The 56,409-nt window shown below is 72.9% G+C and carries 51 protein-coding genes, 1 tRNA gene, 3 pseudogenes and 1 riboswitch (1 of these 56 only partly in view); of the genes and pseudogenes, 35 read left to right on the plus strand and 20 right to left on the minus strand.

The genetic code is table 11. The features are described from left to right. The 5 genes and pseudogenes from VE614_RS29655 to VE614_RS29675 all read left to right on the plus strand — a co-directional run. The coding region (locus VE614_RS29655; RefSeq protein ID WP_324943998.1) for a flavodoxin-dependent (E)-4-hydroxy-3-methylbut-2-enyl-diphosphate synthase at positions 1–607 on the plus strand (607 nt) is incomplete at its 5' end. Between the two features lie 27 nt (positions 608–634). Continuing rightward, positions 635–2,506, plus strand: a pseudogene (gene dxs / locus VE614_RS29660) (1-deoxy-D-xylulose-5-phosphate synthase); the annotation flags it as partial. A 299-nt stretch (positions 2,507–2,805) separates the two neighbouring features. Continuing rightward, positions 2,806–4,233 carry an aspartate aminotransferase family protein gene (locus VE614_RS29665; RefSeq protein ID WP_324944001.1) on the plus strand — a complete coding sequence of 476 codons (1,428 nt, stop codon included), beginning with the start codon at positions 2,806–2,808 and terminating at the stop codon, positions 4,231–4,233. Positions 4,234–4,354: 121 nt separating this feature from the next. Continuing rightward, positions 4,355–4,987 (plus strand): XRE family transcriptional regulator, encoded by a 633-nt coding sequence (locus VE614_RS29670; protein WP_324944004.1) that lies wholly within the window; start codon positions 4,355–4,357, stop codon positions 4,985–4,987. After that, on the plus strand, positions 4,984–5,103 hold the full coding sequence (locus VE614_RS29675; protein WP_324944007.1) for a DUF6126 family protein: 120 nt from the start codon (positions 4,984–4,986) through the stop codon (positions 5,101–5,103). The genes VE614_RS29670 and VE614_RS29675 overlap by 4 nt, the downstream gene beginning before the upstream one ends. Positions 5,104–5,133: 30 nt before the next feature. Here VE614_RS29675 and VE614_RS29680 read toward each other — a convergent pair whose 3' ends face one another. Continuing rightward, the gene (locus VE614_RS29680) at positions 5,134–5,931 is read right to left on the minus strand and encodes a tyrosine-protein phosphatase (protein ID WP_324944010.1); all 798 of its coding nucleotides are present in this window, start codon (positions 5,929–5,931) and stop codon (positions 5,134–5,136) included. Between the two features lie 206 nt (positions 5,932–6,137). On the opposite strand from VE614_RS29680, the gene VE614_RS29685 reads away from it, so the two are divergent. From VE614_RS29685 to VE614_RS29700, 4 genes are all read left to right on the plus strand, one after another. Next, entirely contained in the window at positions 6,138–8,219 is a 2,082-nt protein-coding gene (locus tag VE614_RS29685) for an alpha-galactosidase (protein ID WP_324944012.1), read from the plus strand. 306 nt (positions 8,220–8,525) lie between these two features. Continuing rightward, positions 8,526–8,685, plus strand: a riboswitch (cyclic di-AMP (ydaO/yuaA leader). Positions 8,686–8,687: 2 nt separating this feature from the next. Continuing rightward, entirely contained in the window at positions 8,688–9,665 is a 978-nt protein-coding gene (locus VE614_RS29690) for a M23 family metallopeptidase (RefSeq protein ID WP_324944015.1), read from the plus strand. A gap of 264 nt (positions 9,666–9,929) precedes the next feature. Further along, entirely contained in the window at positions 9,930–10,637 is a 708-nt protein-coding gene (locus VE614_RS29695; protein WP_324944018.1) for a DUF6250 domain-containing protein, read from the plus strand. Positions 10,638–10,763: 126 nt separating this feature from the next. After that, positions 10,764–11,549 carry an SGNH/GDSL hydrolase family protein gene (locus VE614_RS29700; protein ID WP_324944021.1) on the plus strand — a complete coding sequence of 262 codons (786 nt, stop codon included), beginning with the start codon at positions 10,764–10,766 and terminating at the stop codon, positions 11,547–11,549. A 110-nt stretch (positions 11,550–11,659) separates the two neighbouring features. Here VE614_RS29700 and VE614_RS29705 read toward each other — a convergent pair whose 3' ends face one another. After that, positions 11,660–12,259, minus strand: coding sequence for a TetR/AcrR family transcriptional regulator (locus VE614_RS29705; protein ID WP_324944026.1), 600 nt, complete (start codon positions 12,257–12,259; stop codon positions 11,660–11,662). 20 nt (positions 12,260–12,279) lie between these two features. Continuing rightward, positions 12,280–13,054 (minus strand): annotated as a pseudogene (locus VE614_RS29710) (glutamate dehydrogenase); the annotation flags it as partial. 69 nt (positions 13,055–13,123) lie between these two features. Here VE614_RS29710 and VE614_RS29715 point away from each other — a divergent pair. Next, positions 13,124–14,317, plus strand: a complete 1,194-nt coding sequence (locus VE614_RS29715) for an MBL fold metallo-hydrolase (protein WP_324944029.1) — start codon at positions 13,124–13,126, stop codon at positions 14,315–14,317. 450 nt (positions 14,318–14,767) lie between these two features. Continuing rightward, entirely contained in the window at positions 14,768–15,982 is a 1,215-nt protein-coding gene (locus tag VE614_RS29720) for an MFS transporter (protein ID WP_324944031.1), read from the plus strand. 13 nt (positions 15,983–15,995) lie between these two features. Here VE614_RS29720 and VE614_RS29725 read toward each other — a convergent pair whose 3' ends face one another. Continuing rightward, positions 15,996–16,682: a winged helix-turn-helix domain-containing protein gene (locus tag VE614_RS29725; protein ID WP_324944332.1), complete on the minus strand. Its 687-nt coding sequence runs from the start codon at positions 16,680–16,682 to the stop codon at positions 15,996–15,998. Between the two features lie 170 nt (positions 16,683–16,852). Between VE614_RS29725 and VE614_RS29730 the strand changes: the two genes are divergently transcribed. From VE614_RS29730 to VE614_RS29740, 3 genes are all read left to right on the plus strand, one after another. Next, positions 16,853–17,488, plus strand: a complete 636-nt coding sequence (locus tag VE614_RS29730) for a flavin reductase family protein (RefSeq protein ID WP_324944033.1) — start codon at positions 16,853–16,855, stop codon at positions 17,486–17,488. Positions 17,489–17,714: 226 nt separating this feature from the next. Then, positions 17,715–19,355, plus strand: a complete 1,641-nt coding sequence (locus tag VE614_RS29735) for an MFS transporter (RefSeq protein ID WP_324944036.1) — start codon at positions 17,715–17,717, stop codon at positions 19,353–19,355. 220 nt (positions 19,356–19,575) lie between these two features. After that, complete coding sequence (locus VE614_RS29740; protein WP_324944038.1) at positions 19,576–21,267, plus strand: adenosine deaminase; 1,692 nt, start codon at positions 19,576–19,578, stop codon at positions 21,265–21,267. Between the two features lie 59 nt (positions 21,268–21,326). Here VE614_RS29740 and VE614_RS29745 read toward each other — a convergent pair whose 3' ends face one another. The 3 genes from VE614_RS29745 to VE614_RS29755 all read right to left on the minus strand — a co-directional run bounded on the left by VE614_RS29745 (position 21,327) and on the right by VE614_RS29755 (position 24,568). Then, positions 21,327–22,187, minus strand: a complete 861-nt coding sequence (locus VE614_RS29745; RefSeq protein WP_324944041.1) for a carbohydrate ABC transporter permease — start codon at positions 22,185–22,187, stop codon at positions 21,327–21,329. Then, the gene (locus VE614_RS29750; RefSeq protein ID WP_324944044.1) at positions 22,184–23,161 is read right to left on the minus strand and encodes a sugar ABC transporter permease; all 978 of its coding nucleotides are present in this window, start codon (positions 23,159–23,161) and stop codon (positions 22,184–22,186) included. Before VE614_RS29750 ends, VE614_RS29745 begins: the two co-directional genes overlap by 4 nt. 84 nt (positions 23,162–23,245) lie before the next feature. Further along, the gene (locus VE614_RS29755) at positions 23,246–24,568 is read right to left on the minus strand and encodes an ABC transporter substrate-binding protein (RefSeq protein ID WP_324944047.1); all 1,323 of its coding nucleotides are present in this window, start codon (positions 24,566–24,568) and stop codon (positions 23,246–23,248) included. Between the two features lie 267 nt (positions 24,569–24,835). Here VE614_RS29755 and VE614_RS29760 point away from each other — a divergent pair, with 267 nt between their 5' ends. Next, positions 24,836–27,271, plus strand: a complete 2,436-nt coding sequence (locus VE614_RS29760) for a glycoside hydrolase family 2 protein (RefSeq protein WP_324944050.1) — start codon at positions 24,836–24,838, stop codon at positions 27,269–27,271. Beyond that, entirely contained in the window at positions 27,268–28,302 is a 1,035-nt protein-coding gene (locus VE614_RS29765) for a LacI family DNA-binding transcriptional regulator (RefSeq protein ID WP_324944053.1), read from the plus strand. The genes VE614_RS29760 and VE614_RS29765 overlap by 4 nt, the downstream gene beginning before the upstream one ends. Before the next feature lie 54 nt (positions 28,303–28,356). Here VE614_RS29765 and VE614_RS29770 read toward each other — a convergent pair whose 3' ends face one another. After that, entirely contained in the window at positions 28,357–29,982 is a 1,626-nt protein-coding gene (locus VE614_RS29770) for a cellulase family glycosylhydrolase (protein ID WP_324944056.1), read from the minus strand. Between the two features lie 1,018 nt (positions 29,983–31,000). Here VE614_RS29770 and VE614_RS29775 point away from each other — a divergent pair. The 13 genes from VE614_RS29775 (at position 31,001) to VE614_RS29835 (ending at position 41,899) form a co-directional block, all read left to right on the plus strand. Beyond that, positions 31,001–32,926 (plus strand): sensor histidine kinase, encoded by a 1,926-nt coding sequence (locus tag VE614_RS29775; RefSeq protein WP_324944059.1) that lies wholly within the window; start codon positions 31,001–31,003, stop codon positions 32,924–32,926. A gap of 50 nt (positions 32,927–32,976) precedes the next feature. Then, entirely contained in the window at positions 32,977–33,411 is a 435-nt protein-coding gene (locus VE614_RS29780) for a roadblock/LC7 domain-containing protein (RefSeq protein WP_324944062.1), read from the plus strand. A gap of 2 nt (positions 33,412–33,413) precedes the next feature. Then, positions 33,414–33,785 (plus strand): DUF742 domain-containing protein, encoded by a 372-nt coding sequence (locus tag VE614_RS29785; RefSeq protein ID WP_324944338.1) that lies wholly within the window; start codon positions 33,414–33,416, stop codon positions 33,783–33,785. Beyond that, positions 33,763–34,419: a GTP-binding protein gene (locus VE614_RS29790; protein ID WP_324944065.1), complete on the plus strand. Its 657-nt coding sequence runs from the start codon at positions 33,763–33,765 to the stop codon at positions 34,417–34,419. The genes VE614_RS29785 and VE614_RS29790 overlap by 23 nt, the downstream gene beginning before the upstream one ends. Before the next feature lie 69 nt (positions 34,420–34,488). Further along, entirely contained in the window at positions 34,489–35,052 is a 564-nt protein-coding gene (locus VE614_RS29795; protein WP_324944068.1) for a GAF domain-containing protein, read from the plus strand. 193 nt (positions 35,053–35,245) lie between these two features. Continuing rightward, positions 35,246–36,274 carry an L-threonine 3-dehydrogenase gene (gene tdh / locus VE614_RS29800; RefSeq protein WP_324944071.1) on the plus strand — a complete coding sequence of 343 codons (1,029 nt, stop codon included), beginning with the start codon at positions 35,246–35,248 and terminating at the stop codon, positions 36,272–36,274. 28 nt (positions 36,275–36,302) lie between these two features. Then, the gene (locus VE614_RS29805) at positions 36,303–37,496 is read left to right on the plus strand and encodes a glycine C-acetyltransferase (RefSeq protein WP_324944074.1); all 1,194 of its coding nucleotides are present in this window, start codon (positions 36,303–36,305) and stop codon (positions 37,494–37,496) included. A 17-nt stretch (positions 37,497–37,513) separates the two neighbouring features. Then, positions 37,514–38,464 (plus strand): LysR family transcriptional regulator, encoded by a 951-nt coding sequence (locus tag VE614_RS29810; RefSeq protein ID WP_324944077.1) that lies wholly within the window; start codon positions 37,514–37,516, stop codon positions 38,462–38,464. Positions 38,465–38,803: 339 nt separating this feature from the next. Next, complete coding sequence (locus VE614_RS29815) at positions 38,804–39,400, plus strand: helix-turn-helix domain-containing protein (protein WP_324944080.1); 597 nt, start codon at positions 38,804–38,806, stop codon at positions 39,398–39,400. Beyond that, positions 39,397–39,939 (plus strand): GNAT family N-acetyltransferase, encoded by a 543-nt coding sequence (locus tag VE614_RS29820; RefSeq protein ID WP_324944083.1) that lies wholly within the window; start codon positions 39,397–39,399, stop codon positions 39,937–39,939. Before VE614_RS29815 ends, VE614_RS29820 begins: the two co-directional genes overlap by 4 nt. A gap of 30 nt (positions 39,940–39,969) precedes the next feature. Then, positions 39,970–40,329, plus strand: coding sequence for an MmcQ/YjbR family DNA-binding protein (locus VE614_RS29825; protein ID WP_324944085.1), 360 nt, complete (start codon positions 39,970–39,972; stop codon positions 40,327–40,329). Positions 40,330–40,403: 74 nt separating this feature from the next. Further along, positions 40,404–41,720 carry an MFS transporter gene (locus VE614_RS29830; RefSeq protein WP_324944088.1) on the plus strand — a complete coding sequence of 439 codons (1,317 nt, stop codon included), beginning with the start codon at positions 40,404–40,406 and terminating at the stop codon, positions 41,718–41,720. 105 nt (positions 41,721–41,825) lie between these two features. Beyond that, positions 41,826–41,899: transfer RNA gene (locus VE614_RS29835), tRNA-Pro, on the plus strand. Here the strand turns inward: VE614_RS29835 and VE614_RS29840 are convergent. After that, a complete protein-coding gene (locus tag VE614_RS29840) occupies positions 41,865–42,206 on the minus strand; it encodes a hypothetical protein (RefSeq protein ID WP_324944090.1) in 342 nt (113 codons plus the stop codon). The two genes, VE614_RS29835 and VE614_RS29840, sit on opposite strands and share 35 nt — an antisense overlap. A 221-nt stretch (positions 42,207–42,427) precedes the next feature. Here VE614_RS29840 and VE614_RS29845 point away from each other — a divergent pair, with 221 nt between their 5' ends. Both VE614_RS29845 and VE614_RS29850 read left to right on the plus strand, forming a co-directional pair. After that, complete coding sequence (locus VE614_RS29845; protein WP_324944093.1) at positions 42,428–43,087, plus strand: hypothetical protein; 660 nt, start codon at positions 42,428–42,430, stop codon at positions 43,085–43,087. Between the two features lie 104 nt (positions 43,088–43,191). Continuing rightward, on the plus strand, positions 43,192–43,770 hold the full coding sequence (locus VE614_RS29850) for a sigma factor (RefSeq protein WP_324944096.1): 579 nt from the start codon (positions 43,192–43,194) through the stop codon (positions 43,768–43,770). A 57-nt stretch (positions 43,771–43,827) separates the two neighbouring features. On the opposite strand, the gene VE614_RS29855 is transcribed toward VE614_RS29850, so the two are convergent. From VE614_RS29855 to VE614_RS29875, 5 genes are all read right to left on the minus strand, one after another. Next, the gene (locus VE614_RS29855; protein ID WP_324944099.1) at positions 43,828–45,000 is read right to left on the minus strand and encodes a GTP-binding protein; all 1,173 of its coding nucleotides are present in this window, start codon (positions 44,998–45,000) and stop codon (positions 43,828–43,830) included. A gap of 6 nt (positions 45,001–45,006) precedes the next feature. Then, positions 45,007–45,177 carry a 50S ribosomal protein L32 gene (rpmF, locus tag VE614_RS29860; protein ID WP_324944102.1) on the minus strand — a complete coding sequence of 57 codons (171 nt, stop codon included), beginning with the start codon at positions 45,175–45,177 and terminating at the stop codon, positions 45,007–45,009. Between the two features lie 83 nt (positions 45,178–45,260). Further along, positions 45,261–45,677, minus strand: coding sequence for a (2Fe-2S) ferredoxin domain-containing protein (locus VE614_RS29865; RefSeq protein ID WP_324944105.1), 417 nt, complete (start codon positions 45,675–45,677; stop codon positions 45,261–45,263). After that, complete coding sequence (locus tag VE614_RS29870; protein ID WP_324944341.1) at positions 45,674–46,201, minus strand: NUDIX hydrolase family protein; 528 nt, start codon at positions 46,199–46,201, stop codon at positions 45,674–45,676. Before VE614_RS29870 ends, VE614_RS29865 begins: the two co-directional genes overlap by 4 nt. Before the next feature lie 93 nt (positions 46,202–46,294). Beyond that, positions 46,295–47,107, minus strand: a complete 813-nt coding sequence (locus VE614_RS29875; RefSeq protein ID WP_324944108.1) for an SAM-dependent methyltransferase — start codon at positions 47,105–47,107, stop codon at positions 46,295–46,297. 228 nt (positions 47,108–47,335) lie between these two features. On the opposite strand from VE614_RS29875, the gene VE614_RS29880 reads away from it, so the two are divergent. After that, the gene (locus tag VE614_RS29880) at positions 47,336–48,196 is read left to right on the plus strand and encodes a Cof-type HAD-IIB family hydrolase (protein WP_324944111.1); all 861 of its coding nucleotides are present in this window, start codon (positions 47,336–47,338) and stop codon (positions 48,194–48,196) included. A gap of 179 nt (positions 48,197–48,375) precedes the next feature. Then, entirely contained in the window at positions 48,376–49,335 is a 960-nt protein-coding gene (locus VE614_RS29885) for a Dyp-type peroxidase (RefSeq protein WP_324944114.1), read from the plus strand. A 1-nt stretch (position 49,336) separates the two neighbouring features. Here VE614_RS29885 and VE614_RS29890 read toward each other — a convergent pair whose 3' ends face one another. The 6 genes and pseudogenes from VE614_RS29890 to VE614_RS29915 all read right to left on the minus strand — a co-directional run bounded on the left by VE614_RS29890 (position 49,337) and on the right by VE614_RS29915 (position 54,419). After that, positions 49,337–50,917 (minus strand): serine/threonine-protein kinase, encoded by a 1,581-nt coding sequence (locus VE614_RS29890; RefSeq protein ID WP_324944117.1) that lies wholly within the window; start codon positions 50,915–50,917, stop codon positions 49,337–49,339. Positions 50,918–51,035: 118 nt separating this feature from the next. Then, a complete protein-coding gene (locus VE614_RS29895; RefSeq protein WP_324944120.1) occupies positions 51,036–51,848 on the minus strand; it encodes an SAM-dependent methyltransferase in 813 nt (270 codons plus the stop codon). A gap of 61 nt (positions 51,849–51,909) precedes the next feature. Then, positions 51,910–52,557: an endonuclease gene (locus tag VE614_RS29900; protein WP_324944123.1), complete on the minus strand. Its 648-nt coding sequence runs from the start codon at positions 52,555–52,557 to the stop codon at positions 51,910–51,912. Further along, a pseudogene (locus VE614_RS29905) lies at positions 52,554–52,885 on the minus strand (DUF3140 domain-containing protein). The gene VE614_RS29900 and the pseudogene VE614_RS29905 overlap by 4 nt, the downstream one beginning before the upstream one ends. Before the next feature lie 37 nt (positions 52,886–52,922). Further along, entirely contained in the window at positions 52,923–53,405 is a 483-nt protein-coding gene (locus VE614_RS29910; protein ID WP_324944127.1) for a DNA starvation/stationary phase protection protein, read from the minus strand. A 195-nt stretch (positions 53,406–53,600) separates the two neighbouring features. Then, positions 53,601–54,419 (minus strand): lysophospholipase, encoded by an 819-nt coding sequence (locus VE614_RS29915; protein ID WP_324944131.1) that lies wholly within the window; start codon positions 54,417–54,419, stop codon positions 53,601–53,603. A 193-nt stretch (positions 54,420–54,612) separates the two neighbouring features. On the opposite strand from VE614_RS29915, the gene VE614_RS29920 reads away from it, so the two are divergent. Both VE614_RS29920 and VE614_RS29925 read left to right on the plus strand, forming a co-directional pair. Continuing rightward, complete coding sequence (locus tag VE614_RS29920) at positions 54,613–55,800, plus strand: thiolase family protein (protein ID WP_324944134.1); 1,188 nt, start codon at positions 54,613–54,615, stop codon at positions 55,798–55,800. A 66-nt stretch (positions 55,801–55,866) separates the two neighbouring features. Continuing rightward, on the plus strand, positions 55,867–56,409 hold the 5' portion of the coding sequence (locus VE614_RS29925) for a long-chain fatty acid--CoA ligase (RefSeq protein WP_324944137.1). It continues 969 nt past the right edge of the window; only the first 543 of its 1,512 coding nucleotides appear in the window; its start codon is at positions 55,867–55,869; the stop codon falls past the right edge of the window.

Raw genomic sequence — 56,409 nt, forward strand, 5'->3', positions numbered from 1 at the left:
CCGGGACATCAAGATCTCGGTCAAGCACAACGACCCGGTCGTCATGATCGAGGCCTACCGGCAGCTCGCCGAGCAGTGCGACTACCCGCTCCACCTCGGCGTCACCGAGGCCGGCCCCGCCTTCCAGGGGACCGTCAAGTCCGCGGTCGCCTTCGGCGCCCTGCTCTCGCGGGGCATCGGCGACACCATCCGGGTGTCGCTGAGCGCCCCGCCCGCCGAGGAGGTCAAGGTCGGCATCCAGATCCTGGAGTCGCTCGGCCTGCGGCAGCGGCGGCTGGAGATCGTCTCCTGCCCGTCCTGCGGGCGCGCCCAGGTCGACGTCTACAAGCTCGCGGACGAGGTCACCGCCGGCCTCGAGGGCATGCGGGTGCCGCTGCGGGTCGCCGTCATGGGATGCGTGGTCAACGGGCCCGGCGAGGCCCGTGAGGCCGACCTCGGCGTCGCCTCCGGCAACGGCAAGGGGCAGATCTTCGTCAAGGGCGAGGTCATCAGGACCGTCCCCGAGTCCAAGATCGTGGAAACCCTCATCGAGGAAGCGATGAAGATCGCCGAGCAGATGGAACAGGACGGCGCCGCGTCGGGGGAGCCGGCCGTCACCGTGAGCTGACACAGCACCGACCGAAGGGGGCCGAGCGTGACGATTCTGGAGAGCATCCGGGGACCACGTGACCTGAAGGCGCTGTCCGAGGCGCACCTGCGCGAACTGTCCGGTGAGATCAGGGACTTCCTGGTGCACGCGGTGGCCAGGACCGGCGGCCATCTGGGGCCCAACCTGGGCGTGGTCGAGCTGACCATCGCCCTGCACCGGGTCTTCGAGTCCCCGGCCGACCGCATCCTGTGGGACACCGGCCACCAGAGCTATGTCCACAAGCTGCTGACCGGGCGCCAGGACTTCTCCAAGCTGCGCGGCAAGGGCGGCCTGTCCGGCTACCCCTCCCGCGTGGAGTCCGAGCACGACGTCATCGAGAACAGCCACGCCTCCACCGCCCTCGGCTGGGCCGACGGGCTCGCCAAGGCACGCGAGGTACAGGGCGGGACGGGCCATGTCGTCGCGGTCATCGGCGACGGGGCACTCACCGGCGGCATGGCATGGGAGGCGCTGAACAACATCGCCGCGGCCAAGGACCGGCCGCTGATCATCGTCGTCAACGACAACGAGCGCTCCTACGCCCCGACCATAGGCGGCCTCGCCAGCCACCTCGCCACCCTGCGCACCACCGACGGCTACGAGAAGGCGCTGGCCTGGGGCAAGGACGTCCTGCTGCGCACACCCGTCGTGGGGCATCCGCTCTTCGAGGCCCTGCACGGCGCCAAGAAGGGCTTCAAGGACGCCCTCGCGCCGCAGGGCATGTTCGAGGACCTGGGCCTGAAGTACGTCGGCCCGATCGACGGACACGACATCGAGGCCGTCGAGTCGGCGCTGCGGCGCGCGAGACGCTTCCACGGGCCGGTGCTGGTGCACTGCCTCACCGAGAAGGGCCGCGGCTACGAACCCGCCCTGGCCCACGAGGAGGACCACTTCCACACCGTCGGCGTCATGGACCCGCTCACCTGCGAGCCCCTGACACCGTCCCGCGGTCCCTCCTGGACCTCGGTGTTCGCCGACGAGCTGGTGCGGATCGGGGAGGAGCGCGAGGACGTCGTGGCGATCACGGCGGCCATGCTGCACCCCGTCGGCCTCGGCAGGTTCGCCGAACGCTTCCCGGACCGGGTGTGGGACGTCGGCATCGCCGAGCAGCACGCCGCGGTCTCCGCGGCCGGTCTGGCGACCGGCGGGCTGCACCCGGTCGTCGCCGTCTACGCCACCTTCCTCAACCGGGCCTTCGACCAGCTGCTGATGGATGTCGCGCTGCACCGCTGCGGGGTGACCTTCGTCCTGGACCGGGCCGGGGTGACCGGGGCCGACGGCGCGTCCCACAACGGCATGTGGGACCTGTCGATCCTCCAGGTCGTCCCGGGCCTCAGGATCGCCGCGCCGCGCGACGCCGACCAGTTGCGGGCCCAGCTGCGCGAGGCGGTCGCCGTCGACGACGCGCCGACGCTGGTGCGCTTCCCGAAGGAGTCGGTGGGGCCGGCCGTCCCCGCCGTGGACCGGGTGGGCGGCATCGACGTCCTGCACCGGGCCGAGGCGGCCGAGGTGCTGCTCGTCGCCGTCGGGGTGATGGCGCCGGTGTGCCTCCAGGCGGCGGAGCTGCTGGCGGCGCGCGGCATCGGCTGCACGGTCGTCGACCCGCGCTGGGTCAAACCCGTCGACCCGGAGCTGCCCGGTCTCGCCGCTCGGCACCGCCTGGTCGCCGTCGTCGAGGACAACAGCCGCGCGGCCGGGGTGGGCGCGGCCGTGGCGCTCGCGCTGGGCGACGCCGAGGTGGACGTACCGGTACGCCGCTTCGGCATCCCCGAACAGTTCCTCCCGCACGCCAAGCGGGGCGAGCTGCTGGCGGACATCGGACTGACCCCGGTCGAGATCGCGGGCCGCATCAGCGCGAGCCTGGCCGTGCGGGCGGAGCGTGGATATGACGGAGCCGCCGGGGCGGCGGGGGGAGAGGCACTGGCGAGCGGGACGGGCGCGGGCGCGGGCCGGGAGACGGCGGCGGACCGGGAGCCGCCGGCCGGGTCGGCCGCGGGCCGGGCCCGGGGCGAGGGCCGGGCCGGAGGACACGAGCCGCCGACAGCGGCCGGGGCAGGGGCGGGCGCAGCGGCCGGGGCAGAGGAAGCGGGTGCGGGCGGGGGGCCGGGGCCGGGAGCCGGTCCGCGGCCGCCGGCCGGGGGCCCCGTCGAAGAGAAGCCGTCCAAGGAGACCCACGCATGACCACCGCGGAATCCGCGTCCCAGCCCTCGGAGCCGGCGCCCTCGGGGACGTTCGACCTGGCCGCGCTCCTGGCCGAGCGCGGCGCCGAGCGCTACGACCTGCACGCCCGGTACCTGAACCACCAGCTCCCGCGCATGCTGCACACCATCGGCTTCGACAAGGTCTACGAACGGGCCGCGGGCGCCTACTTCTGGGACGCGGACGGTGACGACTACCTGGACATGCTCGCCGGGTTCGGGGTGATGGGCCTCGGCCGCCACCACCCCGTCGTCCGCAAGGCACTGCACGACGTCCTGGACGCGGACCTCGCCGACCTCACCCGCTTCGACTGCCAGCCCCTGCCCGGGCTGCTGGCCGAGCGGCTGCTCGCGCACAGCCCGCACCTGGACCGCGTCTTCTTCGGCAACAGCGGCACCGAGGCCGTCGAGACCGCGCTGAAGTTCGCCCGGTACGTCACCGGCCGGCCGAGGATCCTGTACTGCGCGCACGCCTTCCACGGGCTGACGACCGGCTCGCTGTCGGTGAACGGGGAGTCCGGGTTCCGCGACGGATTCGCCCCGCTGCTGCCGGACACGGCCGTCCCGCTCGGCGACCTCGACGCGCTGGCCCGGGAGCTGAAGCGGGGCGACGTCGCCGCGCTCATCGTGGAGCCGATCCAGGGCAAGGGTGTGCACGAGGCGCCGCCCGGCTATCTGCGGGCCGCCCAGGAGCTGCTGCGCCGGCACAAGGCCCTGCTCATCGCCGACGAGGTGCAGACCGGGCTCGGCCGGACCGGCGACTTCTACGCCTACCAGCACGAGGAGGGCGTCGAACCGGACCTGGTGTGCGTGGCCAAGGCGCTCTCCGGCGGCTATGTGCCGGTGGGTGCCACCCTGGGCAGGGACTGGATCTTCAAGAAGGTGTACTCCTCGATGGACCGGGTCCTGGTCCACTCGGCGAGCTTCGGATCCAACGCACAGGCCATGGCGGCGGGCCTGGCCGTGCTGTCGGTCATGGAGAGCGACCAGATCGTTGCGGGGGTCCGCGCCACCGGGGAGCTGCTGAAGTCCCGGCTCACCGCGCTGATCGACCGGTACGAGCTGCTCGCCGACGTACGCGGCCGGGGGCTGATGATCGGCATCGAGTTCGGCCGGCCACGGTCGCTCAGGCTGCGCGGGCAGTGGACCATGCTCCAGACGGCCCGCAAGGGCCTGTTCGCGCAGATGGTGGTCGTGCCGCTGCTCCAGCGGCACCGGATCCTCACCCAGGTCTCCGGCGACCACCTGGAGGTGATCAAGCTGATCCCGCCGCTGATCATCGGGGAACGGGAGGTGGACCGGTTCGTGGCGGCCTTCACGGCCGTGATGGACGACGCGCACAGCGGGAGCGGTCTGATGTGGGATTTCGGTAAGACACTGATGAGACAGGCGGTTGCCGACCGGTAGTGACCGGGCGGGCCTTTCGCCTCTGCCTCGCGTCTCCGCGTCTTCCTCCGCGCCACCCGTCGGCTTTTGCCTCTCAGACAAGGAATTTGCCTGGTGGGCAAAGCTCCGGCTGAATGGAGTCATGAACTCCCCCGCCGCCGAGCCCGGCCCCGAGCCCGCCGGTGACCTGCCCACCGTGGCCCCGCAGCTGCGGTCCCTGCGCCGCCGGGCCTCCCTGACCCTGGAGGCGGCGGCCCGGACGGCCGGGCTGTCGCCCGCCCATCTCTCCCGGCTGGAGACCGGGCAGCGGCAGCCGTCGCTGCCCATGCTGCTCGCCCTCGCCCGGGTCTACGGTACGACCGTCTCGGAACTGCTCGGCGAGACGGTCGCCGGCCGGGACGCCGTGGTGCGCGCCGCCGAGATGGAACCGACCGCGGCCGGCGGCTGGACGTACTGGCAAGCCGGCGCGCCCGGACGCGGTATGCAGGCGCTGCGCGTCCACGTGCCCCACGGCTCCCAGGGCGACATGGTGCGAGTGCACCCCGGCGAGGAGTGGCTGTACGTCCTCAAGGGGCGGCTGCGGCTGCGGCTCGGCGACACCGCCCACCGGCTCGCCCCGGGCGACAGCGCGCACTTCGACTCCCTGACCCCGCACCGCATCGCGGCGGAGGACCCGGACGGGGTCGACCTGCTCTTCGTCCACACCCTGCTGCAGAGTCCCACCGCCGCGCTGTGCCTCGGCCCCGCCACCCATGTCACCGGAGAGACCTCATGAGCCGCACGCAGCAGAAGTTCGACCGCCAGATCTGGGTACGGCTGTTCATCTACGTCGTGGCGGGCCACGCCTTCGCCGCCTTCCTCTACCTGCTGTTCGCGCTCGGCGGGAAGTGAGGCCGGGGCGGGCGGCGCCCGCGCCCCCGCTCAGTCGAGCAGCCGCTCGCGCAGCCGCTCCCGGGTCTGCGGGGTGACCTTCAGCCCCTGCTCCAGGTAGGTGTCGACGTCGCCCCAGGTCTCCTCGACGGTCTCGAACGCCGCCGACAGATACTCGGCACGCGCGTCGAAGAGCGGGCTGAGCAGCTCCATGACCTCGGGGGAGTAGGCCGAGGCGGAGCTGCTGCTGCGGTGGACCTTGTAGCGGCGGTGCTTGGCGTTGGACTCCAGGTAGTCCGCGACGATCGCCTCGCGCTCGACGCCCAGGGCGAGCAGCGTCACCGCCACCGACAGGCCCGCGCGGTCCTTGCCCGCCGCGCAGTGCATCAGGGCGGGCACGCTGTCCTCGGCGAGGGCGTGCAGCACCCGGGAGTGCTCGGCGGTGCGCTCCTTGATGATCATCCGGTACGAGGCGATCATCCGGGCCGCCGCCTTGCCGTCCGCGAGGATCTCCCGCAGCTGGTCCAGGTCGCCGTCGCGCACCATCTTCCAGAACTCGGCGCCGTCGGCCGGGTCGCTCAGCGGCAGGTTCACATTGCGCACGCCCGGCAGCTCGACGTCCGGGCCCTCCAGCTTCTGGTCCGCCGCGTTGCGGAAGTCGAAGATCGTGTGCAGGCCCAGGGTGGAGAGGAACGCCGCGTCCTCGGCGGTCGCGTGCGCGAGGTGGCCGCTGCGATAGAGCACTCCGTACCGCACCCGGCGCCCGTCGACGGTCGGCAGGCCGCCCACGTCACGGAAGTTGCGCACTCCGGCCAGTTCGGGCTCGGTCGACGGGACCTGCTGCGTCACGTGGGCTCCTCCCAGTCGGCCCCGTCGGCGCTGCTCGTCGACGGGCACGCCTTCGACCATACGACATGGATTCCTGAGGCAATGAAGTTGTCCACAGGCGGCATACCCGACCTGGAGAGGGTTGTCCACAGGCGTTGCCGACAAGCCCCCCACACCTTGATGATGTCGGGGCTTGGGTGAAGCTGTCGGGATCTGTGGGGGGCAGGATGCTGGACACCGCCGGGGACGGTCGCACGTGGCTGCTGTCGGGGCCGAAGAGCAGCTACGCCGTCCATCTCGCCGAGGACGACGAGCTGCTGCATCTGCACTGGGGCCCGCGGATCTCCCTCGCCGACGCGGAAGCGCTCGCGGCCCTGCCGCTGCCCGAGCACTGGCCCTTCGAGTCCGCCCTCGACGGCCGCGAGGAGTATCCGGTCGAGGGCGGCCCCCGGTTCACCCGGCCCGCCCTGTCGGTGCGCACCGAGGAGCGGCGCGGCACCGAGTGGGCCTTCGAGGCGTACGAGACCGGGAACGGGGAGGAGGCCGACGAACTGCGGCTCCGCTTCCGGGACGCGGGACTGACGATCACCCTGCACTACCGGATGCGGGACGACGTCGTCGAGCGCTGGGTGACCCTGCGCAACGAGGGGCCCGCGGTGGAGCTGCTGCGCGCCGACTCCGCGACCTGGACGCTGCCCGAGCGTGACGGCTGGCGGCTCTCCCAGCTGCACGGCAGATGGGCCGCGGAGTCCCGGCTGACGGCCGCGCCGCTCACCTACGGCGAGAAGGTCGTCGGCAGCCGCCGCGGCCACACCGGGCACCAGCATCTGCCCTGGGTCGCGCTGGACACCGACGCCACCGAGGAGCACGGCGAGGTCTACGGCTGTGCCCTCGGCTGGTCCGGCTCCTGGCGGATCGCCGTGGCGCAACTGCCGGACGCGCGCGTGCAGATCACCGGCGGCGCCGGACACGACGACGCCGGGCTGACGCGACTGGCGGCGGGGGAGTCCTTCACCACGCCGGTCTTCGCCGGCCTGTGGAGCGACGGCGGCTTCGGCGGCGCCAGCCGGGCCTGGCACGCCTATCAGCGCAGGTACGTCATCCCCGACGCCGGGCGGGACCGGCCGGTGCTCTTCAACTCCTGGGAGGCCACCGGATTCGACATCTCCGAGGGGCAGCAGCGGGCGCTCGCCCGGCGGGCGGCGGACCTCGGCGTCGAGCTGTTCGTCGTCGACGACGGCTGGTTCGGCGCCCGCACCGGCGACCGCGCGGGCCTCGGCGACTGGACGCCCAATCCGGACCGCTTCCCGGCCGGCCTGGAGCCGCTCGCCGACGAGGTGCACGCTCTCGGGATGCGATTCGGGATCTGGGTCGAGCCCGAGATGGTCAACCCGGACAGCGAGCTGTACCGCGCCCACCCGGACTGGGTGCAGCACCACAAGGGGCGAAAGCGGACGGAATTCCGCAATCAGCTCGTACTGAACCTGGCTCGGGGGGACGTCCAGGAGTATCTGTGGGAGCAACTGCACACGCTGCTCTCCAGCGCCCCCATCGACTATGTGAAGTGGGACTTCAACCGCTGCTTCACCGACGCCGGCTGGCCCGGCGAGCCCTACCCGCAGCGCCTGTGGACCGACCATGTGCGAGCGCTGTACGCCCTGCTGGACCGCCTGCGCGCCGCTCACCCCGGGGTGGCCTTCGAGTCCTGCTCGGGCGGTGGCGGCCGGATCGACCTGGGGGTGCTGAGCCGGACCGACCAGGTGTGGACCTCCGACAACACCGACCCGCTGGACCGGCTGGCCATCCAGCACGGCTTCAGCCAGATCCATCCCGCGCGGGTGATGGCCGCCTGGGTCACCGACAGCCCCAACGCCATGCTCAACGGCCGGGTCAGCTCGCTGCGCTTCCGTTTCGTCAGCGCGATGGCCGGGGTGCTCGGCATCGGCGGCGACCTCACCCGGTGGACCGAGGCGGAGCTGGCCGAGGCCCGGGGCTGGGTGGCCCTCTACAAGGAGATCCGGCCGCTGGTGCAGCGCGGGGACCTGTATCGCCTGCGGCCCCCGTGTGGCGGGCTGAGTGCCGTCCAGTACGTTCTCGGGGACGAGGCGGTCGTCCTGGCCTGGCTCCAGGCACAGCGCCATGGCGAGCCCGTCCCGGCCCTGCGACTGCGCGGACTCGACCCGGCGGCATCGTATGAATGCCGCGAAACGGGCGAAGTGCACCGAGGTGCCGTATTGCTGCACCACGGCTTGCGGCTCGCTCTGCACGGTGACCTCGATGCGACGGTTCTCCGCCTCCGTCGCATCTGAGTGATCTGTCCGAATTGCGGCTTCCGTATAACTCGCTTTGGAAGAAAGAGTTCTGGAGCGGCGTCACGTGAGCAGGCTCATATCCGTGACGGTGAGTCGTCCGTCATGTTCACGTAATCCATGTGTCCGGTAAGGGTGTTTGCCGGAAAGGGGGGTCCGCGAATCGACGGAGGGTGACCGCGAATTCCGCGACGGAAGGACTCCTGGCGCTTTTCCGGGCAACCATTCGCTTGTCCTTGTGCGTCCTTGTCGCTTACGTTCCACACCGATCCGGGCGGACGCCTAATCCTGCCGCCGCCTGGTGCCCGCGCAAACTCACCCGTGTACGGCAGGAGCGGGGGACCCACAGGTTCAACCGCCTGTTCCGGTCTCCGGAACGGCTTGGGGTTAAGCCGCGCCTCGGCGTGGCCGGACATCTCCAGTCCGCACCCGACAGCTCACCTCGCAGGCGCCGGAGAGGAATTCGTCATGCCCGCCAAGGGTAAGCACCGCCGTCCGAAGACCCTGCGCTTCACTCGTACCATCGCCGTCGCCGGAACCGGTGGCGCCGCACTCGCGCTGCCCCTGATGGGTGCCGCCGGCGCCCATGCCGCCACCCCGCAGTCCGTTCCGGAAAAGGCCGTCCAGTCGGTCGCCTCCGTGCAGCAGGCCGCGGAGAAGAAGGCCGCCGGGAAGAACTCCGGTGCCCGTACGTACACCGTGAAGTCCGGCGACTACCTGTCGAAGATCGCCGAAGAGCAGCACGTCGACGGCGGCTGGAAAAAGCTCTACGAGGACAATCGGGCCACCGTCGGCGAGGACCCCTCGCTGATCCACCCCGGCCTCAAGCTCTCGATCGGCAAGAAGGCCACCGCGGCCGCGCCGAAGTCCTCGACCTCCGAGGCCGCCAAGCCTTCGCAGCCGGAGTCCGCGCAGCCGTCGCAGCCGGAGTCCTCGCAGTCGTCGCCGCAGCAGTCGTCCGGCTCCGCGAAGTCCTCGGACTCCTCGGAGTCGAAGTCGCCGCAGTCCGTCACGGCCGCCCAGACGACCACCGCCTCCGGCGGCTACACCGCTCCCGTGGCCGGCGCCGGTGTCGGCACCGCCTACAAGGTGGCGGGCAGCATGTGGTCCAGCGGCTACCACACCGGTGTCGACTTCGTCGTCCCGACCGGCACCTCGCTGAAGGCCGTCGGCGCGGGCACCGTCGTCTCCGCCGGCTGGGCCGGCGCGTACGGCAATCAGGTCGTCATCAAGCTCGCCGACGGCTACTACGCCCAGTACGCCCACCTGTCCTCGCTCTCCGTGTCGGCCGGCCAGTCCGTGACCGCCGGGCAGCAGGTCGGCCTCTCCGGCTCGACCGGCAACTCGACCGGCCCGCACCTGCACTTCGAGATCCGCACCACCCCGGACTACGGCTCGGACGTGGACCCGGTTTCGTACCTCCGCTCCAAGGGCGTCTCCGTCTGACGCCACCCCGCCGCGCCGGTTCCTGACCCCGGCGCACGCGCCACCGAAGGCCGGACCCCGATCCCCGGGTCCGGCCTTCGGCGTGTGGGGGACGCGCGGCTCCTCGAACTCGCGGCTCGTCTCATTGCGGTCGCACGGCATGGCCGCAGGGGGTGTCGACAGCGAGGGGGCGGTGGGGAGACAGTGATCTTCCCATCAGGGAGCAAGCGCTTTCCCTCTCGTACGGAGGCGCGCTGCCCCGCATCCCGAAGGAGCCGTAATCCCGTGACGACCACGCGCAGAGTTTTCGGAGTCCTCGCCGCCGGTGCCGCACTGGCCGCCCTCGCACCGGCCGGGGCCGCGCAGGCCGCGCCCCGCCACCGCCGCCTCATCGCCCGCGACGACTTCCGCCACGGCCTCGGTCGCTGGGCCGCCGAACTCCAGGACGGCGGCACAGTCAGAGCCTCCCGCGGCGTGCTGGAGATCGACGTGCCCGGCGGGGCGACGGTGTGGTTCAAGCAGCGGCTGCACGGGCCGTACGTCCTGGAATACACCGCCACACCGGTCTCGGCGGGCGGCGCCAACGACCGCGTCTCGGACCTCAACAACTTCTGGAACGCCACCGACGTCCGCTCCCCGGCCGACCTCTTCGCCACCCCGCGCGGCGGGGCGCTCGCCGAGTACGACCACCTCACGACGTACTACGCGGGCTACGGCGCCAACTCCAACACCACGACCCGGCTTCGCCGGTACGTCGGCCAGGCCGGCGTGCGTCCCCTCGTGTACGACTACAGCGAGCCGTTGCTGGCGCCCAACGAGCCGAACCGGGTGCGGATCGTCTCAGCGGGATCGACCGTCCAGTGGTGGAACAACGGGCGGCTCGTCTTCGGCTACACCGACCCGGAACCGTACACGGCGGGGCATTTCGCCTTCCGTACGGTGTGGAGCCATTTCCGGATCCGTGACTTCCGGGTGTGGCGGCTTATTCCGTAGTTGACCAATCCTTGAAGAGTGGCTTATCTCACCGCCCGTCAACCCTTGCCTACGGTCGCGTAAGTCACATTCAAAGGTGAATCATGAGCCGATGTGGCAGACGATTCGAAGAATGACAGCAGATCAGTGATCGGGTCGTACGTAGCGGTGGGGGACAGCTTCACCGAGGGCGTCGGCGACCCTGGCCCCGACGGGGCGTTCGTCGGCTGGGCCGACCGGTTCGCGGTGCTGCTCGCGGACCGCCGGCCCGAGGGCGACTTCCGTTACACCAACCTCGCCGTGCGCGGGAAGCTGCTCGACCAGATCGTGGCGGACCAGGTGCCGCGGGCCGTCGAACTGGCGCCGGACCTGGTGTCGTTCTGCGCCGGCGGCAACGACATCATCCGGCCCGGCACCGATCCCGACGAGGTCGCCGAGCGCTTCGAGCGGGCGGTCGCCGCGCTGACCGCCGCCGCGGGCACCGTGCTGGTCACCACGGGGTTCGACACCCGGCGGGTACCCCTGCTCAAGCACCTCCGCGGCAAGATCGCGACGTACAACGGGCATGTCCGTGCCATCGCCGACCGGTACGGCTGCCCCGTGCTCGACCTGTGGTCCCTGAAGTCCGTCCAGGACCGCCGGGCCTGGGACCACGACCGCCTCCACCTGTCGCCCGAGGGGCACACCCGGGTGGCGCTGCGCGCGGGTCAGGTGCTGGGGCTGCCCGTCCCCGCCGACCCGGAGCAGCCGTGGCCGCCGCTGCCGCCACGGGGCACCCTGCACGTCCGGCGGGACGATGTGCAGTGGGCGCGGGAGTACCTGGTGCCGTGGATCGGCCGCCGCCTGCGCGGCGAGTCCTCCGGTGACCACGTCACCGCCAAGGGCACCCTGTCGCCGGACGACATCAAGATGCGGATCGCCGCGGTGGCGTGAACCGGCCGGGAGCGGGGGCGGGGTCCGACGGGCCGAACGCCCGCCCGCCTCCGCCCGGTTCCCGGTCGCGATGCCGTGCCGTGCGGTGCGTGGCCGAACGGCACCGCCGCCTACTCCCGCGGCAGCTCCAGCTCCCTGGCCAGTGCCTCGTCCACCCACTGCCGCGCCCGCGCGCGCGAGACCGTGCCCCCGTACGCCGTGAGCTGTACGGCGAGTCCGTCGAGCAGGGCGGTGAGGCGCAGCGCGGTGCCCGCCGGGTCAGGGCAGTGGAACTCGCCCGCCGCCACCCCCTCGACGATGACCTCGGTCAGCGCCGCCTTCCACCGCCGGTCGAGGTCGCGGGTGACCTCCCGCAGCGCGGGCTCGCGCGGCGCCACCGCCCAGCCCTCGATCCACAGCCGCCAGCCCTTGGCCTGGCCGGTGGGGGCGTACCAGCGCACGGCCGCGCGGAGCCGGCGCAGCGCGCTGGTGCGGCGGCCGAGCAGTGCCCGCAGCCGGGCGAGGTCGTCCTCGGCGGCGTACGCGAACGCGGCGGCCACCAGCTTCTCCTTCGTCGAGAAGTGGTAGAGGACCAGCGCGTTGCTCACCCCGAGCGCCGAGGCCACGTCCGCGATCCGGACGGCCGCCACACCCCGCGCCTCGATCTGCTCCACGGCGGCCCGCAACAGTTCCTCGCGCCGCTCCGCCACGCTCAACCGCACTCTCGCCACCCGGTCACCCTAACGGGCGGTCACCGGCACCACCCGAAGCGCTCGGCGATCACCGGCAGCCGCTCCGCGGCGCGGGCGTGCGCGGCGGCCCGCGGGGTCGTCGTGGTGGCCACCGCGCGGGCCGGCACCCGGCCGGTCAGACCGCACGGCGCCGGCCACCACCCGGCGCCCGTGACGGAGTTGACGACGGCATCGGGCAGCACGGCCCCCCCCCCCGCGCGCGTGGACAGCCGCTCCTCCACCTCGGGGAGGACGGCCGGGGCGGCGGCCTCCGCTGTCCCCGGGCGGTGATCCGGTCCGCGTCCCACCCGCCTCTCCCACGTCGCCCGCCACCCGCGTCGCCCCGTCGATCGCGGAACGAGACCGCAGCCGGGGGAAGCACCTCCGCGTCGGCCGACAGCCAGGCGTCGCCGGGCAGTTCCGGTCGCCGGGCCGCAGCGCGGAGCGGTCCACGGTGCCGTACGCGTCCCGTGGGGCGAGCAGCGCCTCGACACCCAGGCCCGCCGGACCGGCGAGAGCGCCCCTGACGTCGGCGACGGCCACGCCCGACAGCCCCGCGCGGGCGGGAGGAGCGTGTCCTGGCACCGCACATGGCGCCCCGCGCCTGGCGGCGCCCCGGGTGCCCGCATGCCGCACTCCGGCCCGGTCCAGTGCGGTCGGCACCGGCACGGTGATCCCGCAGCCGCCCACGGGCTCGTCCGGTCCGATCCCGCCCACCCCGGCGGCCAACGCGTCCGCGAGCCGCCGGCGGACGGCGGCCTCGCCGTCGAGCAGCGGGCGGACTGCCCGCACGGAGGGGGCCTCAACGCGTTGCCGGTGGGGCGGACCATAATGGAGGCCTCACCGACTCCATCTGGAGGTACCGTGGCCGGTTCCCGTTCCCTGAGCTCCGGGCTCCGCGCCCTGCGGCCCGCGGCCTTCGGCGCGGACCCCGGCGGTGAGCGCCTGGCGCGGATCCGCAGATCGCCCCACTTCGAGGACGGCGTCTTCCAGAACCCCGGCGGCCCCTCCCGGATCCGCCCCGCCGGCTCGGGGCGGGAGTTCGCGAAGGTCTACTTCGACAAGGAGGCCCGCACCCGCCGCGTCCCCCAGGGCGGCATCCCGGTGCACGCCACCACCCTCGCCGACATCGCCAGGCCGCCGGCCACCGGCCTGCGGCTGACCTGGATGGGCCACTCCAGCGTCCTCGCCGAGATCGACGGGCAGCGGGTGCTGTTCGACCCCGTCTGGGGCGAGCGCTGCTCCCCGTTCGCCTTCGCCGGCCCGCGACGGCTGCACCCCGTACCGCTCCCGCTGGTGGCCCTCGGCCCGGTCGACGTCGTGGTCATCTCGCACGACCACTACGACCACCTCGACATGCCCACGATCAAGGCACTGGCCGGCACGGACACCCTCTTCGCCGTCCCGCTCGGCGTGGGCGCCCACCTGGAGGCCTGGGGCGTGTCCCCCGGCCGGCTGCGCGAACTGGACTGGCACGAGTCGGCCCGGGTCGGCGGCCTCACCCTCACCGCCACGCCGGCCCGCCACTTCTGCGGGCGGGGCCTGCGCAACACCCAGCACACCCTCTGGGCGTCCTGGTCGGTCGCCGGCGAGGAGCACCGCATATTCCACAGCGGCGACACCGGGTACTTCGCCGGGTTCCAGGACATCGGCGCCGCGTACGGCCCCTTCGACGCCACGATGATCCAGATCGGGGCGTACAGCGACTTCTGGCCGGACATCCACATGACCCCCGAGGAAGGCGTGCGGGCCCATCTCGACCTCCAGGGCGGCAGTCCGGGCGGCGTGCTGCTCCCGATCCACTGGGCCACCTTCAACCTGGCGCCGCACGCCTGGGCCGAGCCGGGGGAGTGGACTAAGGACGCCGCCGAGGAGGCCGGTCAGGCGGTCGCCCTGCCGCGCCCCGGCGAGCCCTTCGAGCCGGCCGGGAAGGTTCCGGCGGACGCCTGGTGGCGGCCGGCGTCCCGGCCGATCGCCCGCCCGTGGCGGCCGGAGCGGACCGGGGAAGCCGCTGCCGCGCCGGACCGGAAGGAACTGGACCTCGCGGGCGACCGGTGACGCGGGCGGGCGCCGCATCCGGTGCACCAGTGCTCTGGGCAGGGTGCGTCGGCAGTGTGGGACGGGTGACGGGTCGACAGCGGGCGTGACCACAACGCGTGGCCACGGACCGCTCTTCCGGCAGCCGAGGCATTGCTCCAGGACGCGCCGGCGCGCAGCGGAGACGTCTCGGTGACCGCCGCCCGGACCGGCGTACGGAAAAACGGTTGAGGGGACCGGAGTCCGGCCCCCTACGATGTGCGGCGACAACCTCGTCCCGGGAAACGCTCGGAGAGCCACGGTGCCGCTGATCCGAAGACTTCGGACGCCCCGCTGAGCCGTGCCGCGTGCGTCGGTGCTCGCGCCACGGCGCGGTTCGACGTGCCCTTGTGGCCTTCACCCGACTTTCCCTCATCCGGCCGGTGCGCGGCGTGCCCGCACGGCCCGGCCGGGTCCGTCCCGTACGAGGTCATGAAAGAGAACAGATTCCTTCCCGCGCTGCTGGTCATCGCGCTGACCGGCGCCATCGTCGAGCTGGACATGTCCGTGCCCGGCTTTCCCGACATCGCCCGGGCGCTGCACGCGTCCGAGTCCACGGTCCAGTTGACCGTCACGTACAACTTCCTCGGGTACTGCCTGGGTGCCCTGGTCCACGGTCCGCTCTCGGACCGGTTCGGCCGGCGCGCCGTCATGCTCGCCGGGAACACGGTGATGCTGGTGGGGGCGCTGGGCTGTGCGGTCGCGCCCGGCATGGGGTTCCTGCTCGCGTCCCGGTTCGTGCAGGGCGTGGGCGCGAGCACCTCCGTGGTACTGGTGTTCGTCATCATCGCGGACGTCTACGACGGCCCCCGGATGCTGCGGATGTTCGGGCTCACCAACGCCGCCATGTCGGCGCTCATGACGGCGGCGCCCGCCCTCGGCGGGGTCGTGAACCGCGCCATCGGCTGGCGCGGTACCTACGCGGTCGTCTGCGGTATCACCCTGCTGGCGCTCGTCCTGCTGGCGCTGTTCCTGCCCGAGACCGGGAACGGACGCGGCAAGGCGGCCGGTGCGCGCGCGGTCGCCGCGGACTGTCGCCGGCTGCTGTCCAGCGGGGAGTTCCTGGCCGCGTCGCTGGTGCCGAGCCTGCTCTTCGCCGCCTACATGGTGTTCATCGCCGCCAGCGCGTTCCTCTACACGGACCGCTTCGGGCTGTCCACCCTGGGCTTCGCCGCCCACCTCCTGGTCGTGGTCGCCTCCTTCGCGGTCACCAGCCTGTGCGCCGGCAGGCTCACGGCCCTGCTCGGCGGTCCGGAGCGGACCGTCACCTGCGCGATCGCCGCGACCGTGACCGGGGCCGCCCTGTTTCTGCTGGCGGGTGACGGGCCGGTGGCCACGACCGGCTCGCTCGTCGTGTTCTGCGTCGGCTTCGCCACCGTCTACCCCGTGGTGTTCGGGCGGTCCCTCCAGGTTTTCCCCGAACTGCGCGGCGCGGCGTCCTCGCTGACCATGAGCGGCCGGGCGCTGCTCGTGACCCTGTTCACCGGGGCCGCGAGCGCCCTGTTCACCGGGGACCCCGTGGTCACCGCCGGGGTCATGGCGGCGGCCACCGCCACGGCCGCGCCGCTGGCCTTCGTCGGGACCCGCGGACGCCGTGCGGCCGGTACCGGTGAGCCCGGCGCGGTGAGCGGTCGCGGCCCCTCATGAGAAACGCGGCCCCTCATGAGAAAGCGGAGCGGTCCCAGCCGACGGTGAGCGCCTCGTCCGTCAGGCCGAGGTGCAGACGGAACGCGGCCCGGCCGCGCTCCGTCAGCCGGACGACACGAGAGCCCTCGGCGGGCACCAGCCAGGACCGGGCGAGCGCGTGGTGGAACACGCCCGCGGCCACGGCACCCGCCAGGTGCAGCCGCCGCTCGGTCCAGTCCACGCAGGTGCGCACATGCGGTGTCGTCTCCCCGGCGACGCCCAGGTCCGCCAGCCAGGCCGTGCCGGACGGGGTGAGGGACGGGCCGAACTCCCAGCCCAGGTAGCCCCGTTCGGTCATCGCGTCGGTCAGCGCCACGGACAGGGCGCCACCGAGGTGGTCGTAACAGACCCGGGCGAACGCCACGGCGCGGTGCCGGCGGGCGGCGGCCAGCGAACGCACCGGGACCGGCCGGCGCGGTGCCCGGGCCGCCAGGGCCTCGATCATCTCGGCGATGCCGGGGTCCGCCAGGCGCACATGGCGGTGCCGGCCCCGGCGCTCCTCGGTCAGCAGGCCGCCGGCCACCAGCCGGTTCAGGTGGCTGGTGGCCGTGGACGGCGCGACACCGGCCAGCCGCCCCAGCTCCGTCGCCGTCCAGGCGCGCCCGTCGAGCAGCGCGATGCAGAAGGAGGCGCGGGTCCGGTCGGCGAGCAGCGCGGCCAGGGAGGCGAGATCGGGCTCCTGGGCGTGGACGCCGGCGTACGCCTCGGGGGCGGCGTGGGCGTGGACGTGGGGGTCGGGCGCGGTGTGGGTCTCGGGGCTGGTCACCCCGCCATTCTCGGTCGACGACAGTTCGACGCCCGGCGAAACGTCGGGCGCCTAGCGTCTGCGGCATGACGAGCGACACCCACCGAGTGATCCGGCCGAGCATCCTCTACTTCGGCACCCCCGTGGTCCTGCTGAGCACCGACAACGGCGACGGCACGAGCAACCTGGCCCCCATCTCGTCCGCCTGGGCGCTGGGGCAGTACGTCGTCCTGGGCCTCGGCAGCGAGAGCCGGACCGTGCGCAACCTCGCCGAACGGCCTGAACTGGTGATCAATGTCGCCTCGCCGGAGCTGTGGGAGCGGGTGGAGCGGCTGGCCCCGCTCACCGGGGCCGATCCGGTGCCGGAGAGCAAGCGGGCGGTGTACCGGTACGAACCCGACAAGTTCGCCGCGGCCGGGCTCACCCCCGTCGGCTCCGACCTGGTGACGCCACCGCGGGTCGCCGAGTGCGGGCTTCAGCTGGAGGCGCGGGTGCGGGCGCTGACGCCCGGCGGCGGGGGCCTTTTCCGCAGCGTCGAGTGCGAGGTGCTGCGCGTCCATGCCGACGAACGCGTCGTCGTACCGGGCACGCATCACATCGATCCCGCGCTCTGGAGCCCGCTCGTCTACAACTTCCGGCACTACCACGGGCTCGGTCCGGAGCTGGGCCACGGCTTCCGCTCGGAAACCGCGACCGCGCGGCAGGTGGCCCGCGCCCATTAGCCACATGGCTATCTTGTCATAGCTATTTGTACGTACCTATAATGGAGGGCATGTCTGTCTCCAGCCTCCCCGTCCGGTCGGCGCCGCGTGCGCTGACCGACGGAGAGCTGGACGCCTTCGGCTCCGCCACGGGCGCCCGCAACGGGTCGCGAACGGGTCCGGTCAGCGCCTTCGCGCCGCCGGCCGAGCACACCATCGAACGCACACGACAAGAACAGGCACACCCATGCCCTCCCGTCCCCTGCCCGCCTCGGCCCCGCCCACGGCTCCCCCCGCACCCTCCGCGTCCCTGACGCCGTCCGGGGCCGGGGGCGCGCCCCGCGGCGTACGGAACAACCCGTGGCTGACGCTCACAGCCGTGGCCTTCGGGCTGTTCATGGTCGGACTCGACGGCTCCGTCGTCTCCATCGCCAACCCCGAGATCGGCCGCGATCTGCACGCCACCACCGCCGATCTCCAGTGGGTGACCAACTCCTACCTCCTCGCGCTCGCCGCGGCTCTCATCCTGGGCGGCAAGCTGGGCGACCGCTTCGGCCGGCGCACCTTCTACCTGATCGGCGTCGTGGGATTCACCCTCGCGTCCGTCGCCATCGGACTCGCCGGATCCATCGAGGGCGTCATCGCCTTCCGCGCCGTACAAGGCTTGTTCGGGGCCCTGCTGATGCCGAACACCCTCGCGCTCCTGCGTGCCGTGTTCCCGCCGCGGAAGTTCGGTATGGCGGTCGGCATCTGGGGCATGGTCTCCTCGGTGTCCACCGCTCTCGGCCCCATCGTCGGCGGTCTGCTCGTCCAGCACGTCAACTGGGAGTCGGTCTTCTACCTCAACGCCCCCATCGGGGTCGTCGCCCTGGTCTTCAGCGCTCTCGTGCTGCCGCAGAGCAGGAACACCGCTGCCGCGCGGGAGAAGTTCGACATCGCGGGTGTCGCCCTGCTCGGCCTCGGCCTGCTCGCCGTCGTCCTCGGCGTCGTCAAGGGCGAGACGTGGGGCTGGACTTCGGCCGGCACCCTGGGCGCCATCGCCGCGGGCCTGCTGATCCTGCTGGTCTTCGCCTGGTGCGAGACGCGTGTAGCGCACCCGCTGCTGCCCATGCGCCTGTTCCGCAACCCGGCCCTGGCGATCGGTACGGTCATCACCGCGCTGAACTTCTTCGTCCTGCTCGGTGTGATCTTCTTCGTCATGCTCTACCTGCAGAACGTCCGGGGTTTCTCCCCCGTCGAGGCGGGCGTGCGCACCCTGCCGCTGAGCCTGGCCTCGGTGATCGCCTCCCCGCTCGGCGCCAAGCTGACGGAGCGGTACGGGCCCCGGCTGACCATGCCGCTCGGCATGGTCCTCCAGGCCGCCGCGGCCTTCACCCTGCTCGCCTGGAGCGCCGACTCCTCGTACGCCATCATGTGGCCGCCCTTCATCGCCCTCGGCCTCGGGGTCGGCATGGTGATGTCCGCCTCCTCCGAGGCGATCGTCGGCAACGCCCCGGTCCGCGACGGCGGGGTGGCGGGCGGCCTCCAGGCCACCGCGCTCCAGGTCGGCGGCGCGCTGGGCACCTCCGTGCTCATCTCGCTCATCAGCGGCCGGGTCGGCTCCACGCTCACCGGCGCCCTCACCGATTCGGGCGTTCCGGCGCCCCTGGCCCACGGGCTGCGCGAGGCCGAGGACGCCGTGGCCATGGGGGTGGCGCCGGTCTCCGGCGACATGCCGGCCCAGGTGGCGCACGCGGTCGTCGAGGGCAGCCACACCGCGTTCATGGCGGGTGTGCACACCGCCGCCCTGGTCACCGGCGTACTGACCGTCCTCGGTGCCGTACTCGCGGTGGTCGGGGTGCGCGGTCGGTCCGCCGCGGGGGAGGGGACGGCGGCCACCGGGGACTGAACGGCCACATCCGGCCGGAACCCCGCGGTTCCGGCCGGACACCCGGCACCGAGGGGCCGCCGACTGCTTCGGGACACCGAAAGCCGCTCGGCTCCGACTCCCTTTCACGGCCTCCGCGTCGACTCCCGTCCGAACATCGCCGGTCCCTCGACCGGGTGGATTCCGCCGGACACCACCGGGAAGCCCCACCCGGCGGCGACCCGGCCGCGATCATGCGGCGGTGACTGCCGAACACCACCGACCCGCCCGCCCCCGCCGGCTCCCGCTGCTGGCCGGCCTCGGCGCGCTGGGCCTGCTGCCGCTGCTGTCCGCGCTGCCCGCCTCCGCCCAGCCCGCCGAGGCCGGCCTCACCGGGGCCCGCACCGCCGCCCGCACCGCTCCCGCCGACCTCCTGACGCCGCCCCGGCCGCTGACCGCCACCGAAATCCGCACCGACGTCCATCTGCGCACGATCCGCGACAATCCGCGGGCGCTGCGCGAATTCTTCGAGCGTCTGCCCAAGGGCGGCGAGCTGCACAACCACCTCTCCGGCGCGGTCCGCACCGAGTACCTGATCCGGCTGGCCGCCGAGGACGGCCTGTGCATCGACACCGCGACGACGACCGCCGTGCCGCCGCCCTGCGGTCCGGGCACCCGGCCCGCCGCGGACGCCCGTACGGACCGGGCCTTCCACGACACGATTCTGCGCGCCTGGTCCATGCAGGACTTCCCGCCGGGCGGCAATGGCCACGACCACTTCTTCGCCACCTTCGGCAAGTTCGGCGAGGTGACCTGGCGGCACCCGGGCAAACTGCTCGCCCAGGTCGCCGATGACGTGGCCGGCCACAACCAGTTCTACCTGGAGACCATGGCCACCCCCGCCTCCGAGGGCGCCAAGCGGCTCGCCGCCGAGGTGGGCTGGAGCGACGACCTGGCGGCGCTGCACCGTGCACTGACCGCGGGCGGCAGGCTGGACCGGCTGGTCTCCGAGGCCCGCGAGGAGGCCGACACCGCCCACGCCGAGTTCCGCGCCGAGGCCCGCTGCGACACCGACCGCCCCCGGCCCGCCTGCGCCCTGCCCGTGCGCTGGATCTCCCAGGTCTCCCGGGGCAGCACCCCCGAGCGGGTCTTCGTGCAGATGGCGCTCGGGATGCGGCTGGCCGAACGCGACCCGCGGTTCGTCGCCGTGAACCTCGTCCAGCCGGAGGACGGGGAGAGCGCGCTGCGCCACTACCGGCTGCAGATGCGCATGCTGGCCTTCCTGCGCGATGTCTATCCGGGCGCCCATGTCACCCTGCACGCGGGCGAGTTGTGGCCCGGGCTGGTGAAGCCGGAGGACCTGGCGTTCCACATCGCGGAGGCCGTCACCGTGGCCGGCGCCGAGCGCATCGGCCATGGCGTCGACCTGCGCCACGAGGACGACTGGCAGCGCACCGCCCGCACCATGGCGGCCCGGGAGATCGCGGTGGAGGTGCCGTTCACCAGCAACGCGCAGATCCTCGGCGTCAAGGGCGCCGACCATCCCTTCGAGACCTACCGGGCCTACGGCGTCCCGGTGGTGCTGGCCACCGACGACCCCGGTGTCTCCCGGATCGACATCAGCCACGAGTACCGGTACGCCGCCGAGACCTACGGCCTGTCCTACCCCGAGGTGAAGGACCTGGCCCGGGCCTCCCTGGAGTACGCCTTCCTGCCCGGTGACAGCCTGTGGCGCGGCAACCCCACGGCGCAGGGCTACCGCACCGTCGTCGCCTGCCGCACCGACCGGCCCGGCACCCGCACGCCGAGCCCGGCCTGCCGCGAACTGCTGGAGGCCAGCCCCAAGGCGGCCGTCCAGTGGCGCCAGGAAGCGGCGTTCACCGCCTTCGAGTCCGCCTTCACCGTGCCGTCCCGGGCCTCCGAGGGGCGACAGGACTCCGGCCTTCGGCGCTAGCCCATCGGCGAAGAGGGTGCGCGGCGGAACCTTCCGCTTCCGCCGCGCACCCTTTTGCGCTATTTCGTCGCCCCCTGCGCGAAGCCGTTGTAGATGTAGCGCTGGAGGAAGAGGAAGACCAGCAGGGTGGGCAGGATGACGAGGATCGCTCCCGCCGAGATGTTCTCCCAGTGCGCCCCGAAGGGCCCCTTGAAGCGGAACAGCGCGGTGGAGATCGTGCCGAGGTCTTCCGAGGGCATGTACAGGAACGGGATGTAGAAGTCGTTGTACGTGGTGATGCCCTTGATGATGACCACCGTGGCGATCGCCGGCTTCAGCATCGGGAAGATGATCTTGCGGTAGATGGTGAAGGCGTTCGCCCCGTCCAGCCGCGCGGCCTCGTCCAGCGAGACCGGGATGGACCGGATGAACTGGAGGAAGATGTAGATCGACACGATGTCCGTGCCCATGTAGAGCAGGATCGGCGCCCAGCGAGTGTCGAACAGGCCGAAGCTGTTGACCACCTGGAAGGTCGCCACCTGCGTGGTCACCCCGGGCACCAGCGTGGCGATCAGGAACAGGGCCATCACCAGCTTCTTGAACCGGAAGTCGAAGCGGTCGACGGCGTACGCCGTCATCGAGCCGATGACGACCGTGCCGGTGATGGAGAACAGCAGGATGAACGCCGTGTTCCCGAAGGCCGTGAGCATATGGCCGTCGGTGAAGGCGGTCGCGTAGTTGGAGAAGTTCAGCCAGTCGTCCGGCAGGCTCAGCGCACCGCCGCCGTCGGCGACCTCCCGGGACGTCTTCAGCGAGGTGAGGAACACGACGACGAGCGGGATCAGCACGACGAGGGACGCGACGACGAGCGACACATAGGTCAGCGTGGTGGCGATGCCGAAGGACCGGCGCCGCGGTCGTCCGGGGACGGTGAGGGTCATACGAGGTCCACCTTCTCGTCGGGCACCAGGCGGCGCTGGATCCAGGTGATCAGCAGGATGATCAGCAGCAGCACCACCGCGCAGGCCGAGGCCAGGCCCGTCTTGTTGAACTGGAACGCGAGCTTCACCGTCTGGATCACGAACGTCGAGGTCTCGGTCGCCCCGCCGGTCATGATGTACGGGATCTCGAAGACCGACAGCGAGCCGGAGATCGCCAGGATGACGCTCAGGCTGAGCACCGGCCGGATGCTCGGCGCGATGATGTGCCGGAACTGCTGCCGGCGGGTGGCCCCGTCCAGCTGCGCCGCCTCGTACAGCTCGCCGGGGACGGACTGGATCGCGCCGAGGAACAGCACGAAGTTCAGCCCGGTGAAGCGCCACACGGAGACCCCGGCCAGCGAGGTGTTGGCCGACTCCGGGTCGCCCAGCCAGGCGTGGCCGCCACCCATGCCCAGGAACGACAGGATCGAGTCGAGAGTGCCGCCGTCCTGGAAGAAGTACAGGAAGACGAACCCGATCGCGACTCCGTTGATCAGGTAGGGGAAGAACAGGATGCCCTTGAAGAGGTTCCTGAACCGCAGGTCGAAGCTGAGCACGGTGGCGAACCAGAGCGCGATGGCGATCTGGACGACGGACGCCGCCAGGTAGTAGACGCTGACCGCGAACACCCGGAACAGCTCGGGGCGGGTGAACAGCTGGACGTAGTTGTCCGCGCCGACGTGGTCACGTTCGGGGCTGACGCCGTCCCAGTCGGTGAAGCTGTAGTAGATCATGTTGCCCACCGGCACATAGGTGAACGTGACCAGCAGGGCGAGCGGGACCAGCAGGAACAGCCAGGGCGTGACCCGGCGCAGGGGGTGGTCACGCCAGGTGCGCGGCCGGGCGGCGGAGCGCCGGGCGCGGCGGCCGCCCGGGTCCGGTGCGGCGGCCGGGGCGGGCGGTGGGGCCGCGGGGGAGGTGGTGGTACGGGTCATTGCGGGCCAGAGCCTTTCGTCGTCCTCACGGGGCGCCGGCACGGCTGCTCCCCGCCCCCGGGACCGGGAGCAGCCGTGCGCCGGTCAGGAGCCGGCGGTACGGGCGGCCTCGGCCCAGCGCCGGTCGAGGTCGTCGAAGTAGTCCTGGAGCGAGCCGTCCTGGGCGCCGCGGGCGATGTCGACCAGCTTCTGCCGGTAGTCCTGCTTGCTCAGGCCGATCTCGGAGGCGTTGTCGATCGCGTTGACCTCCGCGGTCTTCGCCTCGGACCGTTCGACCAGCTTGACATCGTTGTCAACGTAGTCTTCGAGCGTGCTCGGCAGGGGTTCGGACTTCAGGGCGGAGACGGCGCCCTCCCGCGCGGAGTAGCCGGACTTCTCGGTGAACCAGTCGATCCAGGCGCGCGCGGCGGGCTTGTGGTCGGAGTGGATGTTCACGGCCATCTGGTAGTCGGACACCAGCGTGGCGCAGAACTGGCCGTCCGACTGGTGCGGGAAGGGCATGAACCCGATGTCGTCGGGGTTCTCGCCGGCCTTCCGTGCGGCGTCCCGCATCTGCGTGATGGCCCACGAGCCGAGCAGCATGCTGCCGATCTCCCCCTTGGCCAGCAGCGTCTTGGACGCCTCCCAGTTGGTGGTGGCCGGGTCCTTCTCGGCCAGCTTCTCGTGGACGATGTCGTGCAGCAGTGTGTCGATCACATGGAGGTCCGAGCCCTTCTCCCAGGGCTTCTCCGTCGCGGCGAGCTTGTCGGAGGCCTGGCTGTCGCAGCTGACCGAGCCGATGCTGTTGGTCCACGGACTGCTGAGCGGCCAGCCGTCCTTGAAGTTGGTGTAGTAGGGAGTGGCCCCCGTTCTCTCCTTGACCGTCGTCAGATCGTCCAGGAACTCCTGGGGGCTGGTGGGCCAGTCGGCGATCCCGGCCTTCTCCCACAGCGCCTTGTTGTAGACGAAGCCGTTGGCCGTGCCGAAGGTGGCGATGCCGTAGGTCCTGCCGTCGACGTCCGTCTTGTCGGTGAAGCGGTAGGTGTCCTTCATGGTCGGGGTGGCGCCCAGAGGTGCGAAGAACTTCGGGTAGTCGCCCTTGGCGATCGCCGAGGGGATCAGCAGGACGTCGCCGTAGTTCTCGGTGTTCATCCGGATCTTCACCTCCCCCTCGTAGTCGGTGATGGCCTCGAACTCGACCTTCACCTCGGGGTAGGTCCTGTTGAACCGCTCCGCGTACTTCTTCATCGTGCCGTTCTGCACGAGGTCCGTCCGGTTGGTCAGGACCGTGATGGTGCCCGAGACGCCGCCCGGGTTCAGCGGTGCGACCGCGGTCTCGTTCGCGTTCGGGGTCCCTCCGCCGCTGCACCCCACGACGGTCAGCATCGTGGTGGCCAGCAGAGCGGCGCTCAGGGTCTTCCTCCCCATGTGCCCAACTCCTTCCAAGGGTTACGGCTCGGGCTCCGGTGGTTGACGGCACTATGTCAGCCGGTTGTGAACCGGTAAAGCTTCGAGGATCAGCGAGATGCCCAATCGTTACCTGACGTTTCGAGCGGATCATGAGATTCCGCGCTGCGGCCTGGGATTTTCGTCTTCTTCCCGCCGCGAGAGGGGGACTAGACCGGTTCATCTCCCCGCGTTAGGTTGAAGCGCATCGCACACGAACCAGGCCCGTCCTGCCAAGAGGAGCCGCACATGAAGGAAGTCGTTCCGCTCGCCGAGGGCTGGAGCCTCCACCACAACGGGACCCCGCTGCCCGCCACGGTCCCCGGCTGCGTGCACACCGACCTGCTCGCCGCCGACGAGATCCCCGACCCGTACACCGGCCTGAACGAGCGGGAAGTGCAGTGGGTTGGCCGCCGGGCCTGGACCTACGGCCGCGACCTCGCCGCCGCCGACACCGCCACGGCCTCCCACGAGCGCACCGACCTCGTCTTCGAGGGCCTCGACACGGTCGCGACGATCACCCTGGACGGGCGGGAACTGGGCCGCACCCGCAATATGCACCGTCGCTACCGCTTCGACGTCACCGGCTGCCACGGACGGCTGCACGTCGAGTTCGCCTCCGCCTACGACGAGGCCGACTTCGTCCGCGTACTGACCGGCGAGCGGCCCAACGTCTATCCGCAACCCTTCCAGTACATCCGCAAGATGGCCTGCAACTTCGGCTGGGACTGGGGCCCCACCCTGGTCACCGCCGGCATCTGGCGCCCGGTCCGGCTGGAGCGGTGGTCCACGGCCCGGCTCGCCGGGGTGCGCCCCCTGGTGACGGTCGCCGACGGCACCGGCCGCGTCGAGATCCACATCGATGTCGAGCGCACGGAGCCCGGCACCGGCCGCCCGCTCACGGTGCACGCCGCGGTGGGCGGCGTAGAGCGGCGGGCGGCGGTGGACGGAACCCGGGCCGTCGTGACACTGGACGTGCCGGACGTCTCCCTGTGGTGGCCGCGCGGATACGGCCAACAGCCGCTGTACGACCTGGAGGTGACCCTCGCCGAGGACGGTCGCGAGGAACGCCCGCTGGACTCCTGGCACCGGCGGATCGGCTTCCGCACCGTCGAGCTGGACCGTTCTCCCGACGCCCACGGCACGGGCTTCACCCTCGTCGTCAACGGCGTACGCGTCTTCGCCCGCGGCGTCAACTGGATCCCCGACGACGCCTTCCCGTCCCGCGTCACCCCCGGCCGCTACCGCACCCGCCTCACCCAGGCCGCCGAGGCGGGCGTCGACCTGGTGCGGATCTGGGGCGGCGGCATCTACGAGGACGACACGTTCTACGACGTGTGCGACGAACTCGGCCTCATGGTGTGGCAGGACTTCCTCTTCGCCTGCGCCGCCTACCCCGAGGAGCAGCCGCTGCGCTCCGAGGTCGAGGCCGAGGCCAGGGACAACGTCGTCCGGCTGATGCCGCACCCCTCCCTGGTCCTCTGGAACGGCAACAACGAGAACCTGTGGGGCTTCCGGGACTGGGACTGGGAGCCCGCCCTCCAGGGCCACTCCTGGGGCGGCGGCTACTACCTCGACCTGCTGCCCCGCGTCGTCGCCGAACTCGACCCCACCCGCCCCTACAGCGCCGGCAGCCCCTGGTCCGGCTCCTGGGAGCGGCACCCCAACGACCCGGCGCACGGCACCCACCACTCCTGGGAGGTGTGGAACCGGCGCGACTACGCCGAGTACCGCCACTCCGTTCCCCGGTTCGTCGCCGAGTTCGGCTGGCAGGCGCCTCCCGCCCACGCCACGCTGCGCCGCGCGCTGCCCGGCGAGGACCTCGCCCCCGACTCGGCGGGCATGCTCCACCACCAGAAGGCCGAGGACGGCAACGGCAAGCTGAACCGCGGCATCACCCGCCACTTCGACCTGCCCGAGGGCGACTTCGACCAGTGGCACTACCTCGCCCAGGTCGTCCAGGCCCGCGCGGTGGCCGCCGGCATCGAGCACTGGCGCTCGCACTGGCCCGTCTGCGCGGGCACCGTCGTCTGGCAGCTCAACGACTGCTGGCCGGTCAGCTCCTGGGCGGCGATCGACGGCGACGGCCGGACCAAGCCGCTCTACCACGAACTGCGCCGCGTGTACGCCGACCGCCTCCTCACCCTCCAGCCGGGCCCCGACGGCCCCGTCCTCGCCGTGATCAACCAGAGCGCCGACCCCTGGCGCACGACCGTGACCCTGCGCCGCCTGCGCGCGGACGGCACGGTGGCGGGCGAGACGCCGATCGAGGTGGCCGCCGGCGCCCGGGAGGTGGCCCGGCACGCCGTACCGCGCGACCTGGTGCCGGACGAACGGTCGGGAAAGGAATTCCTCGTCGCGGACGCACGAGGGTCCCGGAGCGGGGATGACCTGCGCGCACTCCACTTCCCCGTCCGCGACAAGGAGTTCGCCTACCCCGCCCCGCGCTACGAGGTCGCCGTCACGGCCGTCGAGGGCAGCGATGGTGCCGAGGTCGTGGTGACAGCGCACACCCTCGTACGAGACCTTCTGCTCCAGGCCGACCGGCTCGGCGCGGACGCCGTCTGCGACACCGGTCTGCGCACCCTCCTCCCCGGAGAAAGCGCCCGGTTCCGGGTGCGCGGCGCCCGCGGGGTCACCGCCGACGCGGTGCGCGCCGCCCTGTTCTGCGTGGCCCGGAGATGAGCGCACCCACCGAGCGCGTCACCATCAGGGACGTGGCCGCCGCCGCGGGCGTCTCCAAGGGCGCGGTGTCGCTGGCGTTCAACCACAAGCCGGGCGTCTCCGAGGCCACCCGCGAGCGCATCTTCGCCGTGGCCCGGGAACTGGGCTGGGCGCCGAACTCCTCGGCGCGCAGCCTGTCCCGGCAGTCGGTGGACGCCATCGGACTGGCCATCTGCCGGCCCGCGCGGCTGCTCGGCCTGGAGCCGTTCTACATGGAGTTCGTCTCCGGGATCGAGAGCGTGCTCGCCGAGCGGTCCTGCTCGCTGCTGCTCCGGCTGGTGGGCAGCCTGGAGGAGGAGATCCACCTCCAGCAGCGGTGGTGGCGGGAGCGTCAGGTGGGCGGCTCGGTCCTGGTCGACTTCCACCAGGACGATCCGCGCCTCGCCCCGCTCGGTGGGATCGGGCTGCCCGCCGTGGCGGTCGGCCACCCCTCCCTCACCGGAGGGCTTCCGTCGGTGTGGACCGACGACGCCACGGCCGTCGCCGAGGCGGTGCGCTACCTGGTGGCCCTCGGCCACCGGCGCATCGCCCGGGTGGGCGGACCGGCGGGCCTCGGCCACAGCGCCATCCGCGCGGCGGCCTTCGAGCGGACGATGGCGGACCTGGGGCTCGACGGCGGACTGCACCTGGAGACCGGCTTCTCGGGCGAGGAGGGCGCCCGCGCCACGCGGTCGCTGCTGCTGGCTCCCGGGCGGCCGACGGCGATCGTCTACGACAACGACATCATGGCGGTCGCCGGGCTGGGCGTCGCCGCCGAGATGGGCGTCACCGTGCCGGACGAACTGTCGCTGCTGGCCTGGGACGACTCCCAGCTGTGCCGGCTGACCCATCCCACGCTGTCGGCGATGAGCCATGACGTGCACGGGTTCGGCGCCCAGGTGGCGCGGATGCTGTTCGACGTGATCGCGGGGCAGGACGTGCCGTCCCGGCCCGTGGCGACACCGTCCCTGGTGCCGCGTGCCTCGACCGCGCCGCCCCCGCAGGCGGGCTGACGAAGGCGAGCGAAGGGGCGCGGCCGTGCGCCGCGCCCCTTCGTGTGCGTCCGGTCAGGAGCCGGCGCAAGCCCTGCCGTTGAGGGTGAACGCGGCGGGGACGCCGTTGCCGCCGGCCGAGGAGCCGCTGAGGCCGAAGCTCACCGAGCCGCCCGCCGGGATCGTCCGGGTCCACGACTCGTGCGCGGCGCGCACGGTGCTGCCCTCCTGGGTCGCCCTGGCGTTCCAGACGGAGGTGATCCGCTGCGTGCCGGGGAAGGCGAAGGTCAGCTCCCAGCCGTCGACGGCCTGGGCGGAGCGGTTGCGGATGACGACCTCGGCGTTGAACGAACTGCCCCAGTCGCTCAGCCGGTACTCCACCGCGCAGGCCGCCGTCCCGGTGCCGGGAGCGGTGGTGGCGGAGAGCGTGGCGGAGCGCGGCGAGCGGTTCCCCGCCGCGTCCCGGGCGTAGACGGCGAAGGTGTACGTGGTGTTCGCGGCGAGTCCCGTCACGGTGGCCGTGGTGGTGGCCGAGGTGGCCGCGGCGGTCTCCCGGCCGCTGTCGACACGGACCACGTCGTAGCCGGTCACCGCGGTGTCGTCGGTGGCGGCCGGCCAGCTCAGCCGAAGGCCGGAGGCCGTGATGTCCGAGGCGGTCGGGGTGCCGGGCGCGGTCGGCGCGGTGGTGTCGCCGCCGGTGCCGCCGGAGAAGACGCTCGCCTCCCTGGCGGTGGCCTTGATGCCGTTGGCCCCGTCGAAGAGACGCTGTCCCCAGGCGCTGGGACGGGAGGCGTCGAAGCCGTGGACGAGGTCGAGGTACTCGACGCCGCCGCCGTTGCCGCTCCAGGACCAGCCGAGATAGCCGAGGCCCAGGGACCGGGTGGTGGCCATGATGGCGTCCTCGTCCGGGTCGCCGTCGGAGTGCATGTCGCCGAACTCACCGACGACGAGGGGGAGTTTCGCGCTCACGAACCGGTTGAGGTAGGCGCTCACCTCCGCCGCCGTGTCATAGACGCCGTACATGTGGATGTCGAAGACGGTGTTGCGGTCCGGGTCGGCGGCGAAGACGCCGGCCGCGTTGTCGCGCATGGTGAAGGACCAGTCCTGGCCCCAGTTGGGGGCGTCGACCATGAGGGTGTGGTCGAGGCCTCCGGCGCGCAGCCGGCCGATGGCGGTCTTGGTGTCGCCGGTCCACGAGGTGTGGTTGGTGTTGCCGTACGGCTCGTTGCCGATGTTGACGATGACGTACTTCTCCTGGCCCACGAGGGCGTCCCTGACGCCCAGCCAGTAGTCCACGGCCTTGGCCAGTGGCGCGGCGGCGCCGGCCTCCCCGTAGCCCGTGGTGTCGTGCGCCTCCAGGACACAGACCAGGCGGTTCTCCTTGCACTCGGCGACGACGTGGGCGACGTCGGCGGTGTCGTTGCGGGTCCACTGGTCGCCCGTGCTGAGCACCACGCGGACGGTGTTGGCGCCCTTGGCCTTGATGTCCTTCAGCGCCTGGTCGGTGCGGGCGGGGTACCAGGTGTGCGCGTGGTTGACGCCGCGCATCACGAAGTCCTTGCCGTTCGCGTCCAGCAGGCGGCCGTCACGGACGTGGAACCCGGCGGGGTCCGCGGCCTGGGCGGTCGGTGCGACGGCGAGCAGTGAGGCGCAGACGGCGAGGATCGTACCCGTGGCCGCGGCCAGCTTTCTCGTTCTCATGGATGCTCCGGCTCTCATGGCATGGTGAGTGACCCGTACATGACAGGACGACCATGCCGGTGTCCCTGTGTGACGTGCGGTGCGTACGCGCGCAGCCGGCAGGGCGTCGAGGGAAGACGGAGGGCGTCTCTCGTCCGCGCGTTACCCGGGGAAACGACGACGTGTCACGCCGGTTCGGTAATTCCCGCTCTGTGGCATTCCCGAGAGTATGGATGCCCCGGGGCGAACACAATGCCTCTGACAGAACCGGTTAAGTAGTGGCGGGCTGGTCAGCGGGACGTATCCGGACAACGTTGTCGCGACCGATGGACTCTCATCCGCAGCTCCGCCTTCGGCCCCGCGGACGGCGCCGACCGACCCGGCAGCCGGGCCGGCGCGTGCCGCGAGCCGCAGGCGTACGGCTTGATGATCGGCCGCAGTGGATCCACGGGAGGACGCCAACGGGCTCCGAATGGATCCCGGGGTGTGTTAGCGCCTGTTGTTAAACCGGTATAGCTCGGTTCAGTGCACGGCGTCGACGGGTTTTCGCCGGGTGGAACTCCCGACGCCCGGTCGGCTGGCGGTCCGCCGACGGTCCGCGGTCGAAGATTGTTACGCTGTGTAATGTTCCCACCATGCTTCGGCCGGGCCGCGGAGGAGGGGGCGGGTGGTGGTGAACGGCCCGGCGAACGGTTGCGCACTCATGAGGGTGAAAGCCGGGGCGGGGAAAGGCGGACCGTCGCGCTGCCCACTGTAGACCGCTTCTGACCAGCTCTGATCGCTCTCTTTCGGTTGACGCACGGCGAGACGAGGGGGTTATCGGTCTGCCGTACGAGGCCTCATACCAGAGCGGGACGCTCCGCGGGGGACTTTGTCAACTGCGCACCGCGCATGTTGCGCTGGCGACTACTGTCAGTGGCCGTCGGGCGACGCAGGGCCGCACGCACGGTCCCGCCGGCCGGCATCGCCATGGCGCCTGCCCGCGCCGCGCCACACCGCGCGCCCGGGCCCCGACCGACGGACCAGTACGAGGACACCGATGTCACACCTCCGCGCACCGGCCGCACGCGCAGACCGCCGTGAAGGCGGACGGCACGGACGGCCGGTCGCCCGCACTGCCCCCGCACTGCCCGAGGCCCACATACGGTCCCAGTTGCTGCGCCTCGCCATCCTGCCGCCCGTCGCGGTCGCCCTCGGCGGCTGCGCGGCCGTGCTGTTCACCGTGCGCTCCACCGGAGTGCGCACCAGCCACACCCTGTGGGCGGTACTCGCCGGAGCGGTCTGCGTCGCGCTCGCGGGCATCGTGATCGCCGCCGTCGCCGCCGGCCGCGCCGCCCGCGCGGTGCACGAACGCGTCGCGGCGCTCCGCCACGCCAGCGCCCGCCGCGAGGCCGATCTGCGCGCTGTCGTCGAAGGGCTGCGGCGCGGCGAGGCACCGCCCCGGCGCGCACCGCGCGGCCGGCCGCCCGAGGACGCCGACGACTTCGAACTGCTCGCCGCCGACCTCGCCCGCGCCCACGACGGGGCCGTCACCGCCGTCGTCCAGGCCGCGCAGCTCTCCAGTCAGACCCGCAGCGAACAGAAGCTGGAGGTCTTCGTCAACCTGGCCCGCCGGCTCCAGTCGCTGGTGCACCGGGAGATCGCCATCCTCGACGAGCTGGAGAACGACATCGAGGACCCGGACCTGCTCAAGAGTCTGTTCCACGTCGACCACCTCGCCACCCGGATCCGGCGCCACGCCGAGAACCTGGCCGTGCTCGGCGGCGCCGTCTCCCGCCGGCAGTGGAGCAACCCGGTCTCCATGACCGAGGTGCTGCGCTCGGCGATCGCCGAGGTGGAGCAGTACTCGCGGGTCAAGCTCGTCCCGCCGATCGAGGGCACCCTGCGCGGGCACGCCGTCGCCGACGTGATCCACCTGCTGGCCGAACTGATCGAGAACGCCACGGTGTTCTCCGCCCCGCACACCCAGGTGCTGCTCCGCGCCAGCCTCGTCACCTCCGGGCTCGCCGTCGAGGTCGAGGACCGCGGCCTCGGCATGCCGGTCGCCGAGCAGGAGCGGATGAACGCCGTGCTCGGCGACCCCGACCAGGTCAACGTCGCCCGGTTGCTGGCGGACGGCCGCATCGGGCTGTACGTCGTCTCCCAGCTCGCCCGTCGGCACGGCATCGGCGTCCGCCTGCAGAGCAACATCTACGGCGGGGTGCAGGCCGTGCTCGTCGTCCCCCAGGAACTGCTCGGGGCGGCACCGGGCGCGGCCGGGGACGCCGTACGACCCCGGATCGCGGCGGGGGACACGGCGGCACGGGCGCCGCAGCTCCCGCCACTGCCGCCGGACCAGCCGGCCAGGCAGCACCCGCACACCGCCGAGGCCTCCCGGACCGCCATGGGTTCCGCCACCGCCCCGGGACCCCAGGCCGACTCCCCGCACGCGCCCCAGCCCCCCGGCCGGCCTCCCCTGCCGCTCCCCGTCCGCGGGGCGCACGCGGAGCGGCCGAACCCGGCGGAGGCCATCCCCGGCATCCGGCCCGAGGACCGGCCGGTCGTCGCCGAACACGAGGGCGTGCCGCCCGTGCCGCGCCAGAACGCCGTCGTGCGGGGCACCATGGGCAAGCCGCAACTGCCCCGGCGCCGCGCCCAGGAACACCTCGTCCCGCAGCTGCGCGGCGGCCCCGCCCCGCGCCCGGACGACGAGGAGCCCGCCGGCCACGACCCCGGCCTGATGGCGGCCTTCCAGCGGGGCATCGGCCTCGCGGAGGCCCAGCAGAGCCTGGAACCGGCGGACGGCGCCCCCCTCGACCCCTGCCCCTCCGCCGGCCCGCACATCACGGCCGTACCACCCCTGGACGTACGCCGCGTGGAGCCGGCCCCCGCCACCTGGGCACGCCCCGTGCCCGCGCCCGCGCAGGAACCGGCTCCCGACCACCGGACCACCACCCGGCAGGACGGGAGCGCACCAGCCGGATGACCACTCCCACCACCCCGACCCCCACCCGTACCCCAAGGAGTCGATCCACCATGGCGAGCGAAGCCCCCACCGGCCATGTATCCGATCTCGACTGGCTGATGAGCGGCCTCGTCCAGCGTGTCCCGCACACCAGCAGCGCGGTCCTCCTCTCCTGCGACGGGCTGGTGAAGTCCGTCCACGGCCTCGATCCCGACAGCGCCGACCACATGGCAGCGCTGGCCTCCGGCCTCTACTCCCTCGGCCGCAGCGCCGGAGCCCGCTTCGGCGATGGCGGTGACGTCCGGCAGGTGGTCGTCGAACTCGACTCGATGCTGCTGTTCGTCACCACCGCCGGCTCCGGCACCTGCCTCGCCGTGCTCGCCGGCCGGGAGGCCGACGCGGCCGTCCTGGGTTACGAGATGGCGATGCTGGTCAAGAGCGTCCGCCCGTACCTCGTGACCGCGCCCCGGCAGCACGCCGTCGAATCCACGGCGATGAGGCCTTGAGCGTGACGACGGCCGGTGACGGGCCCTGGCTCGACGACGCGGCCGGACGGCTGGTGCGCCCGTTCGCGGTCAGCAACGGGCGCACCCGCCCCACCGTCGCACTCGATCTGATGTCGCAGGTGATGGCCACCGGGGCGACCCCCCTCGGCTATCTCGGCCCGGAACACACGCAGGTCCTGGACCTGTGCCACGCGCCCGTCCCGGTCGCCGAGGTCGCCGCCCACCTGAAGCTGCCGGCAGCGGTGGCGAAGGTGCTGCTGGCGGACCTCCTCGACTGCGGGGCGCTCACCACCAAGCCCCCCGCGTTCCACCACACCCCCACGGACCGGGCCCTTCTGGAGGCAGTGCTCGATGGACTACGACGACAGCTCTGAGTACGACGGCGGCGCCCCCGGCCGTGACGACGGCCGCCACGACGGCGGCGCCGACCCCTTCCCCACCGCGCTGAAGATCCTCGTCGCGGGCGGGTTCGGGGTCGGCAAGACCACCTTCGTCGGCGCCGTCAGCGAGATCGCGCCGCTGAGCACCGAGGAACTCCTCACCACCGTCAGCGTCGGAACCGACAACCTCGACGGCATCGAGAACAAGATGGAGACGACCGTCGCCATGGACTTCGGGCGGATCACCCTCGACTCCGACCATGTCCTCTACCTCTTCGGAACCCCGGGGCAGGAGCGGTTCTGGTTCATGTGGGACGAGTTGTCCGAGGGCGCGCTGGGCGCGGTCATCCTCGCCGACACCCGCCGCCTTGAGGAGTGCTTCGCGGCCGTCGACTTCTTCGAGGAACGCGGCCTCGGCTTCATCATCGCCGTCAACGAGTTCGACGGCGCCCACCGCTACGACCCCGAGGAGGTACGCGCCGCCATCGACCTCGACCCGGGGATCCCCATCGTGCGCTGCGACGCCCGGATCTCCGCCTCCGGCGTGCAGACCCTGCTGACCCTGGTCCGGCATCTGATCGCGCACGCGCCCGCCGTCCCCGCGCCGAGCCACGGCGCCCACCGGTGACACCCGCACCCCATCGCCCCACCGTACGGAGCCGCACATGACATCCGCCCCCAGCGACGGAGCCCGGCCATGAGCTACGACCCGCCGCGCCCGGCCGGTCGTCTGCTGCTCACCCCCGACGACAAGGAGGCCCCCGCCCGCACCCTGCGGCTGCGCGGACTCGGTCTCGGACAGCGCCCGGAGCCCGCCCTCGACGACTACGCGGCCCGCCTCGCCGCGCACACCGCGGCGCCGTACGCCATGGTGAACTTCCTCGACGAGCACGGGCAGTTCTACGCCGGGCTGCACGCCCCGGCCGCCGGTCCGGCCGTGCCCGACGGCGGCAACCGGCCGGTGATCGGCCGCCGGCTGCCCCGCGACCACGGCTTCTGCCCGCACGTCGTGGTGCGGCGCAAGGCGCTGGTCCTGGAGGACGTGGGCGACTATCCGCGATTCGCGGGCAACCCGGTCGTCGACGAGTTCGGCATCCGCTCCTACCTCGGCGCCCCGCTCATCGACACCACCGGCATGGTGCTCGGCACCGTGTCCGTCGCGGACACGACTCCGCGGCCCTGGGGCCGGAGCGGTCTGGAGACCATCAAGGCGACGGCCGCGGACCTCGCCGTACGGCTGGAGGGCGGTCCGGCGTACTGACCCCTCCCGCGTGACCCGTCCGCGTTGACCCCTCCGGGGGGTGTGAAGCAAAGCTGTGGCGCCGCTTAAGAAAACCTCGATGGACCCGAGGCATCCTCGTACGGCAGATTGCTAGGCGATTCCACCCCTCTCCCCGTCGGCGGGCTCCTTCGGCATGCCCGCGGCCGGGATCTCACCCTCAGGAGCCGTAGCGTTGAAGGCGCTGGTCAAGGAGAAGGCGGAGCCCGGGCTCTGGCTCGCGGACGTCCCGGAGCCCGCCGTCGGACCCGGCGACGTACTCATCAAGGTGCTGCGCACCGGTATCTGCGGCACCGATCTGCACATCCGGTCCTGGGACGGCTGGGCGCAGCAGGCGATCCGCACCCCGCTGGTGGTCGGGCACGAGTTCGTCGGCGAGGTCGTCGAGACCGGCCGGGACGTCACCGACATCGCGGTGGGCGACCGGGTCAGCGGCGAAGGCCATCTGGTGTGCGGCAAGTGCCGCAACTGCCTGGCCGGGCGCCGCCACCTGTGCCGCGCGACGGTCGGGCTCGGCGTCGGCCGGGACGGCGCGTTCGCGGAGTACGTGGCGCTGCCCGCGCCCAACGTGTGGGTGCACCGCGTGCCCGTGGACCTCGACGTGGCGGCGATCTTCGACCCGTTCGGCAACGCCGTGCACACCGCGCTGTCGTTCCCGCTGGTCGGCGAGGACGTGCTGATCACCGGTGCCGGGCCGATCGGGCTGATGGCGGCGGCCGTGGCGCGGCACGCGGGCGCCCGCAACGTGATGATCACCGATGTGAGCGAGGAGCGGCTGGACCTGGCCCGCAAGATAGGGGTCACCCTCGCCCTGAACGTCTCCGAGGCGGCCATCGCGGACGGGCAGCGCGAGCTGGGCCTGCGCGAGGGCTTCGACATCGGCCTCGAGATGTCCGGCCGGCCCGAGGCGATGCGCGACATGATCGCCAACATGACGCACGGCGGCCGGATCGCCATGCTCGGCCTGCCCGCGCAGGAGTTCCCGGTCGACTGGGCCCGGATCGTCACCTCGATGATCACCATCAAGGGCATCTACGGCCGGGAGATGTTCGAGACCTGGTACGCGATGTCGGTGCTGCTCGAAGGCGGCCTCGACCTCGCCCCCGTGATCACCGGCCGGTACGGCTACCGCGACTTCGAGGCGGCGTTCGCCGACGCGGCGAGCGGCCGCGGCGGCAAGGTCATCCTCGACTGGACCGTGTGACTTCCGTACCTCTCTAGGAGCTTCTTCGATGTTCGACTCCGTGCGCGACGACCTGCGCGCCACCCTCGACGAGATCCGCGCCGCCGGACTGCACAAGCCGGAGCGGGTGATCGGCACCCCGCAGTCCGCCACCGTCAGCGTGACCGCGGGCGGCCGCCCCGGCGAGGTCCTCAACTTCTGCGCCAACAACTACCTGGGTCTCGCCGACCACCCCGAGGTGATCGCCGCCGCCCACGAGGCGCTGGACCGCTGGGGCTACGGCATGGCCTCCGTCCGCTTCATCTGCGGCACGCAGGAGGTGCACAAGGAGCTGGAGACCCGCCTGTCGGCATTCCTCGGCCAGGAGGACACCATCCTGTACTCCTCCTGCTTCGACGCCAACGGCGGCGTGTTCGAGACGCTGCTCGGCCCCGAGGACGCGGTGATCTCCGACGCCCTCAACCACGCGTCGATCATCGACGGCATCCGCCTGTCGAAGGCCCGCCGCTTCCGCTACGCCAACCGCGATCTGGAGGACCTGGAGCGCCAGCTGAAGGAGGCGTCCGACGCGCGCCGCCGCCTCGTCGTCACCGACGGCGTCTTCTCCATGGACGGCTATGTGGCGCCGCTGCGCGAGATCTGCGACCTCGCCGACCGCTACGACGCGATGGTCATGGTCGACGACTCGCACGCCGTCGGCTTCGTCGGCCCCGGCGGACGCGGCACCCCCGAGCTGCACGGGGTGATGGACCGCGTCGACATCATCACCGGCACCCTCGGCAAGGCCCTCGGCGGCGCCTCCGGCGGCTACGTCGCCGCCCGCGCCGAGATCGTCGCGCTGCTGCGCCAGCGCTCCCGGCCGTACCTCTTCTCCAACACCCTCGCCCCGGTGATCGCGGCCGCTTCCCTGAAGGTGCTCGACCTGCTGGAGTCGGCCGACGACCTGCGGGTGCGGCTCGCCGAGAACACCGCGCTGTTCCGCCGCCGGATGACCGAGGAGGGCTTCGACATCCTTCCCGGCGACCACGCCATCGCGCCGGTGATGATCGGTGACGCCGCCGAGGCGGGCCGGATGGCCGAGCTGCTGCTGGAGCGCGGCGTGTACGTGATCGGCTTCTCCTACCCGGTGGTGCCGCAGGGCCAGGCCCGCATCCGGGTCCAGCTGTCCGCCGCGCACTCCACCGAGGACGTCGACCGGGCCGTGGACGCCTTCGTGGCCGCCCGCGCGGAGCTGTCCGGCTGAGCTGAGACAATCGGGTGGTGATCGAAGCGCGGCGGCTCCACATCCTCCGTGCGGTGGCCGACCACCGCACGGTGACGGCGGCTGCCGCCGCGCTGTACCTCACTCCCTCGGCGGTCTCCCAGCAGCTGACCGCCCTGGAGCAGGAGACCGGGCACCGGCTGGTCGAGCGGGGCGCCAAGGGCGTACGGCTCACCCCGGCCGGCGAGATCCTGCTCAGCCACACCAACCTGGTCCTCGCCCAGCTGGAGCGGGCCGAGGCCGAGCTGGCGGCGTACAGCTCGGGCGCGGCGGGCACGGTCACCGTGGCCGCCTTCGCGACCGGCATCGCCCAGGTGGTCGCGCCCGCCGTGGCCCGCCTCGCCACCACCTCGCCCGGCATCGGCATCCGGGTCCAGGACGCCGAGGGCGACGAGAGCCTGCCGATGGTGCTGGACCGGCAGGTGGACGTGGCGGTGGCCGTGGAGTACCGGGGGGCGCCGCCCGCCGACGACCCCCGGCTGACCCCTGTGCCGCTGTACGCGGAGCCCTTCGACGCGGTCGTCCCGGTGACGCACCGCCTGGCGGACGCGGACGAGGTGCCGCTCGCCGAGCTGGCCAAGGACGCTTGGATCGGGCCGTACCCCGGCAATCCCTGCCATGACGTGGTGGTGCTGGCCTGCGAGAGCGCCGGGTTCCAGCCGCGTCTGGAGCACTCCTCCGACGACTTCCGGGCCGTCGTGGCGCTCGCCTCGGCCGACGCCGGGGTGGCTCTCGTACCCCGCTCGGCGCTGCGCGGCATGGACCTGACGGGTGTGGTGGTGCGGCCGGTGGACGGGGTCGCGCCCACGCGCCGGGTGTTCGCCGCCGTGCGCCGGGGCGCGGAGGAGCATCCGCTGATCCGGCCCGTGCTGGACGCGCTGCGGGAGGCCGCGGCAGGGCAACTGCGGGAGGCCGCCGACGGACAGCGGCGGGACGCCGCCGGGCGGTAGGGAACCGGACCCCGGTCGAACGCGGTCCCGGGCGGCATGCGTGTGACGCTGATCCTCCCGGCCCCGGCCGAGGCGACGAGCCCGCTGTTCCGGCCGGTCCGCGAACATCCGACGGAGCGCGGCGGCCCGGCCCGGACCGCACGAGCGGCTGCGGCAGCCGGCGTACGCGGGCGGCCGGAAGAAGTCCGGACCCGCTCGGGACCCGCTGATCCGCTCACGGCGGGTGGTGCGGACGCTGCCCGCGCTGCCCTCGCGGCGGGGGACGCGAGTGACGGGCGCCACAGCGGCCGGTGTCCCGGACACGAGACGGTATCCCATATCCGGGATAGCATCCCGGATATGAAACAGCATGCCATGGAGGCCGGGGCCGCCCCCGCCCCCGACCCCGTCGACGTGCGGCTCGGCGCGCGCCTCGCGGAGCTGCGGGCCGAGCACGGCTGGTCCCTCGGGGAGCTGGCGGAGCGCAGTGGCGTCAGCCGGTCCACCCTGTCCCGCGCCGAACGGGCCGAGATCAGCCCCACCGCCGCCGTCCTCAACCGCCTGTGCCATGTCTACGGCCGCACCATGTCCCAGCTGCTCAGCGAGGTCGAGGCGGAGCCCGCGCTCCTGCTGCGCGCCGCCGAGCAGCCGGTCTGGGAGGACCGCGCGTCCGGCTTCCTCCGGCGCTCGGTGTCCCCGCCGCACCCCGGACTGCGCGGCGAACTCGTCGAGGGCCGGCTCACCGCGGGCGCCGACCTGGCCTACGACCGCCCGCCCGTACCCGGCCTCGAACAGCACATCTGGGTGCTGGAGGGCGCTCTGGAGGTGACCGCGCGGGACGTCGAGCACCGCCTCGGCGCCGGTGACTGCCTGCGACTGCGGGTGTGGGGCCCGACCCGGTTCCGCAGCCCCGGCCCGCAGGACGCGCGCTATGTGCTGGCGGTGGTGCTGCCATGACCATCACCCGGCTCGACGCCCGCCGACTCATGGACAGGATCGAGGAGTTCGCGGACCTGCTGGTCGACACCGTGGCCGGTGGCGCCTCCGTCGGCTTCCTCGACCCGCTCGACCCCGCCGAGGCCGCCGTCTGGTGGAAGGAGCGGGCCGCCGCCGTGGCCGAGGGGCGACTCGCCGTCTGGGCGGCGTACGAGGGGGAGCGGCTGGTCGGCACGGTCAGCCTGGTCTTTCCCGACAAGCCCAACAGCCGCCACCGCGCCGAACTGGTCAAGCTGATGGTGCACCGGGACGGCCGCGGCCGGGGACACGGCCGGCGGCTGCTCGACACCGCCGAACAGGCCGCCGCGGCGGCCGGGATCACCCTGCTGCACCTGGACACCGAGACCGACAGCCCCGCCGAGCGCCTGTACGGCGCGGCCGGCTGGACGCGGCTCGGCGCGATCCCCGACTACGCGGCCGACCCGGGCGGGGAACTGCGCCCCACGACGATCTACTACAAGCGCCTCGCAGACCCGGCGAAGACCCCTCCCACCAGGTGACTGTCAGTGGCGGGAGCTACCGTGCGGGGCATGTCGGATGCCGAAGACGTACGCCGGATCGCCCTGTCCCTGCCGGACACCACGGAGAAGACCGCCTGGAACATGCCCACCTTCCGGGTGGCGGGCAAGATGTTCGCCACGCTGCCCGAGGAGGAGACCTCCATGGCGGTGCGCTGCCCCAAGGAGGAGCGCGACGAACTGGTCCTCGCCGAGCCGGAGAAGTTCTGGATCGCCGACCACGAGGCCCAGTTCGCGTGGGTGCGGGTGCGGCTCGCCGCGCTGGACGACGAGGCCGAGCTGCGGGACATCCTCACCGACTCCTGGAGACAGGCGGCACCGCCCCGACTCCTCGACGCCCACCCGGAGTTGGGCGCGCCGGCCACGGGGTGAAAATCCCTTGGGCGCATCCGCGGGCCGTGGCATGATCCCGGGCTTGCAGGGGCCGGAGGGAGAAAGGCCAAGTGATGTCCGGGAGACCGGCCGGTGAGCCCACCGGCAAGGGGGAACGCGGCGGCGACCGGCCGTGGTTGTGGTCGCGGGACTTCGGACTGTTCTTCACCGCCCGTGCCGTCGCCCGGCTCGGCGACACCATGCTGCCGGTGGCGCTGGCGGCGGGACTGCTCCAGCACGGCCACGGGGCGGGCGCGGTCGGCCTCGCGATGGCCGCGACCGCCGCCACCTTCGCCGGGCTCGTCGTCTTCGCCGGGGTCATCGCCGACCGGTTCGCCACCCGCACCCTGATGATCTGGGCCGACCTCGTCCGGCTCGGCACCCAGGCCCTCGCCGCCGCGCTGTTCTTCGCGGACCATGTGGTGCTCTGGGAGATCTGCGCGATCGGCCTGGTCAACGGTGCCGCGGGCGCCCTGTTCCAGCCCGGCGTGGCCAGCCTGGTGCCCCGCCTCGCCACCGACGTCCAGGGCGCCAACGGAGCGATCCGGGTCGCCGAGTCCGTGGCCCAGCTGGCCGGACCCGCCGTCGCCGGTCTCGTCGTCGGCTTCGCCACCCCGGGCGGGGTCTTCGCCGCCCACGCCGCCACCTACGCGATCAGCGCCCTGTGCCTCCTGCTGCTGCGCCTGCCCCCGCTCGCCCCCCACCACCGCCCCACGGGCCACGCCCCGGGCGCCTTCCGGGCGGACCTGGTGGAGGGCTGGCGTGAGTTCCGGTCGCGGACCTGGCTGTGGGCGGTGATCGCCGTCTGGTGCCTCTACATGATCGCCGCCTGGGGGCCGACCGGCCCGCTGGTGGCCGCCGAGGTGGTCCGCGAGCACGGCGCCGGCGCCTACGGCCTGGTCAACTCCGCCCTCGGGGCCGGCACCGTCGTCGGCGGACTCCTCGCCCTGCGGCTGCGCCCGCGCCGGATGCTGCGCGCGGGCGCCCTCGCCCTGACCGGCTTCGCCGCCTTCCCGCTCTCCGTCGGCCTCGGCCTGACGGTGCCCGCCATGGCGGCCGGGGCCGCCGTCGCCGGGGCCGGGCTGTCGTTCTGGGGCGTGATGTGGGCGACCAGCGTGCAGACCCAGGTCCCGCCCGACGTCCTGAACCGCATCCACGCCTACGACGTTGCGGGCTCGCTGGCGATGATGCCCGTCGGCCAGGCCCTCGCCGGCCCTGCCGCCGCCGCCCTCGGCACCGAGCAGGTGCTCCTGGTCTCCGGGGCGGCCGGCTTCGTCGTCGTGATCTCCCTGCTCGCCGTCCCCGCGATCCGCGGCCTGGTCCGCGTCGACCCGGTCTCCGGGCCCCGCGCGCCCGCGCCGGGCAAGGCCACGCTGGTCCGCCCCGCATAGGCCGGGCCACCCCTCCCGGCGGAAAAGGGGTGCGCGACCACCGACCCGAGTGCGGTATTGTTTCTCTGCGCGTTCGGCTAGGGGAAACCCCAGGTCAGACGGCACCGGGACGTGGCGCAGCTTGGTAGCGCACTTGACTGGGGGTCAAGGGGTCGCAGGTTCAAATCCTGTCGTCCCGACGGTGCGAAGGGTCTTCGCGGGCGAGAGCCCGCGAGGGCCCTTGCTCGTTTTCCGGCCGGGGCCCTCACCCGTGCTCCGGTGCGAACGCCGGCGGGTAGGCCCGGCCGTCTCCGGCACGTGGTGGCGGGGACCGTCGGCGCCGTCCCTCAGGTCGACCAGCGAGCGGTCCACCAGCCGGGACAGGGCGTCCAGGGCGGTGTCGACGCCCTCGTCGGCGGCGATCTTCTCCACCTCCGCGGGGCCGGGTCCGTCGTCGTGCCCGGCCGGCAGCCGCAGCACGGCCCGCTCGGGCGGGGGCAGCGGCATCCAGCAGCGGAGCCGTCGGGGCGGGTGGCTCGGTCACGTCGCGTGGGGCGGTGTCGTGCGAGACCGGTGGTGGACGGCATCGAGCGCGCCCCGGAGGCCTTCCCGGGTGTGCTGAGCGGCGCCAACACGGGAAAGGTGCTCGTCCGGCTCTGAGTCGCCGGGCCTCCGATGTCCGTAGGCATGGGTGAGGTTCGGACTCCGGATGGGAGGATGAGGCCGTCATGACGGCAGGGTGGGGTGCGCGCACGGTGCGGGCCGCGGTGTTCGCGGCCGTCTGTGCGCTGCTCGCCGCCCTGGGCCATGTCCTGATGTCCGGGCGGCACGTGCCCGGCTGGACGCTGGCCGCCGGGTTCGCCATGACCGGGCTCGCCGGGTGGGGGCTGGCGGGCCGGGAGCGGGGGCTGCCGCTGATCACGGCCGTCGTGGTCGCCGCGCAGACCGTCCTGCACTCCGGGTTCTCCCTCGCCCAGTCCGGCACCCCGGACCTCGGGCACACCGCCCACCTGGCCTACGCGACCCACATGGCACATACGGCCCATGCGGGCCCTGCGGTCGACATGGGCCATGTGGAGCACATGGCCCATGCGGCGACGGAACCGGCCCTGTTCGGCTCCTCGTCCGGCATGCTCGCCGCGCACCTGCTGGCCGCGCTGCTGTGCGGCCTGTGGCTCGCGCACGGGGAACGTGCCGCCTTCCGCATCCTGCGCGCGGTGGCCGGCTGGCTGGCGGCGCCGCTGCGGCTGCCGCTCGGCCCGGTCGTCGTAGCGCCTCCGCCGCGCCCGCGCGTACGGCGGCGCCGTTCGCACCGGTCACCGAGCGGGCTCCTTCTCGTCCACGCGATCACCTCGCGGGGTCCGCCTCCGGGGACCGCTGTCGCCTGACGACAGCCGGATTCCCGAGGCCGCCCCTGTGCGCCTCGTGGCTCCGGCCGTACGCCCGCGCGGGGCCGTACGGCCGCTTTCCCGTTTGACGAGAAGGACACCAGGTGATCACGTCCGCCCTGCCCGTACCCGTACCCGAACGCGCCGACGAGTCGATAACCGCCTGGGCGCTCGCCGCCCGCGGCGGCGACCCGGACGCCGTCGAGCGGTTCGTCCGGGCCCTGCACCACGACGTCCTGCGGTACGTCGCCCACCTCTGCGCCGATCCCCAGGCGGTCGACGATCTCGCGCAGGACACCTTCCTGCGGGCGCTCGGCAGCCTTCACCGTTTCGAGGGGCGCTCCTCGGCGCGTTCCTGGCTGCTGGCCATCGCCCGCCGGGCGGTCGTCGACAGCTACCGGTACGCCGGCACCCGGCCGCGGCCGTACGACACCGCGGACTGGCGGCTGGCCGTGGAGCGGGCGCAGCCGTGCGGTCTGCCGGGCTTCGACGACGGGGTCGCCCTGCTCGATTTGCTGACGGCGCTGCCCGACGAGCGCCGGGAGGCCTTCGTCCTCACCCAGTTGCTCGGGCTGCCGTACGCGGAGGCCGCCCGGATCGCGGGCTGCCCGGTCGGCACCCTGCGGTCCCGGGTCGCCCGGGCCCGCGCGACGCTGATCGGCCTGCTCGCGGCGGCGGCCTGAGCGAAGGGGAGGGTGCCCTCGGGCCTCGGACACCCTCCCCTCGCCCCGCGCGGAGGCTCAGTGGCCGCCGGCGAGTGCGGGGTGGTCGTGCGCGCAGGCGTCGTCGGCGCCGTCGGCCGCCCAGGCGGGGAACGGGTCGTCGGCGGGCAGCGGTTCGCCGGGTGCCAGCAGGCAGGCGGACAGCTCCGCGCGCAGGGCCGGCGCGTCCAGCTCGGTGCCGATGAAGACCAGCTCCTGCGCGTGGGGTGCCCGCGGGTCGCGGGCCGCGGACGGCTCGAAGCGGGCGACGGAACCCGCCTGCGACCACAGGCCCGTCACCCGGGGTCGGGTGGCCAGGGTGAAGAAGCCCTTGGAGCGCAGGATCCGCCCGAGGGCCCCGCTGTCCATCCGCTCGGTGACGAAGGTCCACAGCCGCCCAGGGTGGAAGAGCCGTTCGGAACGGAACACGGTCGAGGAGATGCCGTACTCCTCGGTCTCCGGCACATGGTCGCCGTTGAGTTCGCGGACCCAGCCGGGCGCCTGCTGGGCGCGGTCCAGGTCGAACAGGCCGGTGTCCAGCACCTGCCGGAGGTCCACCCGTCCCTGGGTGGCCGGGACGATCCGGGCCGCCGGGTTCAGCCGGGCGAGGGCCGCGCGCAGCCGGCCGGCGGTGGCGTCGTCCACCAGGTCGAGCTTGTTCAGCACCAGCACGTCGGCGAACTCGACCTGGTCGATCAGCAGATCGCTGACCGTGCGCTCGTCGTCCTCGTACGGGGCCAGGCCCCGCTCGGCCAGCTCGTCGCCGCTCGCCAGCTCCGCCTGGAAGTTCGCCGCGTCGACCACGGTGACCATGGTGTCCAGGCGGGCGAGATCGCCGAGGGTGGCGCCGTCGTCGCGGGCGAAGGCGAAGGTGGCGGCCACCGGCAGGGGTTCGGAGATGCCCGAGGATTCGATCAGCAGATGGTCGAAGCGGCCCTCGCGGGCCAGCCGGTCGACCTCGTCCAGCAGATCGTCCCGGAGGGTGCAGCAGATGCAGCCGTTGGTCATCTCGACCAGCCGCTCCTCGGTCCGCGACAGCGCGGCCCCACCGCCGCGGACCAGCGCCGCGTCGATGTTGATCTCGCTCATGTCGTTGACGATCACGGCGACGCGCAGCCCCTCGCGGTTGGCGAGGACGTGGTTGAGCAGCGTGGTCTTGCCCGCCCCGAGGAACCCGGACAGCACGGTGACGGGCAGTCGGCCGTACGGCATCGCCGGTCAGCCCTTCGGGCGCAGCAGCCCGCGCTCGTACGCCCTGACCAGGTGCTGCGGTACGAGGTGGCGGACGCCGTCGACGGTGACGGGGACCAGGTTCGGCGTGCTCGCCTTCCACTGGGCACGGCGGTGCCGGGTGTTGCTGCGGGACATCTTCCGCTTGGGAACGGCCATGGGAGTCCTTCCTGGGTCGGTGGAACCAGGCAGACGCTACATGAAAATGGATCCCATTACGAAAAAGCCCTCGCGGGCAGGCCTCAGCGGCGGCGGCGCACCTTCCCCTCCCGAGGCGCCGGAATGAACTGGAGCTCCAGCGTCGCCGGCGGCTCGGCCACGCCGGGGCCGCCCGCCGCCGCCCATTCCAGCAGCTCCCCGGTGGCGTCGTCGTCCATCGCGAACCCCACCCAGACCGCGCGGCCCCCGGCCCGCCGGCCCGCGCTGGAGGGCTGCACGACGATGACGTTCGCCTGGTCGCACGGGCCCAGGCAGTCCGTCGTACGAACGGTGAACCGGCCGCCGGAGTCCGCCGCGGCGGCCCGCAGCCGGTCCAGCTGCCAGGCGTGGTCGGTGCCGGGGTGCTTGCGGGGGTTGCCGCAGCAGCAGCCCCGGCACACCACGAGGGTGCAGGGCCGGGGCGTGAACCGGAGGGTGCCGGAGTTGCCGAGAGTGCTCAAATCGCCAGACCCACGTGGGCGAGGGCCTGCTTGAGCAGGACGCCGTGACCGCCCGGCATCTCGCTCCGCACCGCCTCCGACGCCGCCTCCTGGGGGCTGAACCAGACCAGGTCGAGCGCGTCCTGCCGGGGCCGGCAGTCGCCGGTGACCGGGACGATGTAGGCGAGGGACACCGCGTGCTGGCGCGGGTCGTGGTACGGGGTGATGCCCTGGGTCGGGAAGTACTCGGCGACCGTGAAGGGCTGGAGCGAGGCCGGGACCCGGGGGAGGGCGACCGGGCCGAGGTCCTTCTCCAGATGGCGCAGCAGGGCGTCCCGGACCCGTTCGTGGTGCAGCACGCGGCCGGAGACCAGGGTGCGGCTGACTGTGCCGTCCGGGCCGATGCGCAGCAGCAGTCCGATGCTGGTGACCTCACCGCTGTCGTCCACGCGGACGGGCACCGCCTCGACATACAGGATCGGCATGCGGGCGCGGGCCAGTTCGAGTTCGTCGGGTGTCAGCCAGCCGGGCGTGGTTTCGGTCATGTCAGACATTGCTTGATCATACTTTCAGGTGGCGTCGGAAAACCGTTTCGGCGTACACGTCCGGCCGGGCCGGGGCCGTCGTCGCGGAGGTGGTCAGGGCTTCACGGCGACCGCGCCGAACTGCGGGACGACGACGGGAAGCTGGGCCTCCGGGCGCCACTGCGCGCAGGAGACCAGCCCCGGCTCCAGGAGGTCCAGCCCCTCGAAGAACGCGGCGATGTCGGCGCGGCTGCGGGCGGTGATCGGCGGTGTGGCGTTCTCGTTCCAGAACTTCATCGCCGGGATCTGGCCCTCGCCGTCCAGCTCGGGCTCGAAGGTGGGATGGGTCAGCACCAGGAAGCTGCCGGACGGGACGGCCGCCATCACCTGGCGCACGATCTCCCGCGCCTTGCCGGTGTCGAGGACGAAGTTGAGGATGCCCAGCATCATCACCGCGACCGGCCGGGTCAGGTCCAGGGTACGGGCGGCGCGCTCCAGGACGGCGTCCGGGTCGTGCACGTCGGCGTCGATGTAGTCGGTGACGCCGGAGGCGGTGCCGGTCAGCAGGGTGCGGGCGTGCATCAGCACGATCGGGTCGTTGTCGACGTACACGATCCGCGCGTCGGGCGCGACGCGCTGGGCGATCTCATGGGTGTTCTCCGCGGTGGGCAGCCCGGTGCCGATGTCCAGGAACTGCCGCACCCCGCGCTCGCCGGCCAGGAACCGCACCGCCCGGCCCAGGAACTCGCGGTCCGCGCGGGCGACGTCCCGGATGAGCGGGAACACCGAGGCCACGTGATCACCGACCCGGTGGTCGACCTCGTAGTTGTCCTTGCCGCCGATCCAGTAGTTCCAGACCCGGGCGTTGTGCGCCACGCCGGTGTTCAGGCGTGCCGCTCCGTCCGCAGGGGTGGGGGCCTCGCTCACGTCGCTTCCTCTCCTCGCCCGTACCGCGGTCCCCGCCATTGTGCCCCGCTCATGATCAGCGCGTCCGGGAAAGCCGGGGAGCGCCCGGGACCGGCGGCAGCCCCCGGACGGCGGGGGCGGCGCCGGCCCCCGGAGGCGAGGACGCTCACCCGGACGGGTGAGGTTCCCCGGGTAGGGTTGACCGTCGTCCACGGAACGACCAAGGGCTGCCGTCGCAGGAAGCAGGACATGCCGTACTCCCCCTCACCCCTCCCCGCCACCGCCGACACCGCGATCGCTCCCGCCGGCATCCGGCTCGTCGTCACCGACATGGACGGCACGCTGCTGGACGACGACAAGCGGGCCCCCGCCGGGCTGTGGCGGGTGCTGGAGCAGCTGCGTGAGCGCGGAGTGCTGTTCACCCCGGCCAGCGGCCGGCAGTACGCCACCCTCGCCCGGGAGTTCGCCCCGGCCGCGCAGGGCATGGTGTTCATCGCGGAGAACGGCACCTACGTGGTGCGCGACGGGGCCGAGATCAGCTCCGATCCGCTGGACCCGGCCGTCGTCGCCGACGTCGTCGCGGCGGTGCGGAAGCTGTCCGCGAGCGGCGTCGACGTAGGCGCCGTCGTCTGCGGCAAGAAGTCCGCCTACGTCGAGCGGACCGACCCGGCCTTCCTCACCGAGGTCCGCCGCTACTACGTGGAGAACCGGATCGTCGACGACGTCACCGCCGTCGACGACGACATCCTCAAGGTGGCCCTCTACGACTTCGGCCCCGCCGAACGCACCACCGCCCCCGCACTCGCCGCGTTCGCCGCCACCCACCAGGTCGTGGTCTCCGGCGAGCACTGGGTCGACGTCATGAACCGCACCGCCGACAAGGGCACCGCCGTCCGCCGCCTCCAGCGCGAGCTGGGCATCACCCCCGCCCAGACCATGGTGTTCGGCGACTACCTCAACGACCTGCAGATGATGGACACCGCAGAGTGGTCCTTCGCCATGGCCAACGCCCACCCGGAGGTCATCCGCCGGGCCGGCCACCTCGCGCCCTCCAACAACGAGGACGGCGTGCTGCGCACCATCCGGCGCGTGCTCGGCCTGCCGGCCTGACCCCGCCCGGCCGCCGCCCCCCGCACAGCAGTCGGCGCCCGGAGGCCGTCGCGCCACCGGTTCGCGGTGGCGCGCTCCGGCGCACAGCGGCGGGCCGTGTCGCCCTCGGCCGCACTGGGCATGGTGACGGGTGCCGACCGGCCGCTGTGGCCGTGACGTCACGTCGAAGAGGGGGAGCCATGTCGTCCTCGGTTCCGTCGGTTCCGTCGCCCCGTTCCCGGCCGCAGCCGGTGCTGGGCCCACCCGCGAGCGCCGCGGTCTTCCTGGTGGTCACCGTCGATCCCGGCGGGGAGGCCGCGGCCGGCGAGGTGCTGGCCGAACTCCCCGGCCTGGAGCGCGCGTTCGCCTTCCCGCACCCGGACGGGCGCCTGTCCTGTGTGGCGGGCATCGGCGCCCGGGCCTGGGACCGGCTCTACGGCGTGCCGCGCCCCGCCGCCCTGCACCCGTTCCGTGAACTCACCGGGCCCCGCCACCACGCCGTCTCCACCCCGGGAGACCTGCTCTTCCACATACGGGCCGCGCGCCCCGACCTGTGCTTCGCGCTCACCGCGGAGATCACGAGAAGGCTGCGCGGCGCGGTCACCGTCCAGGACGAGACGCAGGCCTTCGCCTACTACGACGCCCGCAACCTGCTCGGCTTCATCGACGGCACCGAGAACCCGGTCGGCCCCGACGCCGCCGAGGCGGCGCTGATCGGCGACGAGGACCCGGAGTTTTGGGGCGGCAGTTACGCGATCGTGCAGAAGTACCTGCACGACGTCGACGCGTGGGAGGGCCTGACCACCGAGGAGCAGGAGCGGGTCATGGGCCGCACCAAGGCGACCGGCCTGGAACTGGACGCGCCCGGCTCGCACAAGGAGGTCAACACCGTCCTCGGCCCGGACGGCAGGGAACAGCGCATCCTGCGTGCCGCCATGCCGTTCGGCCGCCCGGGCCGGGGCGAGTTCGGCACCTACTTCATCGCCTACGCCCGCGACCCCCGGCTCACCGAGACCATGCTGCGCCGCATGTTCGTCGGCACCCCCGCCGGCGGCCCCGACCCGCTCCTGGAGTTCTCCCGCGCGGTCACCGGCAGCCTGTTCTTCGTCCCCTCCGCCGATCTGCTCCAGGACCTCTCCGCGCACGGCAAGCCGCGCTGACTCAGTCGCCCTCGCCCTCGTCGCCGTCGTCCCCGCCGGCCGCCGGAGCACCGGCCGCCGGGGGAGAGGCGGAGGAGACGGGGGCCGGAGAGCCCGCCGCGGGCACCTGGGCCGGGGCGGCGGTCGCCGGGGCCGCCGCGCCCGTGACGGGCGCCCCGGCGGCCGGCGCCTGGCCCGGCGCACCGGCGGCGTCCCGGCCCTGGGAGTCCATGACCGGGGCCTGGCCCTGGGAGTCCGAGGCGGGATCCTGGCCCTGGGGGTCCGAGGCCGGGGCCTGGTCCTGTGGCGCGCCGGGTGCCGTGGCGGCGGGATCGGGGGTCCCGGAGGGATCCGTGCGGGTCTCCGTGCCGCTGTCGTCGGGCGCGAACATCAGCATGCCCGCGAGCATCGCGGCCAGGAAGAGACCCACCCCGGCCGCCCCGGCCGCCACCTTCCGCCCGTTCACGGCCGACGGTCGGCGGCGGGAACCCGATCCGGTGGCGGAAGGCAGCATGTACGTCGTCGCCGGGCCGGTCTCGCCGACCGGGCGCGACCGGGGCCGCGCGGGCGGCTGGTGGCGCGGGCCCGGCTGGGGCTCGGGGCGCGGTTCCGGGGCCGCGAAGCCGGGTGCCGCCGCGGGCAGCGGGGCGGGCAGGGGTTCCGGGCGGCCCTGCCAGGCGCCCGAGGCGAACCAGTCGGCGACCTGCGCGGCACCGGGCCGGTGCTCGGGCTGCTTGGCCAGCAGACCGAGCAGATAGCTCTCGAAGGCGGGCGGCAGCTGGGCGCCGAGCTGCCGGGGCGGCGTGGGCGCGGCGTCGAGGTGCTGGTGCAGGATGGCGATGGCGCTGTCGGCCTGGAACGGCGGGGCGCCGGTGAGGAGCTGGTACAGCACACAGCCCAACGAGTAGACGTCGCTGGCCGGACCGGCGGGCTTGCCCAGCGCGCGCTCCGGCGCGATGTACAGGCTCGTCCCGACGATCTGCCCGGTCGCGGTGAGCGCTGCGGCCGGGTCGTCCATGAAGCGGGCGATGCCGAAGTCACCGATCTTCAGGGTGCCGTCGGCGTCCAGCAGCAGATTGGCGGGCTTGATGTCCCGGTGCACGATGCCCTGCTGGTGGGCGGCGGCCAGCCCGGCCGCCGCCTCCGCGGCGATCCGCGCCACCCGCTCGGCGGGCTGCGGCCCGGAGCGGGCGAGCAACCCGGCCAGGCTGTCGCCCTCGACCAGCTCCATCACCAGGAACAGCTTGTTCTCGTAGGTGCCGAAGTCCAGGACACCGACCACATGGGGGTGGTGGAGCCGGCCGGCCGTCTGGGCCTCCAGCCGGAACCGGGAGGCGGCGGTGGTGTCGGAGTCCTGGGGCAGCAGCAGCTTGACGGCCACCGGCCTGCCGAGCGTGTCGTCGTACGCCCGCCAGACCTCTCCCATCGCGCCGCGCCCGATCGGGTCCTGTAGCCGGTACCGGCCCGCTATGAGCACCTGTGCTTCGTCCTCGTCCTGAGTGAGTCGACCGCCGCGGGCCGAACTCACCGCGCGGGTGCGGGTGATGGTGGGGGGAGCGCCGCGGCTGCCACAGCGTACCGGCAGCGCGGGGTCGTTGATCACCGCGGGCACCGGACGCCCCGCCGCTCGGCGTCGGTCCCGGTTGTGGTACCGGTCCGGGGCCCGTGGTGCGGGCGGGTGCGGGCGGGGAGGCGCTGCCCGCACGGACGGGCGGGTCCGGTCAGGGCTTGCGGCCCACCGCGCCGTACAGGGAGACCGGGCCCGGGCCGAGGCCGGACTCGCCTTCCGCCAGTTCCGGCCGCCAGTCGGCGACGGACACCACACCGGGGGCCAGCAGCTCCAGTCCGGTGAAGAAGCGGCTCACTTCGGCCTGTGAGCGGGCCACCAGGGTCACTCCGCCCGCGGTGTACGCCGCGATGCCGCGCCGTACGTTCTCCGGCTCGAAGTCGGCGGTCATCGCGGACAGCACCAGGCAACTGCCCGGCGCCAGCGCGCCGACGAGGGTGTCCACCAGGTCGTAGGCGCCGTCCTCGTCCGCGACGAAGTGCAGCAGGGCGATCAGGGACAGGGCCACCGGACGGTCGAAGTCGAGGGTCTGCGCGGCCTGTTCGAGGATGCGCACCGGCTCGCGCGCGTCCGCCTGGACGTAGTCCGTGGCGCCCTCGGGGGTGCCGCGCAGCAGGGCGGCGGCGTGCGCCAGGACGATCGGGTCGTTGTCGACGTAGACGACCCGGGACTCCGGTGCGGCGGACTGGGCGATCTGGTGGAGGTTGGGCTCGGTCGGGATGCCGGAGCCGATGTCGAGGAACTGGCGGATGCCCGCCTCCCGGACCAGCAGCCGGGTGGCCCGCTGCATGAACCGGCGGTTGGCGCGGGCGGCCCGCGGGGCCCCGTCGTCGATCGCCATGATCTGCCGGGCGAGTTCCTCGTCGACCGGATAGTTGTCCTTGCCGCCGAGATACCAGTCGTACACCCGGGCCGGATGGGGCCGCGTCGTGTCGATCCGTCGTACGGCCGGCTCGGTCCCCGTCACGCGCTGCTCCTCTGCTCGGCGGGCCCCGCGAACCCCCGGGGCTGCGAGCAGTCTGGCACGATCACGCCGCCCGGCGGAGCGTGTCTTCGGCCACCTCCTTCGCCAGCGCCGCCCGCACCAACGCGGCCGCCAGCACGGCCGGTTCGGTGTCACCGGCGGCCCGGAGCAACTGGTCCGGGTCCTTCGGCAGTCCGAGCCGCCCGGCGCCGGAGAGCGCCTTGTCATCGAGGTAGGGCCCCACTTCCGGCCAGACCCGCTGGACCTCGCGCAGGAAGATGTCCGCGCCGGCCGGGCCCAGACCGGGTACCTCCCGGAGCAGCCGCCGCAGTTCCCCGACCTCGCCGTCCGCCTCCGCGCGCAGCCGGCGCAGATCGCCGCCCCAGCGGTCGGTGACCAGGCCGGCGCCGTCACCGAGCATGGTGGCCGTGCGCTCGTCGTAGCGCCGGTAACCGCTCTCGCCCAGCGCGTCCACCCGGCGCTGCCAGGCGGCCTCGGCCATCCGGCGCGGATCGCGCATCCCGGCCTCGTGCAGGGCGCGCGCGGCGGCGACGGCGACGGAGGCGCGGATCCGGGCGCTGAGCAGCACCGCGAGCACCAGCAGGCGGTACAGCGGCTGCGGGGTGTCCCGCAGCCGGATGCCCGCCTCCTCGGCGTACGTCCGTCCGTGCGCCCGCACCAGCTCGCGCACCACCCGCCGCGGATCGGTCACGGCTTCAGCGGATCGTGGCCGATCGACATCAGCGTGTGGCGCCGGCGCGTCCGATCGGCTTCGGGTTCGTTCGCCGTGTCCGTCTGCCCGGACACCATGTCCACGACCAGCGACATCACGCGGATGTCCTCGTCCGTGAGGTCGGTGCGCCGTTTCTGCAGGACGGCGAGCACCTGCTTGCCGAGCGGGGGGCCCGCCTGGTCCGGCAATGGCTCGGCGGCCTCGCCGGCGTCGCGGGTCCCAGCCAGGAGGCCAGCTCCTGGGAGGTCATGTTGACCGCGCGGTGGAAGTCCTCCCACAGCGCGTCGAGTTCACGGGAGTCCGTCATGGCCTGCCCTTTCCTCCCTCCGGTGGGTGTGCCCGGGTCAGTCCTCGCGCGGGAAGTTCTCGGCGTCGAACATCCAGCGCTGCTTCTCCAGGTCGCCCGTGATGGCGATCAGCAGGTCCTGGGTGACCGGATCCGGGCGCTCGGTCGCCTCGATCCGCTCCCGCAGCCGTCCGATCGCCGCCGTCAGCGAGTCCACCAGTACCTGGACCACCTCGTTGTCGCGGACCCAGCCCTCCTTCGGCCCGGGCAGCGCGAAGTGGCCGGCGATCGTCTCCGGCCGGCCGTCCGGCGCTACGCCCAGCGCGGCGCACCGCTCCGCCACCGTGTCGGAGTGGGCGCGGGCGGTCGCGACCACCTCGTCGAGCTGGAGGTGGATCGAGCGGAAGCGGGGCCCGACGATGTTCCAGTGCGCCTGCTTCCCGATCAGTGACAGCCCGAGCAGGTCCACCAAGGTGTCCTGGAGGGCGTCACAGGCGACCCGGCGGGCGTCGTCGGGCAGCGTGCTCTTCACTACGGTCATGGGGGCGCTTCTCCTTCTCGCGGCGTCCGTGACTGTCGCGTCGTCCGGACTGTCGCGTCGTCCGTGACTGTCCCGGACGACTCCGTGGACCACTCCACGCCGGCGCGGGTGCCCCACGCGTACCGGTACAAACGCGGCACGGCCCAGGGGGCGGGAGGGCCGGGGGCGGGAGGGCCGAGGGGTGGCTCCGCCCGGTCAGTCCCCGAGTGCCCGGTCCACGAACGCCGTGACCTCGGCGAAGGCCTCCGCCCTGTTCGTCTCGTGGAACACCTCGTGCCGCGCGCCGGGGAAGATCCGCTCGGTCGGCGCGCCGCTCAGCCGTTCGACGCCGGAGCGGCTGCCCGCGAGCGGCACCAGCCGGTCGTCGTCGCCGTGCAGCCACAGCACCGGCAGCCGGCCCACGTCACCGCCCCGGGCGACGTCCTCCAGCGTCCGCACGAACGCCCGCAGCGTCGGCCGTTTCATCGGGCCGTGCCAGACCAGCGGGTCCGCCGCGTACGCCGCGCCCACGGCCGGGTCGCGGGAGAGCGCGGCCGGGCTGATCGGGATGTCGGGCACCTCGCCGTGCGCCGCGTCGTGGGCGAGCAGTCGCTCCGGCGTCTCCCAGGTGCCGATCACCGGCCCGGAGAGCACCAGCGCGGCGAGTCCGCCGCCGTGGCGCTGGGCGTACCGGGCGGCGATCAGGCCGCCCATGGAATGCCCGATCACCACCATCGGCACCTCCGGATGCGCCGACCGCGCCCGCTCCGCCACGGTGTGCACGTCCGTGACCACGTCCTCGAAGTCCTCGATCACCACCCGCTCCCCGGCGGACCGGCCGTGGCCCATGTGGTCGGGACCGAACACGGCCGCGCCGTGCTCCGTCAGGACGCCGGCCACCTCCGCGTACCGGCCGATGTGCTCGCCGTAGCCGTGCACGACGAGGGCGGTGTACCGGGGGCGCGGACGCGGCCACTCGCGGGCGGTGATCGTGCCCCGCGTTCCGGTGAGGACGTGTTCGCGGACGTCGGTCATGGGCTCCTCCAGCCGCGTCGAGGAAGGAGAGGAAGGATGAGAGGGTTCCGGACGTTCCGGGGGATCTTCCCAGGGGGCGGTCCGGAGGTCTATAGTCGAAAACTAGCAGTGCTAATTAATGGTCGTGCCGTTCCGCCGGCGCGTGCCGCGGCGCTGTACTTGTCTGCTGAGCGATGACGGTCAGGAGTCCCTCGTGCGTCCCGTCCACTTCGCGGCCGCCCGCCGCACCCCCATCGGCAAGCTGCGCGGAGCCCTCTCCCGCGTCCGGCCCGACGACCTCGCCGCCACCGTGATCCGCGGCCTGATCGCCGACGTGCCCGCGCTGGACCCCGCCCGCGTCGACGACGTCTACTGGGGCGCCGCCAACCAGGCGGGCGAGGACAACCGCAACGTCGCCCGGATGGCCGCCCTGCTCGCCGGACTGCCCGACTCCGTGCCCGGCGCCACCGTCAACCGGCTCTGCGCCTCCGGCCTGGAGGCCGTCACCACCGCCGCCCGCACCATCGCCGCGGGCGAGGCGGACATCGTGCTCGCGGGCGGCTCCGAGTCCATGAGCCGCGCGCCCTTCGTGCTGCCCCGCCCCGACGAGGCCCTGCCGCACCGCGTCGAGACGGCCGACACCCGGCTCGGCTGGCGGCTGGTCAACCCGGCGATGCGGGAGCTGCACGGCCTGCTCTCCATGGGCGAGACCGCCGAGGAGGTCGCCGCCCGCCACGGCATCGGCCGCGAACGCCAGGACGAGTTCGCCCTGCGCAGCCACCAGCGGGCCGCCCTCGCCCGCAAGAACGGCCACTTCGACGACGAGCTGCTGCCCGTGACCCGCCCGGACGGGGTCGTCGTCGACAGCGACGAGTGCGTGCGCGAGGACACCTCGTACGAGAAGCTGTCCCGCCTGAAGCCGGTGTTCCGCGAGGGCGGCACCGTCACCGCCGGGAACGCCTCGCCCATGAACGACGGCGCCGCGGGCCTCCTCCTGGTCAGCGAGGAGGCGCTGAACGAGCTGGGCCTCGAATCCCTCGGCCGCTATGTCGCCGGCGCCTCGGCCGGGGTGCACCCCGACGTCATGGGGATCGGACCGGTCCCCGCCACCCGCAAGGTCCTGGACCGCGCCCGCTGGAGCATCGGCGACCTCCAGGAGGCCGAGTTCAACGAGGCGTTCGCCGCCCAGGCCCTCGCCTGCGTCGACCAGCTCGGCATCGACCCCGACCTGGTCAACCCCACCGGCGGCGCCATCGCCCTCGGCCACCCGCTGGGCTGCTCCGGCGCCCGCATCCTGACCACCCTGCTGCACCGGATGCGCCGCACGGGGGCCGCACGCGGGCTCGCGACGATGTGCGTGGGGGTGGGGCAGGGGAGCGCGGTGCTGGTCGAGAGGCACTAGCCGAACCCTTCCGCAGGGACTTCGGAACGACCCCCGCAGAGCCGCTACGAAACGGAGCACCCCTCCATGGCAACCCTGTCCGTCGCCAGCATCCTCGCCGAGAACGCGCGCCGCCGGCCCACCAGGACCGCCCTCGTCGAAGGCGACCTGCGCCTCACCTTCGCCGAGGTCTGGCAGCGGGCGCTGGCACGGGCCGGTGCCCTCGCCCGACTCGGGGTACGGCCCGGCGACCGGGTCGCGCTGATGGCGCCCAACGTGGCCGAGTTCCCGACGGCGTACTACGCGATCGCGGCGGCCGGCGGTGTGGTCGTCCCCGTCCATCTGCTGCTGTCGGCGCCGGAGGTCGAGCATGTGCTGACGGACAGCGGCGCCACCCTGCTGCTGTGCCATCCGGCGCAGGCCGAGACCGGTACCGCAGCCGCGCGGGCCGCCGGGGTGCGGGCCGTCGTCCTGGGCGCCGAGTTCGACGAACTCGCGGCCGACGCCGAGCCGTTGCCGTCGTACGTCACCCGCGACGCCGACGACCCGGCGGTCGTCTTCTACACCAGCGGCACCACCGGCGTCCCCAAGGGCGCCGTGCTCAGCCACCTCAACCTGGTGATGAACGCG

Origin of the sequence: Streptomyces sp. (genome assembly GCF_035645055.1) — a bacterium.
In the GTDB taxonomy this organism is placed as follows: Bacteria; Actinomycetota; Actinomycetes; order Streptomycetales; family Streptomycetaceae; genus Streptomyces.

What these genes read in the sequence shown, in the direction of transcription:
- VE614_RS29665 (WP_324944001.1), top strand. Translation starts at nt 2,806, where the DNA reads ATGACCACCGCGGAATCCGCGTCCCAGCCCTCGGAGCCGGCGCCCTCG.
- VE614_RS29670 (WP_324944004.1), top strand. Translation starts at nt 4,355, where the DNA reads ATGAACTCCCCCGCCGCCGAGCCCGGCCCCGAGCCCGCCGGTGACCTG.
- VE614_RS29675 (WP_324944007.1), top strand. Translation starts at nt 4,984, where the DNA reads ATGAGCCGCACGCAGCAGAAGTTCGACCGCCAGATCTGGGTACGGCTG.
- VE614_RS29685 (WP_324944012.1), top strand. Translation starts at nt 6,138, where the DNA reads ATGCTGGACACCGCCGGGGACGGTCGCACGTGGCTGCTGTCGGGGCCG.
- VE614_RS29690 (WP_324944015.1), top strand. Translation starts at nt 8,688, where the DNA reads ATGCCCGCCAAGGGTAAGCACCGCCGTCCGAAGACCCTGCGCTTCACT.
- VE614_RS29720 (WP_324944031.1), top strand. Translation starts at nt 14,768, where the DNA reads ATGAAAGAGAACAGATTCCTTCCCGCGCTGCTGGTCATCGCGCTGACC.
- VE614_RS29730 (WP_324944033.1), top strand. Translation starts at nt 16,853, where the DNA reads ATGACGAGCGACACCCACCGAGTGATCCGGCCGAGCATCCTCTACTTC.
- VE614_RS29735 (WP_324944036.1), top strand. Translation starts at nt 17,715, where the DNA reads ATGCCCTCCCGTCCCCTGCCCGCCTCGGCCCCGCCCACGGCTCCCCCC.
- VE614_RS29745 (WP_324944041.1), bottom strand. Translation starts at nt 22,187, where the DNA reads ATGACCCTCACCGTCCCCGGACGACCGCGGCGCCGGTCCTTCGGCATC.
- VE614_RS29750 (WP_324944044.1), bottom strand. Translation starts at nt 23,161, where the DNA reads ATGACCCGTACCACCACCTCCCCCGCGGCCCCACCGCCCGCCCCGGCC.
- VE614_RS29755 (WP_324944047.1), bottom strand. Translation starts at nt 24,568, where the DNA reads ATGGGGAGGAAGACCCTGAGCGCCGCTCTGCTGGCCACCACGATGCTG.
- VE614_RS29760 (WP_324944050.1), top strand. Translation starts at nt 24,836, where the DNA reads ATGAAGGAAGTCGTTCCGCTCGCCGAGGGCTGGAGCCTCCACCACAAC.
- VE614_RS29765 (WP_324944053.1), top strand. Translation starts at nt 27,268, where the DNA reads ATGAGCGCACCCACCGAGCGCGTCACCATCAGGGACGTGGCCGCCGCC.
- VE614_RS29770 (WP_324944056.1), bottom strand. Translation starts at nt 29,982, where the DNA reads ATGAGAACGAGAAAGCTGGCCGCGGCCACGGGTACGATCCTCGCCGTC.
- VE614_RS29775 (WP_324944059.1), top strand. Translation starts at nt 31,001, where the DNA reads ATGTCACACCTCCGCGCACCGGCCGCACGCGCAGACCGCCGTGAAGGC.
- VE614_RS29780 (WP_324944062.1), top strand. Translation starts at nt 32,977, where the DNA reads ATGGCGAGCGAAGCCCCCACCGGCCATGTATCCGATCTCGACTGGCTG.
- VE614_RS29790 (WP_324944065.1), top strand. Translation starts at nt 33,763, where the DNA reads ATGGACTACGACGACAGCTCTGAGTACGACGGCGGCGCCCCCGGCCGT.
- VE614_RS29795 (WP_324944068.1), top strand. Translation starts at nt 34,489, where the DNA reads ATGAGCTACGACCCGCCGCGCCCGGCCGGTCGTCTGCTGCTCACCCCC.
- VE614_RS29805 (WP_324944074.1), top strand. Translation starts at nt 36,303, where the DNA reads ATGTTCGACTCCGTGCGCGACGACCTGCGCGCCACCCTCGACGAGATC.
- VE614_RS29815 (WP_324944080.1), top strand. Translation starts at nt 38,804, where the DNA reads ATGAAACAGCATGCCATGGAGGCCGGGGCCGCCCCCGCCCCCGACCCC.
- VE614_RS29820 (WP_324944083.1), top strand. Translation starts at nt 39,397, where the DNA reads ATGACCATCACCCGGCTCGACGCCCGCCGACTCATGGACAGGATCGAG.
- VE614_RS29825 (WP_324944085.1), top strand. Translation starts at nt 39,970, where the DNA reads ATGTCGGATGCCGAAGACGTACGCCGGATCGCCCTGTCCCTGCCGGAC.
- VE614_RS29830 (WP_324944088.1), top strand. Translation starts at nt 40,404, where the DNA reads ATGTCCGGGAGACCGGCCGGTGAGCCCACCGGCAAGGGGGAACGCGGC.
- VE614_RS29840 (WP_324944090.1), bottom strand. Translation starts at nt 42,206, where the DNA reads ATGCCGCTGCCCCCGCCCGAGCGGGCCGTGCTGCGGCTGCCGGCCGGG.
- VE614_RS29845 (WP_324944093.1), top strand. Translation starts at nt 42,428, where the DNA reads ATGACGGCAGGGTGGGGTGCGCGCACGGTGCGGGCCGCGGTGTTCGCG.
- VE614_RS29855 (WP_324944099.1), bottom strand. Translation starts at nt 45,000, where the DNA reads ATGCCGTACGGCCGACTGCCCGTCACCGTGCTGTCCGGGTTCCTCGGG.
- rpmF (WP_324944102.1), bottom strand. Translation starts at nt 45,177, where the DNA reads ATGGCCGTTCCCAAGCGGAAGATGTCCCGCAGCAACACCCGGCACCGC.
- VE614_RS29870 (WP_324944341.1), bottom strand. Translation starts at nt 46,201, where the DNA reads ATGACCGAAACCACGCCCGGCTGGCTGACACCCGACGAACTCGAACTG.
- VE614_RS29880 (WP_324944111.1), top strand. Translation starts at nt 47,336, where the DNA reads ATGCCGTACTCCCCCTCACCCCTCCCCGCCACCGCCGACACCGCGATC.
- VE614_RS29885 (WP_324944114.1), top strand. Translation starts at nt 48,376, where the DNA reads ATGTCGTCCTCGGTTCCGTCGGTTCCGTCGCCCCGTTCCCGGCCGCAG.
- VE614_RS29910 (WP_324944127.1), bottom strand. Translation starts at nt 53,405, where the DNA reads ATGACCGTAGTGAAGAGCACGCTGCCCGACGACGCCCGCCGGGTCGCC.
- VE614_RS29915 (WP_324944131.1), bottom strand. Translation starts at nt 54,419, where the DNA reads ATGACCGACGTCCGCGAACACGTCCTCACCGGAACGCGGGGCACGATC.